At 70.2% G+C, this 57,463-nt stretch carries 47 protein-coding genes, 3 rRNA genes and 1 pseudogene (2 of these 51 running past the window's edge); 17 read left to right on the forward strand and 34 right to left on the reverse strand.

Features of this window, described 5'->3' with window-relative positions; all coding sequences use genetic code 11:
• Nucleotides 1-410: the 5' end (the start) of a helix-turn-helix domain-containing protein gene (locus ACX25U_RS15315; RefSeq protein ID WP_454392462.1), read on the reverse strand. Its footprint begins 604 nt before the window's first position; 410 of the gene's 1,014 nt are visible here — the first part of the coding sequence; it begins with the start codon at nt 408-410; the stop codon falls past the left edge of the window.
• A gap of 326 nt (nt 411-736) precedes the next feature.
• Nucleotides 737-1,164: pseudogene (locus ACX25U_RS15320) on the reverse strand (ATP-binding protein).
• A gap of 211 nt (nt 1,165-1,375) precedes the next feature.
• On the opposite strand from ACX25U_RS15320, the gene ACX25U_RS15325 reads away from it, so the two are divergent.
• Both ACX25U_RS15325 and ACX25U_RS15330 read left to right on the forward strand, forming a co-directional pair.
• Complete coding sequence (locus ACX25U_RS15325) at nt 1,376-2,167, forward strand: helix-turn-helix domain-containing protein (protein WP_454394295.1); 792 nt, start codon at nt 1,376-1,378, stop codon at nt 2,165-2,167.
• Nucleotides 2,164-2,367: a DUF397 domain-containing protein gene (locus tag ACX25U_RS15330; protein WP_454392464.1), complete on the forward strand. Its 204-nt coding sequence runs from the start codon at nt 2,164-2,166 to the stop codon at nt 2,365-2,367. The genes ACX25U_RS15325 and ACX25U_RS15330 overlap by 4 nt, the downstream gene beginning before the upstream one ends.
• Nucleotides 2,368-2,526: 159 nt before the next feature.
• Here ACX25U_RS15330 and ACX25U_RS15335 read toward each other — a convergent pair whose 3' ends face one another.
• From ACX25U_RS15335 to ACX25U_RS15355, 5 genes are all read right to left on the reverse strand, one after another.
• Complete coding sequence (locus ACX25U_RS15335; RefSeq protein WP_454392465.1) at nt 2,527-4,236, reverse strand: uroporphyrinogen-III synthase; 1,710 nt, start codon at nt 4,234-4,236, stop codon at nt 2,527-2,529.
• Entirely contained in the window at nt 4,233-5,228 is a 996-nt protein-coding gene (gene hemC, locus ACX25U_RS15340) for a hydroxymethylbilane synthase (protein ID WP_454392467.1), read from the reverse strand. Before hemC ends, ACX25U_RS15335 begins: the two co-directional genes overlap by 4 nt.
• Nucleotides 5,225-6,985, reverse strand: coding sequence for a glutamyl-tRNA reductase (locus ACX25U_RS15345; RefSeq protein WP_454392469.1), 1,761 nt, complete (start codon nt 6,983-6,985; stop codon nt 5,225-5,227). Before ACX25U_RS15345 ends, hemC begins: the two co-directional genes overlap by 4 nt.
• Complete coding sequence (locus tag ACX25U_RS15350; RefSeq protein WP_454392471.1) at nt 6,982-7,746, reverse strand: redox-sensing transcriptional repressor Rex; 765 nt, start codon at nt 7,744-7,746, stop codon at nt 6,982-6,984. The genes ACX25U_RS15345 and ACX25U_RS15350 overlap by 4 nt, the downstream gene beginning before the upstream one ends.
• A gap of 312 nt (nt 7,747-8,058) precedes the next feature.
• Nucleotides 8,059-8,334, reverse strand: a complete 276-nt coding sequence (locus tag ACX25U_RS15355; RefSeq protein WP_454392473.1) for a glutaredoxin family protein — start codon at nt 8,332-8,334, stop codon at nt 8,059-8,061.
• Between the two features lie 194 nt (nt 8,335-8,528).
• On the opposite strand from ACX25U_RS15355, the gene ACX25U_RS15360 reads away from it, so the two are divergent.
• Entirely contained in the window at nt 8,529-9,455 is a 927-nt protein-coding gene (locus ACX25U_RS15360) for an HAD family hydrolase (RefSeq protein WP_454392475.1), read from the forward strand.
• 368 nt (nt 9,456-9,823) lie between these two features.
• On the opposite strand, the gene ACX25U_RS15365 is transcribed toward ACX25U_RS15360, so the two are convergent.
• Nucleotides 9,824-11,386 carry a protein kinase domain-containing protein gene (locus ACX25U_RS15365; RefSeq protein ID WP_454392477.1) on the reverse strand — a complete coding sequence of 521 codons (1,563 nt, stop codon included), beginning with the start codon at nt 11,384-11,386 and terminating at the stop codon, nt 9,824-9,826.
• A gap of 283 nt (nt 11,387-11,669) precedes the next feature.
• On the opposite strand from ACX25U_RS15365, the gene ACX25U_RS15370 reads away from it, so the two are divergent.
• Together ACX25U_RS15370 and ACX25U_RS15375 are read left to right on the forward strand one after the other, a co-directional pair.
• On the forward strand, nt 11,670-12,491 hold the full coding sequence (locus ACX25U_RS15370; protein ID WP_454392479.1) for an ECF subfamily RNA polymerase sigma factor, BldN family: 822 nt from the start codon (nt 11,670-11,672) through the stop codon (nt 12,489-12,491).
• Nucleotides 12,492-12,725: 234 nt separating this feature from the next.
• Complete coding sequence (locus tag ACX25U_RS15375) at nt 12,726-13,961, forward strand: DUF5667 domain-containing protein (RefSeq protein WP_454392481.1); 1,236 nt, start codon at nt 12,726-12,728, stop codon at nt 13,959-13,961.
• A 269-nt stretch (nt 13,962-14,230) separates the two neighbouring features.
• On the opposite strand, the gene ACX25U_RS15380 is transcribed toward ACX25U_RS15375, so the two are convergent.
• The 11 genes from ACX25U_RS15380 to ACX25U_RS15430 form a co-directional block, all read right to left on the reverse strand.
• Nucleotides 14,231-15,292: a lysophospholipid acyltransferase family protein gene (locus tag ACX25U_RS15380; RefSeq protein WP_454392483.1), complete on the reverse strand. Its 1,062-nt coding sequence runs from the start codon at nt 15,290-15,292 to the stop codon at nt 14,231-14,233.
• Between the two features lie 14 nt (nt 15,293-15,306).
• Entirely contained in the window at nt 15,307-16,380 is a 1,074-nt protein-coding gene (locus tag ACX25U_RS15385; RefSeq protein WP_454392485.1) for an NAD-dependent epimerase/dehydratase family protein, read from the reverse strand.
• A gap of 253 nt (nt 16,381-16,633) precedes the next feature.
• Entirely contained in the window at nt 16,634-16,732 is a 99-nt protein-coding gene (locus ACX25U_RS15390) for a 30S ribosomal protein bS22 (protein WP_003948845.1), read from the reverse strand.
• Nucleotides 16,733-16,844: 112 nt separating this feature from the next.
• Nucleotides 16,845-17,057 (reverse strand): helix-turn-helix domain-containing protein, encoded by a 213-nt coding sequence (locus ACX25U_RS15395; protein ID WP_004984898.1) that lies wholly within the window; start codon nt 17,055-17,057, stop codon nt 16,845-16,847.
• Between the two features lie 129 nt (nt 17,058-17,186).
• Nucleotides 17,187-18,002: a phosphatase gene (locus ACX25U_RS15400; protein WP_454392487.1), complete on the reverse strand. Its 816-nt coding sequence runs from the start codon at nt 18,000-18,002 to the stop codon at nt 17,187-17,189.
• Between the two features lie 132 nt (nt 18,003-18,134).
• Nucleotides 18,135-19,307, reverse strand: coding sequence for an acetoin utilization protein AcuC (locus ACX25U_RS15405; RefSeq protein WP_454392489.1), 1,173 nt, complete (start codon nt 19,305-19,307; stop codon nt 18,135-18,137).
• Entirely contained in the window at nt 19,258-20,508 is a 1,251-nt protein-coding gene (locus ACX25U_RS15410; protein WP_454392491.1) for an MFS transporter, read from the reverse strand. Before ACX25U_RS15410 ends, ACX25U_RS15405 begins: the two co-directional genes overlap by 50 nt.
• Nucleotides 20,509-20,599: 91 nt before the next feature.
• Nucleotides 20,600-21,244 carry an HAD family hydrolase gene (locus tag ACX25U_RS15415; RefSeq protein WP_454392493.1) on the reverse strand — a complete coding sequence of 215 codons (645 nt, stop codon included), beginning with the start codon at nt 21,242-21,244 and terminating at the stop codon, nt 20,600-20,602.
• Nucleotides 21,245-21,305: 61 nt separating this feature from the next.
• Nucleotides 21,306-21,422: ribosomal RNA gene (rrf, locus tag ACX25U_RS15420) — 5S ribosomal RNA — on the reverse strand.
• Between the two features lie 84 nt (nt 21,423-21,506).
• Nucleotides 21,507-24,628, reverse strand: a 23S ribosomal RNA gene (locus tag ACX25U_RS15425).
• A gap of 303 nt (nt 24,629-24,931) precedes the next feature.
• Nucleotides 24,932-26,457, reverse strand: a 16S ribosomal RNA gene (locus ACX25U_RS15430).
• The 16S, 23S and 5S rRNA genes sit together here, the layout of an rRNA operon.
• Before the next feature lie 816 nt (nt 26,458-27,273).
• Between ACX25U_RS15430 and trpS the strand changes: the two genes are divergently transcribed.
• Complete coding sequence (gene trpS, locus ACX25U_RS15435) at nt 27,274-28,269, forward strand: tryptophan--tRNA ligase (protein WP_454392495.1); 996 nt, start codon at nt 27,274-27,276, stop codon at nt 28,267-28,269.
• Nucleotides 28,270-28,329: 60 nt separating this feature from the next.
• On the opposite strand, the gene proC is transcribed toward trpS, so the two are convergent.
• From proC to ACX25U_RS15465, 6 genes are all read right to left on the reverse strand, one after another.
• On the reverse strand, nt 28,330-29,139 hold the full coding sequence (gene proC, locus ACX25U_RS15440; RefSeq protein WP_454392497.1) for a pyrroline-5-carboxylate reductase: 810 nt from the start codon (nt 29,137-29,139) through the stop codon (nt 28,330-28,332).
• Nucleotides 29,140-29,216: 77 nt separating this feature from the next.
• On the reverse strand, nt 29,217-29,990 hold the full coding sequence (locus ACX25U_RS15445) for an ABC transporter permease (RefSeq protein WP_454392499.1): 774 nt from the start codon (nt 29,988-29,990) through the stop codon (nt 29,217-29,219).
• The gene (locus ACX25U_RS15450) at nt 29,987-30,784 is read right to left on the reverse strand and encodes an ABC transporter ATP-binding protein (RefSeq protein ID WP_454392501.1); all 798 of its coding nucleotides are present in this window, start codon (nt 30,782-30,784) and stop codon (nt 29,987-29,989) included. Before ACX25U_RS15450 ends, ACX25U_RS15445 begins: the two co-directional genes overlap by 4 nt.
• A 67-nt stretch (nt 30,785-30,851) precedes the next feature.
• A complete protein-coding gene (locus ACX25U_RS15455) occupies nt 30,852-31,649 on the reverse strand; it encodes a class I SAM-dependent methyltransferase (RefSeq protein WP_454392503.1) in 798 nt (265 codons plus the stop codon).
• An 86-nt stretch (nt 31,650-31,735) separates the two neighbouring features.
• Nucleotides 31,736-32,251 carry an EamA/RhaT family transporter gene (locus tag ACX25U_RS15460; RefSeq protein WP_454392505.1) on the reverse strand — a complete coding sequence of 172 codons (516 nt, stop codon included), beginning with the start codon at nt 32,249-32,251 and terminating at the stop codon, nt 31,736-31,738.
• A gap of 43 nt (nt 32,252-32,294) precedes the next feature.
• Nucleotides 32,295-32,624, reverse strand: a complete 330-nt coding sequence (locus ACX25U_RS15465; protein ID WP_454392507.1) for an SH3 domain-containing protein — start codon at nt 32,622-32,624, stop codon at nt 32,295-32,297.
• A 186-nt stretch (nt 32,625-32,810) separates the two neighbouring features.
• Between ACX25U_RS15465 and ACX25U_RS15470 the strand changes: the two genes are divergently transcribed.
• Nucleotides 32,811-34,964, forward strand: a complete 2,154-nt coding sequence (locus ACX25U_RS15470; RefSeq protein ID WP_454392508.1) for a protein kinase domain-containing protein — start codon at nt 32,811-32,813, stop codon at nt 34,962-34,964.
• Nucleotides 34,965-35,072: 108 nt separating this feature from the next.
• Here ACX25U_RS15470 and ilvD read toward each other — a convergent pair whose 3' ends face one another.
• From ilvD to ACX25U_RS15490, 4 genes are all read right to left on the reverse strand, one after another.
• Entirely contained in the window at nt 35,073-36,926 is a 1,854-nt protein-coding gene (gene ilvD / locus ACX25U_RS15475; RefSeq protein WP_454392510.1) for a dihydroxy-acid dehydratase, read from the reverse strand.
• 169 nt (nt 36,927-37,095) lie between these two features.
• Nucleotides 37,096-37,701, reverse strand: coding sequence for a TetR/AcrR family transcriptional regulator (locus ACX25U_RS15480; protein ID WP_454392512.1), 606 nt, complete (start codon nt 37,699-37,701; stop codon nt 37,096-37,098).
• On the reverse strand, nt 37,698-38,519 hold the full coding sequence (locus ACX25U_RS15485) for a sugar phosphate isomerase/epimerase family protein (protein WP_454392514.1): 822 nt from the start codon (nt 38,517-38,519) through the stop codon (nt 37,698-37,700). Before ACX25U_RS15485 ends, ACX25U_RS15480 begins: the two co-directional genes overlap by 4 nt.
• A gap of 154 nt (nt 38,520-38,673) precedes the next feature.
• Nucleotides 38,674-39,606 (reverse strand): Ppx/GppA phosphatase family protein, encoded by a 933-nt coding sequence (locus ACX25U_RS15490; protein ID WP_454392516.1) that lies wholly within the window; start codon nt 39,604-39,606, stop codon nt 38,674-38,676.
• 95 nt (nt 39,607-39,701) lie between these two features.
• Between ACX25U_RS15490 and ACX25U_RS15495 the strand changes: the two genes are divergently transcribed.
• Nucleotides 39,702-40,538, forward strand: coding sequence for a hypothetical protein (locus ACX25U_RS15495; RefSeq protein WP_454392518.1), 837 nt, complete (start codon nt 39,702-39,704; stop codon nt 40,536-40,538).
• Nucleotides 40,539-40,553: 15 nt separating this feature from the next.
• On the opposite strand, the gene ACX25U_RS15500 is transcribed toward ACX25U_RS15495, so the two are convergent.
• Complete coding sequence (locus tag ACX25U_RS15500) at nt 40,554-42,278, reverse strand: BACON domain-containing protein (protein ID WP_454392520.1); 1,725 nt, start codon at nt 42,276-42,278, stop codon at nt 40,554-40,556.
• Nucleotides 42,279-42,453: 175 nt separating this feature from the next.
• Between ACX25U_RS15500 and radA the strand changes: the two genes are divergently transcribed.
• Together radA and disA are read left to right on the forward strand one after the other, a co-directional pair.
• A complete protein-coding gene (radA, locus tag ACX25U_RS15505) occupies nt 42,454-43,863 on the forward strand; it encodes a DNA repair protein RadA (RefSeq protein WP_454392522.1) in 1,410 nt (469 codons plus the stop codon).
• An 81-nt stretch (nt 43,864-43,944) separates the two neighbouring features.
• Nucleotides 43,945-45,069, forward strand: a complete 1,125-nt coding sequence (gene disA, locus ACX25U_RS15510; RefSeq protein ID WP_454392524.1) for a DNA integrity scanning diadenylate cyclase DisA — start codon at nt 43,945-43,947, stop codon at nt 45,067-45,069.
• Between the two features lie 32 nt (nt 45,070-45,101).
• Here disA and ACX25U_RS15515 read toward each other — a convergent pair whose 3' ends face one another.
• Complete coding sequence (locus ACX25U_RS15515; protein ID WP_454392526.1) at nt 45,102-45,917, reverse strand: hypothetical protein; 816 nt, start codon at nt 45,915-45,917, stop codon at nt 45,102-45,104.
• Between the two features lie 203 nt (nt 45,918-46,120).
• On the opposite strand from ACX25U_RS15515, the gene ACX25U_RS15520 reads away from it, so the two are divergent.
• The 5 genes from ACX25U_RS15520 to cseC all read left to right on the forward strand — a co-directional run bounded on the left by ACX25U_RS15520 (nt 46,121) and on the right by cseC (nt 50,899).
• Nucleotides 46,121-47,107: an A/G-specific adenine glycosylase gene (locus ACX25U_RS15520; protein ID WP_454392528.1), complete on the forward strand. Its 987-nt coding sequence runs from the start codon at nt 46,121-46,123 to the stop codon at nt 47,105-47,107.
• A gap of 327 nt (nt 47,108-47,434) precedes the next feature.
• The gene (locus tag ACX25U_RS15525) at nt 47,435-47,974 is read left to right on the forward strand and encodes a SigE family RNA polymerase sigma factor (RefSeq protein ID WP_454392529.1); all 540 of its coding nucleotides are present in this window, start codon (nt 47,435-47,437) and stop codon (nt 47,972-47,974) included.
• Nucleotides 47,962-48,627 (forward strand): hypothetical protein, encoded by a 666-nt coding sequence (locus ACX25U_RS15530; RefSeq protein ID WP_454392531.1) that lies wholly within the window; start codon nt 47,962-47,964, stop codon nt 48,625-48,627. Before ACX25U_RS15525 ends, ACX25U_RS15530 begins: the two co-directional genes overlap by 13 nt.
• A gap of 209 nt (nt 48,628-48,836) precedes the next feature.
• Complete coding sequence (cseB, locus tag ACX25U_RS15535; protein WP_454392533.1) at nt 48,837-49,538, forward strand: two-component system response regulator CseB; 702 nt, start codon at nt 48,837-48,839, stop codon at nt 49,536-49,538.
• A gap of 11 nt (nt 49,539-49,549) precedes the next feature.
• Nucleotides 49,550-50,899, forward strand: a complete 1,350-nt coding sequence (cseC, locus tag ACX25U_RS15540) for a two-component system sensor histidine kinase CseC (RefSeq protein WP_454392535.1) — start codon at nt 49,550-49,552, stop codon at nt 50,897-50,899.
• A 32-nt stretch (nt 50,900-50,931) separates the two neighbouring features.
• On the opposite strand, the gene ACX25U_RS15545 is transcribed toward cseC, so the two are convergent.
• Nucleotides 50,932-52,524 (reverse strand): MDR family MFS transporter, encoded by a 1,593-nt coding sequence (locus ACX25U_RS15545; protein ID WP_454392537.1) that lies wholly within the window; start codon nt 52,522-52,524, stop codon nt 50,932-50,934.
• 150 nt (nt 52,525-52,674) lie between these two features.
• Between ACX25U_RS15545 and ACX25U_RS15550 the strand changes: the two genes are divergently transcribed.
• The gene (locus ACX25U_RS15550) at nt 52,675-53,271 is read left to right on the forward strand and encodes a TetR/AcrR family transcriptional regulator (RefSeq protein WP_454392539.1); all 597 of its coding nucleotides are present in this window, start codon (nt 52,675-52,677) and stop codon (nt 53,269-53,271) included.
• A 71-nt stretch (nt 53,272-53,342) separates the two neighbouring features.
• Here the strand turns inward: ACX25U_RS15550 and ACX25U_RS15555 are convergent, their stop codons facing one another.
• Entirely contained in the window at nt 53,343-53,915 is a 573-nt protein-coding gene (locus ACX25U_RS15555; RefSeq protein ID WP_454392541.1) for a M23 family metallopeptidase, read from the reverse strand.
• Nucleotides 53,916-54,364: 449 nt separating this feature from the next.
• On the opposite strand from ACX25U_RS15555, the gene ACX25U_RS15560 reads away from it, so the two are divergent.
• The gene (locus tag ACX25U_RS15560) at nt 54,365-55,051 is read left to right on the forward strand and encodes an HAD family acid phosphatase (RefSeq protein ID WP_454392543.1); all 687 of its coding nucleotides are present in this window, start codon (nt 54,365-54,367) and stop codon (nt 55,049-55,051) included.
• 89 nt (nt 55,052-55,140) lie between these two features.
• Here the strand turns inward: ACX25U_RS15560 and ACX25U_RS15565 are convergent, their stop codons facing one another.
• On the reverse strand, nt 55,141-57,463 hold the 3' portion of the coding sequence (locus tag ACX25U_RS15565) for an ATP-dependent Clp protease ATP-binding subunit (RefSeq protein WP_454392545.1). It continues 203 nt past the right edge of the window; the window shows 2,323 of its 2,526 coding nt (coding positions 204-2,526); its start codon lies off the right edge, out of view; it ends in the stop codon at nt 55,141-55,143.

Consider the following 57,463-nt stretch of genomic DNA (forward strand, 5'->3'; position numbering starts at 1 on the left):
CGGCCGGCCACGCGAAGAGGAACAGGGGGCACGGCTGCCCGCGCCGGGGCAGGCGTGTGGTGGGCGTACGTCCGCGTGACCAGGCGGCCCGACTCCGCGTGCTCGCGGACCCGCTCCAGATAGCCGTACGCCTCCAGCTCCCGCAGCGCGGACGCGATCCGCTCCCGCCCCTCGGGGAAGCGCTCCGCGAGGCTGCGGATGTCGACCGGGGTGCCCTCGGGCACCGACAGGATGTGCGTGGCCAACCCGATCGCGGTCAGCGACAACTCGCGGTGCTGGGCGAGGTGGTTGCCGACGACGACGTACTGACCCGACTGGTACGTGCGTACGTGGATGACACCGGAGTGGGTGGTGGTCCGTCGAACACCCTGACTCGGGCGCACGGCGGCGTTAGGCTTCTCGTCAGCCATGGGGAAGGTCTCGCTTCCTCGTTGGTCAGGCCCTCGCACTGGGATGCCAGTCCCGGCGGGGGCCGATGCATGTGTGGGGTTGTGGCGGCGACGTGTGGTCGCCTCGGTGCGAGACTGCCCGCCCGAACCACCCGAACGCCACCCGTACCGACCGGTTTCACCCGCCCGAGTGATCGCGGCGAGGTTTGGTTGGTCGGGTAGGTTTTTCCCCGGGTTCTTTGGTCTTTTACCGCCCGCAGCCCCGGCCCGCGTCCCACCGGAGCACGTGGTTCCAGGCCCCGGCGGATCACACGTGATCACCAACTGACCGCAGGTGGCGGGGTCTCTCACCGGTCGAGATCCACCTCCGCCCACGCCGTCTTGCACGGCACGGGACCGATCCGTACACCCCAGCGGTCGGCCAGTTCCTCCACCAGCAGCAGGCCGTAGCCGGACTCCGCGGGTTCCGTCCGGGCGGTTGCTCTTGCGCGCGCGGGCAGTTGGTCGCCCTGGTGTCGGTGACCTCGATGCGCAGCGTCCCCGGTTCGTCGACGACGAGGGTGAGGCGGAAGCTCCGGCCGGGGACACGGCCGTGCACGGCGGCGTTCGCCGCGAACTCGGCCACGATCAGCCGGGCCGGGTCCAACGGCAGCCTCCACGTGCGCAGTTGCTCCGCCGCCAGCAGCCGGGCCAGCCGGGCTCCGCGACGGGTGGCGGAGAGTGGCACGGAGAACTGGTGCAGCGGGGTGCGCGAGGCGGCGATTTCCTGATTCACATCGCTCAGCGTGTTCACCCGCGCGCAGCCTGTGAAGAGCTGTTGTCCGGGCGGACGGTGACCGTCCGGATCCGGCCCGGTTTCCGTCCGGTCCGTCCGCAGTGACGGCCTGAGTACGGCCGGAGTTGAGCACAGAGGTGCGGCGCGGAGGGTGGTGACGGACGTGGACGACTGGAACGCGGAGCCGGAGGACGACGAGGCCGAGGGCGTCATGTGGACGGTCATCCGGCGGTTGAGGCTGTGGCGGGAGGCCGCCGGCATGACCCAGGCGGAGTTCGGGACGGCGATCGGGTACGGGCAGGAGCTGGTCTCGTCCGTGGAACGGGGGCGGCGGATTCCCCGGCCCGAGTACTTGGACGCGGCGGACGCGGCCCTGGGGGCGAACGGCAAGATCTCGGCGATGAAGGAGGACGTGGCGGAGGCTCGGTACCCGAAGAAGGTACGGGACCTGAAGAAGCTGGAGGCGGAGGCGGTCGAGCTGTGCGCCTACAACAACTCGGTAATCCATGGGTTGTTGCAGACGGAGGAGTACGCGCGGGGGGTCTTCAACGCCCGTCGACCGGGGTTCACCGAGGAAGAGGTGGAACAGCAGGTCGCGGCACGCTTGGCACGCCAGGAAATCCTTGACCCCATGACGGGGCGGCGCATGTTCAGCTTCGTTCAGTGCGAGTCGACGCTTCGTAGGCCCATTGGGGGCAGGATGGTGATGCGACAGCAACTCGAACGGCTGTTGGAGGTGGGGCAGTGGCGCAACGTGGACCTCCAGGTCCTGCCCCTCGATCGCGAGGAGAACTCGGGAACCGACGGCTCGTTCAGGCTCCTCAAGCTCAAGGACGGAGCCACAGTCGCGTTCAGCGAAGCACCGCTCAGCAGTCGGGTGATGACCGACCCCAAAGAAACGACGGTCCTCGACATCCGCTACGGGGCCATCCGCGCCCAGGCCCTCAGCCCACGGGAGTCGTTGGCCTTCATCGAGAAAGTACTGGGAGACACAAGGACATGACGCTCAAGGCATCTGGAGCTGACGCCAGGGTGGAGTGGATAAAGAGCAGCTACAGCACGGCTGACGGGCCCGACTGCGTCGAAGTGGCCACCGTCACCGACCACATCCTCGTCCGCGACTCCAAGAACCCGAGCGGCCCCCGCCTAGCCCTCGCCCCCACCGCCTGGGCGACCTTCCTGCCGTACGCCTCCGCGAGCTGACAGGCGCGAGCCGGTGCGCTCTCCGCCCAGTCCCACCCCCGTCCGGAAGTGTGAACGCCTGCCGGGCAAGTGTTCACGCTGCGAACGCCCCGCTGTCCCGTGCGTACGGGACAGCGGGGCGTTCGTTCAGGCCGGGGCCGGGCAGGCCTCGCCGGAGCGTCACGTCGACGTACGACGCCTCCGCGATCCCGGACGGCGCTCGCTCGGTCGCGTGACCGGGTCGCCCGCCTCCAGGGCCGCCAGCCGGCGCTTCGCGCCGAAGTCGGCCAGGACCTCGGCCAGCTTGTGGACCGAGGGCTCGGGGGCCATCACGTCCACGCGCAGGCCGTGTTCCTCGGCCGTCTTGGCCGTCGCCGGGCCGATGCAGGCGATCACCGTCACGTTGTGCGGCTTGCCCGCGATGCCGACCAGGTTGCGGACCGTCGAGGACGACGTGAACATCACCGCGTCGAAACCGCCGCCCTTGATGGCCTCGCGGGTCTCCGCGGGAGGCGGCGAGGCGCGGACCGTGCGGTAGGCCGTGACGTCGTCGACCTCCCAGCCGAGTTCGATCAGGCCCGCCACCAGCGTCTCCGTGGCGATGTCCGCGCGCGGGAGGAAGACCCTGTCGATCGGGTCGAAGACCGGGTCGTACGGGGGCCAGTCCTCCACGAGCCCGCGGGCCGACTGCTCGCCGCTCGGGACCAGGTCCGGCCGCACGCCGAAGTCGATCAGGGCCTTGGCCGTCTGACCGCCGACCGCCGCGACCTTGATGCCGGCGAAGGCGCGGGCGTCGAGGCCGTACTCCTCGAACTTCTCCCGCACCGCCTTGACCGCGTTGACCGAGGTGAACGCGATCCACTCGTAGCGGCCCGTGACCAGGCCCTTGACCGCGCGCTCCATCTGCTGGGGCGTGCGCGGGGGCTCGACGGCGATCGTCGGGACCTCGTGCGGTACGGCGCCGTAGGACCGCAGCTGGTCGGAGAGCGAGGCCGCCTGTTCCTTGGTGCGCGGCACCAGGACCTTCCAGCCGAACAGCGGCTTGGACTCGAACCACGACAGCTGGTCGCGCTGGGCCGCGGCGCTGCGCTCACCGACCACGGCTATCACCGACCGGTGGCCGTCCGGGGACGGCAGGACCTTGGCCTGCTTCAGGGTCTGCGCGATCGTGCCGAGGGTCGCCGTCCAGGTGCGCTGCCGGGTGGTCGTACCGGCGACCGTGACCGTCATCGGGGTGTCCGGCTTGCGGCCGGCCGCGACCAGCTCGCCGGCCGCCGCGGCGACCGAGTCGAGCGTGGTGGACACGACGACCGTGGCGTCGGAGGCGCCCACCTCCGTCCAGCAGCGGTCCGAGGCGGTGCGGGCGTCCACGAAGCGGACGTCCGTGCCCTCGGCGTCCCGCAGCGGCACCCCGGCGTACGCGGGCACGCCGACGGCGGTCGCGATACCGGGAACGACCTCGAAGGGAACGCCGGCGGCGGCGCAGGCGAGCATTTCCCCCGCGGTGTACGTATCAAGTCCCGGGTCCCCGGACACCGCACGGACGACCCGCCTGCCGCCCCGCGCAGCCTCCATGACAAGATGTGCGGCATCCCGCGCCACGGGGACCCCAGCGGTTGCTGACGTGCCGTCAACGACCGTGAGCTGGGGCGTGCCCGTGCCCGGAACCGGGGCCGAGGAAGCATCCGGGTCCGTGTGCACGACGGTGACGCCCTGCCGGGCGTGCGTGCGCACGACCTCGAGCACCTCGTGCTCGCCGACGAGGACGTCCGCGTGCGCCAGCGCCTCCACGGCGCGCAGTGTCAGAAGTCCCGGATCTCCGGGTCCGGCACCCAGGAAGGTGACCTGCCCGTGTTCAGGACTGGCGGCGGAAAGGGTGGTGGGGCTCAATGTGCTCGCTCCCCCATCAGACCGGCCGCGCCCTGGGCGAGCATCTCGGTGGCGAGTTCGCGACCGAGTGCCATTGCCTCATCGTGCGTCTGGGGCACGGGACCGGTGGTGGACATCTGCACCAGCGCGGAGCCGTCGGGCCTGCCGACGACGCCCCGCAGGCGCATTTCCTTGACAATCTGCCCGTCGGCCTGGGGGTCCCCCCGCTCGAGCGGAGCCGAGAGTGGGGGAAGGTCGGCCAGCGCGCCCACAGGGGCGCTGCAACCGGCCTCCAGGGCGGCGAGCAGTGACCGCTCGGCGGTCACGGCGGCCCGCGTGTGCGGGTCGTCGAGCTCGGCGAGCGCGGCGATGAGCTCCGGGTTGTCCGCGGTGCACTCGACCGCCAGGGCCCCCTGGCCAGGGGCGGGCAGAACCGTGTCGACCGACAGGAAGTCGGTCACCTCGTCACTACGGCCGACCCGGTTCAGTCCGGCGGCGGCCAGGACGACCGCATCGAGCTCGCCGCTCTTGACGAAGCCGATGCGGGTGTCGACGTTGCCCCGGATCGGGACCGTCTCGATGCCCAGGCCGTGGGCACGGGCGTACCCGTTCAGCTGGGCCATGCGGCGCGGCGAACCGGTGCCTATGCGCGCCCCGTCGGGCAGGTCGGTGAACTTCAGCGCGTCCCGGGCGACGAGCACGTCACGCGGGTCCTCACGCTCCGGGACGGCGGCCAGGACCAGGTCCTCGGGCTGCGTGGTGGGCAGGTCCTTGAGCGAATGAACCGCGAAGTCGACCTCGCCCCGCTGCAGCGCCTCGCGCAGCGCCGCCACGAACACGCCCGTGCCGCCGATCTGCGCCAGGTGCTCACGGGAGATGTCGCCGTAGGTGGTGACCGGGACGAGCTCGACGGGCCGTCCGGTCACCTGGCTCACGGCGTCCGCAATCATCCCGGACTGGGCCATGGCGAGCTTGCTGCGCCTGGTCCCGAGCCTCAGTGCCTTCTCACTCATACTGGCCCTCGGTTCTTGCTGTGGATCTCGGAGTCGTCGTCGGCCCGCGAGACGGAGGCCACCGTCTCCGGATCGAGGTCGAACAGGGTGCGCAGCGCGTCGGCGTACCCGGCGCCGCCGGGCTCGGCCGCCAGCTGCTTGACCCTGACGGTCGGTGCGTGCAGCAGCTTGTCGACGACCCGCCGCACGGTCTGGGTGATCTCCGCCCGGTGCTTGTCGTCGAGGCCGGGCAGCCGCCCTTCCAGGCGGGCGATCTCGCTGCTGACGACGTCGGCGGCCATGGTGCGCAGGGCGACCACGGTGGGCGTGATGTGCGCCGCCCGCTGGGCCGCCCCGAAGGCCGCGACCTCGTCGGAAACGATACGGCGGACCTGGTCGACGTCGGCTGCCATCGGGGCGTCGGCGGAGGCCTCGGCCAGGGACTCGATGTCCACCAGGCGGGCCCCGGCGAGCCGGTGCACGGCCGCGTCGACGTCGCGCGGCATGGCGAGGTCGAGGACGAACAGGGACGGCTCGGGCCGCGGGGCGGCGACCGGCTCGGGCTTGCGGCGCTCGGGGACGCGGCCGGCGGTGGCCGCGGTCGCGGCGAGCGCGGTGATCAGCTCGGCGTCGGCCTCGGTGTCGCGGCGGTCGACGGTGCCTCCCCCGAGCTCTCGGCCTCGCTCGAGCAGGGAGGTGCCCTCACCGACCCAGGTGCCGTGCTGCTCGAGGGTGGCCGCGTCCATGCCGGCGACGGCGGACTCGCCCATCAGGGAGAAGCCGGGCTCGGCGGCCGCGGCCAGGGCCGGCGGGCAGCCCTCCTCGGCATTCACACCGGCCGGCGGCAGCGGGGTCTCGCGGACGCCCGCCTTCACGGCCGTACGACCGCTGTCGTGCCGCTCCGCGCCGGCTTCGGCGACAGCGGCGGACGCGCCCGTACGGCCCGCGACCGCGGCGGCGATCGTCCCGGCCGTCAGGACGAGTCCCGTCGCGCCGGTGCAGGAGACGGCGACATCTGCACGTGTCAGCTCGGCCGGTACGGCGTCCATCGGTACCGCGCGGGCCCGTACGTCCGTGTCGTCGCCCTCGGTGAGGATCTGGGCGAGGTGCTCAGCGCGGTCCTGCGTACGGTTGGCGATCACGATCTCGGCGACGCCGGCCCGCGCGAGCGTGGCGGCGGCCAGCGACGACATCGAGCCGGCGCCGATGACCAGGGCCTTCTTGCCGCGCGCCCAGGCCTGTACGTCCGCGCCCGCGGACAGCTGCTCCAGGCCGAAGGTGACCAGGGACTGCCCGGCGCGGTCGATGCCGGTCTCGGAGTGGGCGCGCTTGCCCACCCGCAGGGACTGCTGGAACAGGTCGTTCAGCAGCCGTCCGGCGGTGTGCAGCTCCTGGGCCCGGGCCAGGGAGTCCTTGATCTGGCCGAGGATCTGCCCCTCGCCGACGACCATCGAGTCCAGGCCACAGGCCACCGAGAACAGGTGGTGGACGGCCCGGTCCTCGTAGTGCACGTAGAGGTGGGGGGTGAGCTCCTCCAGACCGACCCCGCTGTGCTGGGCGAGCAGCGTGGACAGCTCGGCGACACCGGCGTGGAACTTGTCCACGTCGGCGTACAGCTCGATGCGGTTGCAGGTGGCCAGCACGGCGGCCTCGGTGGCCGGCTCGGCGGCGACCGTGTCCTGCAGCAGCTTGATCCGGTCGTCCGCGTTCAGCGAGGCGCGTTCCAGGACGCTGACCGGGGCGCTGCGGTGACTCAGTCCGACGACGAGAAGACTCATGCCGGCATCACGGCGGGCATGTCCCCGTCGGGTCCCTGGTCGGCGGACTCGTCGCGGCCCGCGGCGGTCTGCGGAAGGGGACCCTTGCCGACGGCCTCCTCACCGGCCTTGCGCTGTTCGTGGAAGGCGAGGATCTGCAGCTCGATGGAGAGGTCGACCTTGCGCACGTCGACGCCGTCCGGGACGGTCAGCACGGTCGGCGCGAAGTTCAGGATGGAGGTGACGCCGGCGGCCACGAGCCGGTCGCAGACCTGCTGGGCGGCGCCCGCCGGGGTCGAGATCACGCCGATCGAGACGCCGTTGTCCCGGACGATCTTCTCCAGCTCGTCGGTGTGCTGGACCGGGATGCCGGCGACGGGCTTTCCGGTCAGGGCCGGGTCGGCGTCGATGAGCGCGGCGACGCGGAAGCCGCGGGAGGCGAAGCCGCCGTAGTTGGCGAGGGCGGCGCCGAGGTTGCCGATACCGACGATCACAACCGGCCAGTCCTGGGTCAGGCCCAGTTCGCGGGAGATCTGGTACACGAGATACTCGACGTCGTAACCCACCCCGCGGGTCCCGTAGGAGCCGAGGTAGGAGAAGTCCTTGCGCAGCTTGGCGGAGTTGACCCCCGCCGCGGCCGCGAGCTCCTCGGAGGAGACCGTGGGGACCGAGCGCTCGGACAGCGCGGTCAGAGCTCGGAGGTACAGCGGAAGCCGCGCGACGGTGGCCTCGGGAATCCCTCGGCTACGGGTCGCCGGTCGGTGAGTTCGGCCAGTTGCCACGGTGCTCCTGCGGGTAGAGCGAGGCTGCAGGCGGTCATACGTCTCCGGACCGCCCCGTCGACAGCAGGCTATGTCTTTGTGAACGCGTGCACAAAGATAGTGTCCGATTTGTCCGGCCAACGTGACCGGGGTCACGCGCCCCCGGCGCAGACTTATGGAACCGGCGCACAAGCACCGCTGTCCCTTTCTTGTCGGGGGCAAAACCGCACACTCTCCTCTACGATCCCCACCCCCGAGACCAAGACGCCGTCGATCCTAAGCGACTTCCGGCCGTTTTGGACTCCTCGGTCAGCGTCGATCAGTCGATGAGCGTCAACTCGTGAGCGCCTTGCGCAGCCGCTCCTCGTTCACGCGCCAGAAGGTGTGCTGCTCCCCGTCGACGAGCACGACGGGAATCTGCTCCCAGTACCGGTCGTGCAGCTCACGGTCCTCGGTGATGTCCTTCTGCTCCCAGGGGACGCCGAGGTCGGCGCACACCCTCTCCACGACGGCCTGCGCGTCGTCGCACAAGTGACAGCCCGGCTTGCGGACCAGGGTGACGAGCCGGTCCTGGGGCTCGGGGGACTTACGGCGGAAGATGGGACTCATGTCGGCCATTCTCGCCCCGTCGCGCGCCTGCGGAACCCCACCGGGACCGGCCGTCGCGCGCGGGGCCGGCCTGCCCCGTCCGCGCGGCGACGCGCCGCCCGTATGAGTTCTTTAACGACACCGTCGCCGAGAGTTCACAGCCTTCCAACGTCACGACTCCGGAACCACCGAACAGACTGGCTATGCTCAGCGCCATGGCCGCTCTAGGATGGCTCACTCCCCGTAGGCGCTCCGCCACGGCGCGAAGCGTGTTGGCAGGCGAGGCCTCGGCGGAGGCAGCGCGCAAGTCCTCCCAGGAGGCAGAGGTCCCGCCGCCCCCCGACGAGGGGGCGGAGTTCCCGGTGCACGGGGACGACCGGGCCGCCGCGTTCTTCGACCTGGACAACACCGTCATGCAGGGTGCCGCGCTGTTCCACTTCGGCCGGGGCCTGTACAAGCGGAAGTTCTTCGACACGCGCGACCTCGCCAAGTTCGCCTGGCAGCAGGCGTGGTTCCGGCTGGCCGGGGTGGAGGACCCCGAGCACATGCAGGACGCGCGCGACTCGGCGCTGTCGATCGTGAAGGGCCACCGGGTCTCGGAGCTGAAGTCGATCGGCGAGGAGATCTACGACGAGTACATGGCCGAGCGGATCTGGCCCGGCACGCGCGCGCTCGCCCAGGCCCACCTGGACGCCGGCCAGAAGGTGTGGCTGGTCACGGCCGCGCCGGTGGAGATCGCGCAGGTCATCGCCCGCCGCCTGGGCCTGACCGGTGCGCTGGGCACGGTGGCGGAGTCCGTCGGCGGCGTCTACACCGGCCGCCTGGTCGGCGAGCCGCTGCACGGGCCCGCGAAGGCGGAGGCGGTACGCGCTCTGGCCACCGCGGAGGGCCTGGACCTCTCCCGCTGCGCCGCCTACAGCGACTCCCACAACGACATCCCCATGCTGTCCCTGGTCGGCCACCCCTACGCCATCAACCCCGACGCCAAGCTCCGCCGCCACGCCCGCGAAATGGACTGGCGCCTACGCGACTACCGCACCGGCCGCAAGGCCGCCAAGGTCGGCATCCCCGCGGCAGCGGGCGTCGGCGCGGTCGCCGGCGGCACAGCAGCAGCCATCGCCCTCCACCGCCGCCGCCGCTGAACCCACGGCCCCGCGGATCCACCCCCTCGCCTCGGCAACGGCCACGCCCGCGGATCCCCCGTCGGCCACGGCCCGCACGCCCCGCCGCCGGTCAGAAACCACGGGCCCGGGCCCGGTGCCGGCCACGGCCCCACTGCACCGCACCCTCACGGGCCGGCACCTTTCGCCGCCGCACGGCCCGCCGCCTGCCGTTGCCCACCCGGCCTACCATCGGCGCCGGCCCACGGGGCCCGGCGCAGGCCACGGCCCGACCGGCACCCCGCCGTCGCGGCCGGACCGGCCGACCCGGCGGTCGCCGCCGCACGGTTTCACTCGGGTGACGTTCCCGGCTTGGTCGGGCGTGAGGCGGGTCCCGCGCCGGGCGCGCCCTAGGAGCGGGAGCAGCGGCCGGCCGGGTGGTCGGCCGGAGGGCGGCACTGGAGGGGGAAGTCGGACGGGCTCGTACTCAGGTAGCGGCCGATGCACGCGTTGGCCGTGGTTCTGCCGCGGGCGGCGCAGAAGGCCAGCGCGGAGCGCCCGTCCGCGAAGGGACCCGGGGCGTAGAACACCCAGTAGCCCGGGCGCAACGACGCGAAGTCGTCGCTGCGGAGAACCTCCGCTTCGGGCACCGACCGCCGAACCGTGGCGAGCCGTTCGTCCCGCACGGCGACGCCCGCGCCGACGGGCTCGGAGTAGAGCTGGGCGATCCAGCGGCCGTCGGGCAGGGGAGCCCGTTCGACCGGGGTCGCCGATGGCGTCGCCTCAGCCGTCGGCTCCGCCGTTCCGCGCGCTGCCGGATCGGCCGTCGCGTCCTTGGTCGGCTCCGCCGATGCCACGGGAGTCCGCGCGGACGGGGAGCTCACGGCGGTGGTCGCGGGCCCCGCGGACGCCGTGCTCGGCGACATGCCCACCTTCTCGCTCGCCATGTCCTTCCCCGGACCACGAAGGGAGAGCACCAGTGCCGTCGTCACGGCCGTGGCGGCCGCCAGCACCGCCGCGGTCACGGCGACGACGACCGCCTTCCGGCCCCGCCGCCGCTCCGGCGCGGGCGCAGGCCTCGGGCTGTCCAGCCGGGTGGGCACATGCCCGGGGGGAACGGACGGCGGCACCGAAGCGGTGAGCGTCGGCTGCGCCCAGCGGCCGGGCGCCGAGCCGGACTCCACCTGCGCCAGCATCGCGTCCAGCCGCTCCGCGTCCGCGCGCGCCGCCGGGTCCCGCACCAGCAGCGCCTGGAGCACGGAAGAGAGCGGGCCGGACCGCACGGGCGGCGGCACGGGCTCGTCGAGCACCGCGGCGAGGGTGGCCAGTGCCGTGGCACGCCGCAGCGGGCTGACGCCCTCGACGCTCACGTACAGCAGCAGTCCGAGCGACCACAGGTCGGACGCGGGGTCGTCGTCGTGGCCACGGATGCGCTCGGGAGCGATGTACTCGGGTGAACCGACGAGTTCACCGGTCGCCGTCAGCGAGGTGGAGCCCCGCAGCCCCGCGATGCCGAAATCGGTGAGCACGGCGCTTCCGTCCGCGCGCAGCAGCACATTGGCGGGTTTCACGTCCCGGTGGTGGACGCCGACCGCGTGGGCGGCCCGCAACGCGGACAGCACCTGACGGCCCAGACGGGCAGCCTCCACGGGCGTCATCGGGCCGGCCGCGAGCCGCTCCTGGAGGGAGGGGCCGGACACCAGCTCCATCACCAGCCACGGATGCGGATCCGTATCGACGATGTGATGGATGGTCACGACGTTGGGATGGTTGAGCCGGGCCAGCGCCCGTGCCTCGCGCAGAACGCGCTCGCGCGAGACGTCCGACGCCTCCGCGTCCGACCGCACGGCCTTGAGCGCGACGTCCCGGTGCAGCACGGTGTCGCTCGCCCGCCAGACCGTGCCCATTCCGCCGCTTCCGAGCTGTTCGATCAGCCGGAACCGCCCGTCCACCAGGTCTCCCCCTGTGCCCATGCCAACAGGTTAGCCAGGCACTCGCTTGGCGGTGGACTGCCAGGATGCGCCCCAGACTCACACCGAAGCCGGAACGGATCGATCAGGAAACGGTCACTCTCCGGTGCGCCACCGGACGTCAATCGGTTACGGAAGCGACGTAATCGATGATTTGAGCAACTCGGTGTAGTGAGCCCTGCACGAAGCGTTATTCTCCTCAGACGCAAACCGGTACCCCTCCGTCGCCACGACGGGTGAAAGGTCCCGCACTGCATGTGATGGAAGCTCTGCCTCTGGGAGTCCCGTGTACCCACACGTCGGGGTTGACGCCTCGGGCCTGGCTACGCTCCGCGCAACGGTCCTGGACCTGCTGCGCGGCCTCGTCCCCACCGCGTACGCCGGCCCCGCATTCGCCACGGCCGCACCCGTGGGCCCGTGCTACGCGCTGGCCGGCAGCATGGAACAGGGGCCGGCCCACAGCACCGTCGTCGACGGGCGGCGGGCGGGGGAGGCACGGACGGCCGGCAGACGAGGGCGCGCCGCGGGGACCACCGTCCGACGCCCGGCCGCGGACAGCGACAGCGCCCGGATGATGGAGCTGGTGGAGCGCGCCCAGGCCGGCGAGGCCGACGCCTTCGGCCGCCTCTACGACCAGTACAGCGACACCGTGTACCGGTACATCTACTACCGCGTCGGCGGCAAGGCGACCGCCGAGGACCTCACCAGCGAGACCTTTCTGCGCGCCCTGCGCCGTATCGGCACCTTCACCTGGCAGGGACGCGACTTCGGCGCCTGGCTGGTCACCATCGCCCGCAATCTGGTCGCCGACCACTTCAAGTCCAGCCGCTTCCGCCTCGAGGTCACCACCGGTGAGATGCTCGACGCCAACGAGGTCGAGCGCTCCCCGGAGGACTCCGTCCTGGAGTCCCTGTCCAACGCCGCCCTCCTGGACGCCGTACGACGGCTCAACCCCCAGCAGCAGGAGTGCGTCACGCTCCGCTTCCTGCAGGGCCTGTCCGTCGCCGAGACCGCCCGTGTGATGGGCAAGAACGAGGGCGCCATCAAGACCCTCCAGTACCGGGCCGTACGCACTCTGGCCCGGCTCCTCCCGGACGACGCCCGCTGACCCGCCCACGCTCGGCGACCCTCAACTCACCTTCTGCAGAGGCACGTTGACTTCTCCATCGGATCCTGTGCCGTCCGTAACCCAAGTGCCGAGCCGCTCGTTGTGCGGGATAGAGGCTCCCTGTGGTCACGCCTCGGCCAATCCTGATCACTCGTTCGTGTGGACGCGGCCGTGGACGTGCAACCCTCAGGACACCTGGGGAGTCGACCGTCATGACGAGAGGAGGTGCCGCCAGTGATCGCGAACGTATCGGCGCACCGGCGGGCGAGCGCCTTCGCCCAGGCCCTGGAGGAGCTGTCCGACCAGGGCACTGCGGCCGAGCAGTCCGAAGGACCGGCACCGGCCCCGGCTGCCGCGGAGCAGACCGAGCAGGGCCGTCTGTTGGCCCTCGCCACCGGTCTGGGCGCGCTGCCCCGGCCAGAGCTGGACCCCGAGGTCAAGGCCGTCCAGCGGGCCCGCCTGGTGGCCGCGATGGAGGCCATGCTGCAGGAGAGCACCGCGGGCGAGGCAACGGACCCATCGGTGCCCAAACAGCAAGCGCGCCACGCGCGGGACGCCCATCGGGCGAGTGGCCTGGGGAAACTCCGGCCGCGCACGCGGCTGGGCAAGTCACTGGCCGCCGGCGGGCTCAGCCTCGGCGTGGCCGCGGGAGCCTTCGGAGGAGTGGCCGCTGCCAGCTCCGACGCCCTCCCCGGTGACTCCCTGTACGGCCTCAAGCGCGGCATCGAGGACTTCAAGCTCAACTACCTGACCGACGGCGCCGACGAGCAGGGCCAGGCCTACCTCGATCTGGCCTCCACCCGGCTGAGCGAGGCCCGCAGGCTGATGGACCGCGGCCGCGGCGGCCACCTCGACCACGAGTCGCTCGGCGAGATCCGCCGCGCCCTGTCCGGGATGCGGCACGACGCGTCCGAGGGCCACCGCCTGCTGCACGAGGCGTACGAGCGCGACCCCGACTCCCTGGGCCCCATCCAGGCCCTCTCCACCTTCTCCCGGGCCCACCGCGCGGCCTGGGGCGCGCTGCGCGACCAGCTGCCCGTGCAGCTCGGGGACGTCAGTCAGCAGGTGTCGTCGGTGTTCGACGCCATAGACGAAGAGGTCGCCCCGCTGCGGTCGCTGCTGCCCCAGCCCGCCACGCCGGGCGGCGGCGACGGCAAGCGGCACGAGACCGGCCCGACGCCGTCCCCCGGCGCCTCCCGCACCGGTCCGTCCGCCCAGCCCAGCACCGGCGGCGACGCATCCTCCGGCAGCCACCACCCCGGCAGCGCCGGCCCCAGCAAGTCGGCCGGCGGCGAGGGCGAGGGCCTGTTCGGCGGCAACACCGGTGGCCTGCTCGACCCGCCCAAGCCCAGCGGCAGCACCTCACCGTCCGCGAGTAAGTCGGCCCACAGCGGCCCCGAGGTGACCATCCCACCCCTGCTCCCGGGCCTGCTGCCCGGCCTCGGCATCGAGGCGGAGGACGCCAAGTAGCGGCCGTACGGCGACGGGGGTGCCCCTCTCACCAGGGGCACCCCCGTCGCCGTAGCACCACTCAGGCTCGAAAAGAGCAGATCAGGCGCAGAAGATCCATCCCCTCGGAAGAACACCGACCGACGCTGCACCAACAGCTTGACCCCTCCTGTCTGCCGCCCTCGCGCTGCTCCGCAGGCTTCGGACAGCTGCACCGGACTCCGCCCGGCGACTTCACGCAGCCCAAACCCCCTGCCCCAGCACGCCATGACGCAGAGGGCCCATCCCCCTCAGAAGAACACCGACCGACGCTGCACCAACAGCTTGTACAGCGTGTGCTGGATCTGTTCGCGGACCTGGTCGGTCAGGTTGAACATCAGCATCGGGTCCTCGGCCGCCTCCGGCGGGTAGCCGTCCGTCGGGATCGGCTCGCCGAACTGGATGGTCCACTTCGTCGGCAGCGGGATCACGCCCAGGGGGCCCAGCCACGGGAAGGTCGGCGTCAGCGGGAAGTACGGGAAGCCCAGCAGACGCGCGAGGGTCTTGGCGTTGCCGATCATCGGGTAGATCTCCTCGGCCCCGACGACCGAGCACGGGACGATCGGCACGCCCTGGCGCAGGGCGGTGGAGACGAAGCCGCCGCGGCCGAACCGCTGCAGTTTGTAGCGCTCGCTGAAAGGTTTCCCGATGCCCTTGAAGCCCTCCGGCATCACCCCGACCAGCTCCCCCTGCCCGAGCAGCCGTTCGGCGTCCTCCGTGCAGGCGAGCGTGTGGCCGAGCTTGCGGGCGAGCTCGTTGACCACCGGCAGGACGAAGACCAGGTCGGCCGCGAGCAGCCGCAGATGCCGATCCGCGGGATGGTGGTCGTGCACGGCGACCTGCATCATCAGCCCGTCCAGCGGCAGCGTGCCGGAGTGGTTGGCGACGATCAGCGCGCCGCCCTTGTCGGGGATGTTCTCGATGCCCTTCACATCGACCCGGAAGTATTTCTCGTACACCGGCCGCAGCAGGGACATCAGGACCTGGTCGGTGAGCTCGGCGTCGTAGCCGAAGTCGTCGACGTCGTAGTCCCCGGTGAGCCGACGGCGCAGGAACGCCAGGCCGCTCGCGATGCGCTGCTCCAGCCCGCCGTCCCACGCCGGCCCACCCGGCGGCTGCGGCGGCTGTTCCTCGCTGGTCACAGGGGCATCATCCTGCTCGGCCCCCCTGGTGGGCAGGGCCTTGACCTCGCGGACCGCCGCGGGCTCGCCGCCGGTACGCCGGCTGCCCGTGCCCCGGCGTCGCGACGGCCGCTGTACGGAGCCCCCGCGGGACCGGTCGTCGTCGAACGGAATGACCTTGGCGTCCGCCATGGTTGCTGCGCTCCTCAGTCGGCGCTCTGGGTCGGGGGGTGGGTCGGGAGGTGGCCGCTGCCCCGGTGGGACAGCCCGGCGATCCTGTCGACGGCCCCCGCAAGGGCCTCCGGCGGCAGCAGCCCGGGGCCACGGCTGCGGGCGAACTCCGCGAAGGTCTCCGAGGTCGTGTACTTGGGGTCGAATCCGAGTGTGTCGCGCATCTGGTCCGTGGCCACGACCCGGCCATGGGTCAGCAGCCGGATCTGCTCGGGTGAGAAGTCCGTCATTCCCAGCGTACGCACCAGCGAGCCCGCCCACGTGACGGCGGGCAGCAGCAGCGGCACCGTGGGCCGTCCGAGCCGCCGTGCGCACTGCGAGAGCAGCAGCACGCCGTCGCCGGCGATGTTGAACGTGCCGCTGTTGAGCGTGGAGCGGCGCGGCTCGTGCGAGGCGATCCGCAGCACCTCGACCACGTCGTCCTCGTGCACGAACTGCAGCCGCGGGTCGTAGCCGAACACCGTCGGCAGGACCGGCAGCGAGAAGTACGAGGCCAGCGGCGTGTCCGCGGAGGGGCCGAGGATGTTGGCGAATCGCAGCACGCACACGGCGACGTCCGGCCGCCGCCTGGCGAAACCCCGTACGTACCCCTCGACCTCCACCGTGTCCTTCGCGAAGCCGCCGCTGGGCAGCGACTTGGGCGGGGTGGTCTCGGTGAACACGGCCGGGTCCCGGGGCGCGGAGCCGTAGACGTTGGTACTGGACTTCACCACCAGCCGCTTGACCGACGGGGACTTCTGGCAGGCGCCGAGCAACTGCATGGTGCCGATGACGTTGGTCTCCTTGACCGTGGCCCGGCTGCGGCTGCCCAGCGCGATACCGGTCACGTCCATGTGCACGACCGTTTCGGCAGACGTCTCGGCGAGCACGCGCGCGATCGTGGGCTGCCGGATGTCCGCCTGGATGAAGTCGGCGCCGCCCAGATGGTGCTCGGGCGGGACCGCGTCCACGGCGACCACCCGGTCGACCTGCGGGTCACGCTGGATGCGCCGTACGAACCGGCCCGCGAGCCGACGGGCCACTCCGGTCACGAGCACGACCTGTCCCAAGATCAGTGCCTTCCTTCCCGCCTGGCTTCCCGCCGCGTACCGTGTGCGGTTTCCCCGTGTACGGCCAACCTATCGGGTTGATGTTGCGCTGTGATGACCGCCCGATGCGCGAAGTAACGAGGGGCACGTAAGTACGAACATACCGGGCCGCCCGGTGTCCGGCCGCCCAGGACGCGCATGGCCCCCCACCAGGTGCGGTGGGGGGCCACAGACACGCTTTCGCGATGTCGCGTACCTCGTAGCGACCAGCGTCCTACTTCTTGTTACGACGCTGGACGCGGGTGCGCTTGAGCAGCTTGCGGTGCTTCTTCTTGGCCATCCGCTTACGCCGCTTCTTGATAACAGAGCCCACGACTACCCTCGCTCACTTCTCATCACTCGGTGTTTGGGCGCCATGGGCCCACACGACCTACGAGGGGCTAGCCTACCCGCCCGAGCGCTGAGGTCGTAAATCGAGGTCGCCGTCAGGCGGTTTCCACCCCCACGTAGCTCTCACGAAGGTACTCGTGGACCGCTTGCTCCGGGACGCGGAAGGACCGCCCCACACGGATCGCGGGCAGATGACCGCTGTGCACCAGCCGGTACACGGTCATCTTCGACACTCGCATGACCGAGGCGACTTCCGCCACGGTAAGGAACTGAACCTCGTTCAGAGGCCTCTCGCCAGCTGCAGCCATGACACACCTGAACCTTCCGCACTCGACGGCCACCGGCTTCCCCTTCCGGTGACTCTTCGTCGCTGCGTGCTCACTCCCCAGACTAGGGGCGGGTGATGCGAGTGGGGAAGAGGTGTACCCATCGGCGGCCTACTGTGACAGACACGCTCGATTGAGTACGTAGCGGGCCAGCGGGCGGTAGTAAGCGGGCCGCACGGCGTCATCAAGTGGAACGACGACGGACACGCGCCCCTCGGCCTGCCCGACGAAGAGCGCGGGGTCGTTCGTGTCGGCCGGCCCCATGGCCTCGAACCCCAGCTGACCTGCTCCGCAGGCCCAACCGTGATCCCCGATCACCAGCTTCGGCAGCGGGCCGCCGGCGTCGGCGGCCGCGGCGAGCGCCAGTCGAACCGGGAGCGGCGAGTGCGTGTGTGCGCCGGGCTCACAACCGGTGCGTTCACTGCCGGGCGGCCGGACCAGGGCGACTCCTCGTACGTACTGGAGGTTGTACGTGCGTAGCCCGAACCGGGTCGTTATGTCGACACAGCGACCCTGCGCCGGGGTGAGGACGGCACACCCCGCCGCCGACAGGGCGTCCGCCAGCGCGGCGTAGAAACCGAGCAGCCGGTGCGGGTGCCCGGTGCCGAGGAGCACGGCCTCACCGCGCCGGGCGGCCGCACCGAGCCGGTCCGCGAAGACACCCAGCGCGGTGAGCGTCAGCTCCGGGTCGATCACATCATGGCCGAAGGTGTGCGCGGGATCGGCCGAAACCCCGCACTTCTCCGCCATCAACTCGACCAAGTCCCGCTCCCGCCAGTCCCCTTCGGGATCGATCCCGATCAACACCCGGGGGTCGCGGGCTGCGAACAACCGATAACTGCGCAGACTGTCCTCCCGCGAGGTCCCCACGACCCCGGCAAGACCGACCCGCACCAGATGGGCACGCAAGGCAGCGGTACTCGACACGGGAGCGATGGTGACGGACACCCGCCCAGGACACCCGGAAAACCCACGAACACCGCACAGTTGGCGTAACGCACCTGGCCTGCGGGCAGTCGCAGCCGCTCAGCCTGCGCCCACCCCCGCGCCAACCCACGGCTACGCCAACAACCCCCGCAGCGGAAACACCGCTCGCCGAGTGGCCAGGATCGCCTGATCCAACCGATCCGCAGGGTCGTACCCCGCCTCCCACTCGGCCCAGGAAACCGGCCACCGCCCATCGGTCATCCGCATCGGCCCCAACTGCCGTGTCCGCGCGAACACTTCCTGCCGCCAGCTCTCGGGAATCACCGTCTCCGGCTCCACCGGTCGCCCCACCGCGATCCCCACCAGATGCGTCCACGACCGGGGCACGACCTCCACCACCGCGTACCCGCCCCCGCCCAACGCGACCCATCGCCCCTCGGCGTACTCGTGCGCCAGCGAGTGACAAGCCACCTGCACCGCCCGCTGCGCGTCCAGCGACACCGCGAGATGCGCCAGCGGATCCTCGAAGTGGGTGTCGGCCCCGTGCTGCGTCACCAGCACCTGCGGCCGGAAGTCGGCGAGCAGCTCCGGCACCACGGCATGGAACGCCCGCAGCCACCCCGCGTCCCCGGTCCCGGCCGGCAGCGCCAGGTTCACGGCCGACCCCTCCGCGGACGGAGCCCCCGTCTCCTCCGGCCAGCCCGTCTGCGGGAACAGCGTCCGCGGATGCTCGTGCAGCGAGATCGTCAGTACACGCGGGTCCTCCCAGAACGCCGCCTGCACACCGTCTCCGTGGTGTACGTCCACGTCGACGTACGCGACCCGCTCCGCGCCCAGCTCCAGCAGCCGCGCGATCGCCAGCGCGGCGTCGTTGTAGACGCAGAAGCCGGACGCGCAGCCCGGCATCGCGTGGTGCAGCCCGCCGGCGAAGTTCACCGCGTGCAGCGCGTCCCCACGCCACACCGCCTCCGCCGCACCCACCGACTGCCCCGCGATCAGCGCGGACACCTCGTGCATCCCGGCGAAGGCCGGATCGTCGAGCGTCCCCAGCCCGTACGTCCCGTTCGCCGCCCCCGGATTCGCCGACGCGGCCTTCACCGCACCGATGTAGTCCTCCCGGTGGACGAGCCGCAGCGTCGACTCCCCGGCCGGCTTGGCCGCCACCAGGTGCGCCTCCCGGTCGAGCCCGAGGGCGCCGACCAGTTTCCGGGTCAGGGCGAGGCGGACCGGGTCCATCGGGTGGCCCGGACCGAAGTCATACCCCGTTACTGCCTCGTCCCACATCAGCTGTGCGCGGCCGCTCATGACCGCCACGGTATCGGTCGGGCCGAGGCGCGAACGACCTGGCGTACACCAACGTCACCAGCACCAACACCATGGGCACCAGCATGGCCCCCCGATAGCTCCAGGCGTCGCCCAGCGCGCCCACGAGCGGAGAGCCGATCAGAAAACCCACGTAATTGAAGATGTTGAGCCGCGCGACGGCCGCGTCCGAGGCCCCCGGGCCGTGATTTTCAAAAGCGTGACGTCCTGCCGCCGCGAAGGTCTGCGGCACCAGCACGCACAGCCCCAGCCCCAGAAGGGTGAACCCCAGCATCCCCACCCGGGCCCCGGGCGCCCCGGCGACCACCGCGAACCCCAGCGCCGCCACCAGCGCGCCCAGCCGTACGACGGTCACGGCGCCGAACCTGCGCACTCCGCGGTCCCCGATGGTCCGCCCCAGCAGCGTGGTGACCATGTACACGTTGTACGGCACGGTCGCCAGCTGCTCGGAGCCGCCCAGTGTGTCCTGCAGGTACTTCGCGCTCCAGTTGGAGACGGTCGAGTCCCCGATGTACGCGAATGTCATCACCAGGCACAGCGGCAGCAGCAGCTTGAAGGCGACGGCCCCGCTCCCGTTCCCGCCGGCCTTCTCGGCTTCTTCGGCCTCTTCGGATACGACCGCTGCCTGCTCGTCGACGTACCACCGGCTCCCCACCAGGGCCGCCGGCAGCAGCACCGCCACCACCGGCAGATACGACACCCACAGCGCCAGATGCCAGTGCGCCCCGGCCCAGGCCAGCGAGGCACCCACGATCCCGCCGAGGCTGTAGGCGGCGTGGAAGCCGAGCATGATGCTGCGGCCGTACGTCCGCTGCAGGCTCACCCCGAGCATGTTCATCGAGGCGTCCAGCGCGCCCACGGCCAGCCCGAAGGCGGCGAGCGCGACGCCCAGCTCGGCCATCCGGCCGCCTGTCCCGACACCGAGCAGGGACAGCAGGACGACGGGCTGGGACCAGCGCAGCAACCGGCTGGGCCGCACTCGCTTCACCAGCTGTTCGGTGGTCACGCTGCCGGCGCCGGCGAGGATCGGCACGGCGGCCAGGAACACCGGCAGCAGCGCGTCGGAGACCCCGTACCGGTTTTGGACGGCCGGGATGCGCGTCACGAGGAGAGCGAAGGTGACGCCCTGCGCGAAGAAGCTGAACGCCAGCGAGGCCCTACCGCGCCGCAGCACATCTGTCATGGCGGCGAGCGTAGGGCTCTGTGCTACCCGTGGGTAGATCCGGCCAAAGATGAATTCGTCTCAGCTCCACCGGCGGACGTCATGTCCGGCGTCATGCCAGCAGGCCGGTCAACTCCTCCATGCGGCAGAAGAGTTGAGTGGCCTGCGTGAGCTTCGCGGCCGGTGTCGTCGCCGTGAACCCGTAGACGTCCATCCCGGCCGCGGCGGCCGCCTGCACACCCAGCGGGGAGTCCTCGACGACGACGCACCGCTCCGGGGCGACTCCCATCCGCTCGGCCGCGTACAGGAACAGGTCCGGCGCCGGCTTGCCCCGCCCCACGTCCTGCGAGCTGAAGATGCGTTCCTCGTCGAACCACCGGTCGAGGCCGGTCGTCCGGTGCCCCACCCGGATCCGCTCATGGCTCCCCGAGGACGCGACACAGTACGGCGACCCGTCCACGACCAGCTTCCCCAGTACGTCGCCGACGCCGGCCACCGGTTTCAACTCCCGCTCGAACGCCGCGAAGACGCGGGCGTGGAAGACGTCGTCGAAGTCGTCCGGCAGCCGTTGCCCCGTCCGCTCCCGGACCAGGTCGTGGATCCGGTGCATTGCCGACCCCATGTAGTCACGGATGGAGTCCTCGTACGAGGTGGGGTGGCCCAGCTCGGTGAGATAGGCGGCCAGGAGCCGGTTGGAAATGGGCTCGCTGTCGACGAGGACGCCGTCGTTGTCGAAGATGACGAGGTCGTAGCGCATGCGCACGAGCTTAAACGCAGAAAACCCCGCACCGTGAGGTGCGGGGTTTTCTTCAATATTTGTTCGGCGGTGTCCTACTCTCCCACAGGGTCCCCCCTGCAGTACCATCGGCGCTGTGAGGCTTAGCTTCCGGGTTCGGAATGTGACCGGGCGTTTCCCTCACGCTATGACCACCGAAACACTATGAAACCGTCAGCCGGCCATGTGTGGCCACATGGGACCGTTCGTGGTTTCAGAACCGACACAGTGGACGCGAGCAACTGGGGACAAGCCCTCGGCCTATTAGTACCGGTCACCTCCACGCCTTGCGGCGCTTCCAGATCCGGCCTATCAACCCAGTCGTCTACTGGGAGCCTTACCCCATCAAGTGGGTGGGAGTCCTCATCTCGAAGCAGGCTTCCCGCTTAGATGCTTTCAGCGGTTATCCCTCCCGAACGTAGCCAACCAGCCATGCCCTTGGCAGAACAACTGGCACACCAGAGGTTCGTCCGTCCCGGTCCTCTCGTACTAGGGACAGCCCTTCTCAAGACTCCTGCGCGCACAGCGGATAGGGACCGAACTGTCTCACGACGTTCTAAACCCAGCTCGCGTACCGCTTTAATGGGCGAACAGCCCAACCCTTGGGACCGACTCCAGCCCCAGGATGCGACGAGCCGACATCGAGGTGCCAAACCATCCCGTCGATATGGACTCTTGGGGAAGATCAGCCTGTTATCCCCGGGGTACCTTTTATCCGTTGAGCGACGGCGCTTCCACAAGCCACCGCCGGATCACTAGTCCCGACTTTCGTCCCTGCTCGACCCGTCGGTCTCACAGTCAAGCTCCCTTGTGCACTTACACTCACCACCTGATTGCCAACCAGGCTGAGGGAACCTTTGGGCGCCTCCGTTACCCTTTAGGAGGCAACCGCCCCAGTTAAACTACCCATCAGACACTGTCCCTGATCCGGATCACGGACCCAGGTTAGACATCCAGCACGACCAGACTGGTATTTCAACGACGACTCCCACCGCACTGGCGTGCGGCTTTCACAGTCTCCCAGCTATCCTACACAAGCCGAACCGAACACCAATATCAAACTGTAGTAAAGGTCCCGGGGTCTTTCCGTCCTGCTGCGCGAAACGAGCATCTTTACTCGTAGTGCAATTTCACCGGGCCTATGGTTGAGACAGTCGAGAAGTCGTTACGCCATTCGTGCAGGTCGGAACTTACCCGACAAGGAATTTCGCTACCTTAGGATGGTTATAGTTACCACCGCCGTTTACTGGCGCTTAAGTTCTCAGCCTCGCCCACCCGAAGGTGAGCTAACCGGTCCCCTTAACGTTCCAGCACCGGGCAGGCGTCAGTCCGTATACCTCGCCTTACGGCTTCGCACGGACCTGTGTTTTTAGTAAACAGTCGCTTCTCGCTGGTCTCTGCGGCCACCCCCAGCTCGGAGTGCAAGACTCGTCACCGGGCGCGGCCCCCCTTCTCCCGAAGTTACGGGGGCATTTTGCCGAGTTCCTTAACCATAGTTCACCCGAACGCCTCGGTATTCTCTACCTGACCACCTGAGTCGGTTTAGGGTACGGGCCGCCATGAAACTCGCTAGAGGCTTTTCTCGACAGCATAGGATCATCCACTTCGCCGCAATCGGCTCGGCATCGGGTCTCGGACTGCATGCCAGGCGGATTTGCCTGCCTGGCGTCCTACACCCTTACCCCGGGACAACCACCGCCCGGGCTGGACTACCTTCCTGCGTCACCCCATCACTCACCTACTGACCGCTTGGTCCGGCGGCTCCACCACTCCCCTCAACTCCGAAGAGATCAGGGCGGCTTCACGGCCTTAGCATCACGATGCTCGATGTTTGACGCTTCACAGCGGGTACCGGAATATCAACCGGTTGTCCATCGACTACGCCTGTCGGCCTCGCCTTAGGTCCCGACTTACCCTGGGCAGATCAGCTTGACCCAGGAACCCTTGGTCAATCGGCGCACACGTTTCCCACGTGTGTATCGCTACTCATGCCTGCATTCTCACTCGTCAACCGTCCACGACTACCTTCCGGTGCCGCTTCACCCGGCAGACGACGCTCCCCTACCCATCACAGCCGGCGTTGGCCGTTATGCTGCAATGACACGACTTCGGCGGTACGCTTGAGCCCCGCTACATTGTCGGCGCGGAATCACTAGACCAGTGAGCTATTACGCACTCTTTCAAGGGTGGCTGCTTCTAAGCCAACCTCCTGGTTGTCTGAGCGACTCCACATCCTTTCCCACTTAGCGTACGCTTGGGGGCCTTAGTCGATGCTCTGGGCTGTTTCCCTCTCGACCATGGAGCTTATCCCCCACGGTCTCACTGCCGCGCTCTCACTTGCCGGCATTCGGAGTTTGGCTAAGGTCAGTAACCCGGTAGGGCCCATCGCCTATCCAGTGCTCTACCTCCGGCAAGAAACACACGACGCTGCACCTAAATGCATTTCGGGGAGAACCAGCTATCACGGAGTTTGATTGGCCTTTCACCCCTAACCACAGGTCATCCCCCAGGTTTTCAACCCTGGTGGGTTCGGTCCTCCACGAAGTCTTACCTCCGCTTCAACCTGCCCATGGCTAGATCACTCCGCTTCGGGTCTTGAGCGTGCTACTCAACCGCCCTGTTCGGACTCGCTTTCGCTACGGCTACCCCACCCGGGTTAACCTCGCAACACACCGCAAACTCGCAGGCTCATTCTTCAAAAGGCACGCAGTCACGAGAACGAGGCAAGCCTCGTTCCGACGCTCCCACGGCTTGTAGGCACACGGTTTCAGGTACTATTTCACTCCCCTCCCGGGGTACTTTTCACCATTCCCTCACGGTACTATCCGCTATCGGTCACCAGGGAATATTTAGGCTTGGCGGGTGGTCCCGCCGGATTCACACGGGATTTCTCGGGCCCCGTGCTACTTGGGTGTCTCTTCGACGAGCCGCTGACGTTTCGGCTACGGGGGTCTTACCCTCTGCGCCGGACCTTTCGCATGTCCTTCGCCTACGCCAACGGTTTCTGACTCGTCCTGTTGCCGGCAGACAACAGCAAAGAGATCCCACAACCCCGCATGCGCAACCCCTGCCGGGTCTCACACGCATACGGTTTGGCCTCATCCGGTTTCGCTCGCCACTACTCCCGGAATCACGGTTGTTTTCTCTTCCTGCGGGTACTGAGATGTTTCACTTCCCCGCGTTCCCTCCGCACTGCCTATGTGTTCAGCAGCGGGTGACAGCCCATGACGACTGCCGGGTTTCCCCATTCGGAAACCCCCGGATCACAGCCTGGTTGACGGCTCCCCGGGGACTATCGCGGCCTCCCGCGTCCTTCATCGGTTCCTGGTGCCAAGGCATCCACCGTGCGCCCTTAAAAACTTGGCCACAGATGCTCGCGTCCACTGTGCAGTTCTCAAACAACGACCAGCCACCCATCACCCCCGGACAACATCCGGAGTTCACTGGGGCCGGCGGCCGAGGAAAGGTCATTCCCTCAGACACCCAACAGCGTGCCCGGCACGACCGGCCGACCAGGCCAGCGTTCCACGCCCCGAAGGGCAGTACTAGCGCCTGGTCCGTCCTGGACCGTACCGAATAATCAACGTTCCACCCATGAGCAACCAGCACCGGGCACTCGCCGGTGTACTGGCCCCCGGCCGGGCAAGCCCGGCAAGAAGTGCTCCTTAGAAAGGAGGTGATCCAGCCGCACCTTCCGGTACGGCTACCTTGTTACGACTTCGTCCCAATCGCCAGTCCCACCTTCGACGGCTCCCTCCCGCAAGGGGTTGGGCCACCGGCTTCGGGTGTTACCGACTTTCGTGACGTGACGGGCGGTGTGTACAAGGCCCGGGAACGTATTCACCGCAGCACTGCTGATCTGCGATTACTAGCAACTCCGACTTCATGGGGTCGAGTTGCAGACCCCAATCCGAACTGAGACAGGCTTTTTGAGATTCGCTCCGCCTCGCGGCATCGCAGCTCATTGTACCTGCCATTGTAGCACGTGTGCAGCCCAAGACATAAGGGGCATGATGACTTGACGTCGTCCCCACCTTCCTCCGAGTTGACCCCGGCGGTCTCCTGTGAGTCCCCAGCACCCCGAGGGGCCTGCTGGCAACACAGGACAAGGGTTGCGCTCGTTGCGGGACTTAACCCAACATCTCACGACACGAGCTGACGACAGCCATGCACCACCTGTACACCGACCACAAGGGGGACCCTGTCTCCAGGGTTTTCCGGCGTATGTCAAGCCTTGGTAAGGTTCTTCGCGTTGCGTCGAATTAAGCCACATGCTCCGCTGCTTGTGCGGGCCCCCGTCAATTCCTTTGAGTTTTAGCCTTGCGGCCGTACTCCCCAGGCGGGGAACTTAATGCGTTAGCTGCGGCACCGACGACGTGGAATGTCGCCAACACCTAGTTCCCACCGTTTACGGCGTGGACTACCAGGGTATCTAATCCTGTTCGCTCCCCACGCTTTCGCTCCTCAGCGTCAGTAATGGCCCAGAGATCCGCCTTCGCCACCGGTGTTCCTCCTGATATCTGCGCATTTCACCGCTACACCAGGAATTCCGATCTCCCCTACCACACTCTAGCCAGCCCGTATCGAATGCAGACCCGGGGTTAAGCCCCGGGCTTTCACACCCGACGTGACAAGCCGCCTACGAGCTCTTTACGCCCAATAATTCCGGACAACGCTCGCGCCCTACGTATTACCGCGGCTGCTGGCACGTAGTTAGCCGGCGCTTCTTCTGCAGGTACCGTCACTTGCGCTTCTTCCCTGCTGAAAGAGGTTTACAACCCGAAGGCCGTCATCCCTCACGCGGCGTCGCTGCATCAGGCTTGCGCCCATTGTGCAATATTCCCCACTGCTGCCTCCCGTAGGAGTCTGGGCCGTGTCTCAGTCCCAGTGTGGCCGGTCGCCCTCTCAGGCCGGCTACCCGTCGTCGCCTTGGTGAGCCGTTACCTCACCAACCAGCTGATAGGCCGCGGGCTCATCCTTCACCGCCGGAGCTTTCGACCCCCGCAGATGCCTGCGGGAGTGATATCCGGTATTAGACCCCGTTTCCAGGGCTTGTCCCGAAGTGAAGGGCAGATTGCCCACGTGTTACTCACCCGTTCGCCACTAATCCACCCCGAGGGGCTTCATCGTTCGACTTGCATGTGTTAAGCACGCCGCCAGCGTTCGTCCTGAGCCAGGATCAAACTCTCCGTGAATGTTTACCGGTAATCCGGTCGACACCACGAGAGCGGTGCGAGAGGAGGAATGATCCCCTCGCACACAGCGTCCTCGCTGTGTTTCTTCAAAGGAACCACGACCATCGGAGTGTTCCGACGGACGGGGTATCAACATATCTGGCGTTGATTTTTGGCACGCTGTTGAGTTCTCAAGGAACGGCCGCTTCCTTCGTACTCACCCTCGCGGGCTTTCCTCCGGGCGCTTCCCTTCGGTGTTTCCGACTCTATCAGACCTTTCCGATCCGATTTCCTCGGTGCCTTCCAGGTTCACGCTCTCGCGCTTTCCTTTCCGGCGGCCCCGACTCTATCAGATCTCTTTCGGCCTGATCCCCAGTCAGCGGGGTTTGTCATCACGGCCGTTGGGCCGTTCCGACGAGTGAGACTTTAGCGGATTCCCTGCTCCCGAGCGAATCGGGGGTTGCGTCCTTTCGAACGCGGATTCCTCATTCCGCGAATACGCACGCCAATGAACACGACTGTCGTCGAGTAAAGGGTGGTACTGCGGAAAGGCTACCCGGGGACCGACCGGAGTCGGCTCTCACGTCGGGCAACTCGGAGAACACTACGTATCCGGGCGGGCTGTGTCAACTCACGGGCGGGCGCCACCCCAGGGGCGTACTCTCGTGGACGTGACTACGCGTACGTGTACCCAGCAGTGGTGGGCCGCCTGACGGCGGCCGTACTCACGTATGCATTGCAACGGCCGCCGCTTCGGCGGCCGTTCTCGTATCTCCCCCAGAGCTCCGAGGGGCGGCCGGCCGGGGACGGCGGCCTCGACCAGGAGATGGAGTGGAGATGACACGGGTCTTCAGCGGGATCAAACCGACCGGCCACCTGACGCTGGGGAACTACCTGGGCGCCATGCGGCAGTGGGCCGAGGTGGACCAGCACCGGTCGGAGGCATTGTTCTGCATCGTCGATCTGCACGCGCTGACCGTGGACCACGACCCCGCGCGCGTGCGCAGGCTCAGCCGGCAGGCGGCGACACTGCTGCTGGCGTCGGGGCTCGATCCGGAGCGGTGCACCGTGTTCGTGCAGAGCCATGTGGACGAGCACGCCCGGCTGTCGTACCTGCTGGAGTGCGTGGCCACCGACGGTGAGATGCGGCGGATGATCCAGTACAAGGAGAAGGCGGCGCGCGAGCAGCAGCGGGGCGGGAGCGTGCGGCTGTCGCTGCTGACGTATCCGGTGCTGATGGCCGCGGACATCCTGGCGTACGGCACGGACGAGGTGCCGGTCGGGGACGACCAGACGCAGCACGTGGAGCTGGCCCGTGATCTGGCCGTGCGGTTCAACCAGCGGTACGGGCACACGTTCGTGGTGCCGAAGGCGACCCACCCGCAGGTGGCGGCGCGGGTGATGAACCTGCAGGACCCGACGTCGAAGATGGGGAAGTCCGACGACTCCGGACCGGGCATCGTCTACCTGCTCGACGAGCCGGAGGTCGTGCGGAAGAAGATCATGCGAGCGGTGACCGACAGTGGGCGGGACGTCGTCTACGACCGGCAGGAGCATCCCGGGGTCGCGAACCTGCTGGAGATTCTGGCCGCCTGTGAGGGTGGGAACCCGGAGGACCTGAGCGGTGTATATGAGTCGTACGGCGCCTTGAAGAAGGACACCGCGGAGGCCGTGGTCGAGGTCCTGAGGCCGGTACAGGCAAGGCACAGGGAGATGTGCGCGGATCCGGCGTATGTGGAGGGGGTGTTGCGGACGGGCGCGGAGAAGGCCGGGGAGATGGCGCGGCCGAGGGTGGACGCGGCGTACCGGGCGATCGGCTTGCTGCCCGCCTGAGGGACGGCCAGGCGGGCAGCCGCCGGGCGGCGGACGACGACCGACCGCCCGGTGCCGGAGTCAGTTGTTGCCGGAGGCCAGCTCGCGGCTGCGGTCGCGGGCGGCTTCCAGTGCGGCGATGAGTGCGGCACGTACCCCGTGGTTCTCCAGTTCGCGGATGGCGTTGATCGTCGTGCCGGCCGGCGAGGTGACGTTCTCTCGGAGTTTCACGGGGTGCTCCCCGCTGTCGCGGAGCATCACGGCGGCGCCGATCGCGGACTGGACGATCAGCTCGTGGGCCTTGTCGCGGGGCAGGCCGAGGAGGATGCCGGCGTCGGTCATGGCCTCGACCAGATAGAAGAAGTAGGCCGGGCCCGAGCCGGACAGGGCGGTGCAGGCGTCCTGCTGGGACTCGGGGACACGGAGCGTCTTGCCGACGGAGCCGAAGATCTCCTCGGCGTGGGCGAGGTGTTCGGCGGTGGCGTGGGTGCCGGCTGAGATGACGGACATGGCCTCGTCGACGAGGGCGGGGGTGTTCGTCATGACGCGGACGACCGGGGTGCCGGGGGCCAGGCGCTCCTCGTAGAAGGAGGTGGGGATGCCCGCCGCGCCGCTGATGATCAGACGGTCGGCGGGGATGTGCGGGGCGAGTTCGTCGAGGAGGGTGCCCATGTCCTGGGGTTTGACGGTGAGGATCAGGGTGTCGGCGGTCTTCGCTGCTTCCGGGTTGGTGACCGGGGTGACTCCGTGGCGGGCGCGGAGTTCTTCGGCCCGTTCGGGACGGCGGGCGGTGACCAGCAGGTCGGCGGGGGTCCAGCCGCCTCGGATCATTCCGCTGAGCAGGGCTTCGCCGATCTTGCCGGTGCCGAGGACTGCGACTTTCTGGCTCATGTGATTCATCCTCGCACCGGCGGTGCCGGGTGCGGGCGGGTTGTCCGGCTGGCGGGACGCCTTCCGCTCCGTACGGTCTATGCGGTGCGTCGTCTGAGGGTGGCCGCTCCGAGGCCGAGGACCAGCAGGGCGCAGCCGGCCACGATCAGTACGTCGCGGACGAATGTGGTCGTCACGTCGGTGTGGCGCAGGACCTCGTTCATGGCGTCGACCGCGTAGGACATCGGGAGGACGTCGGAGATCGCTTCCAGGGCGGGGTGCATGTCGGGGCGGGGTGTGAACAGGCCGCAGAGGAGGAGTTGGGGGAAGATCACCGCCGGCATGAACTGGACCGCCTGGAACTCGGAGGCGGCGAAGGCGGAGACGAAGAGGCCGAGCGCGGTGCCGAGGAGGGCGTCGAGCAGGGCGACCAGCAGGAGCAGCCAGGGTGAGCCGGTGACGTCGAGGCCGAGGAGCCACAGGGCCAGGCCCGTGGCCAGGGCGGACTGGATGATCGCGAGGGCGCCGAAGGCAAGGGCGTAGCCGGCGATGAGGTCGCCCTTGCCGAGGGGCATGGCGAGGAGGCGTTCGAGGGTGCCGGAGGTGCGTTCGCGCAGGGTGGCGATCGAGGTCACCAGGAACATGGTGATCAGCGGGAAGACGCCGAGGAGCGAGGCGCCGATGTTGTCGAAGGTGCGCGGGCTGCCGTCGAAGACGTAGCGCAGCAGGACCAGCATCAGGCAGGGGACCAGCAGCATCAGGGCGATGGTGCGGGGGTCGTGGCGGAGCTGGCGCAGCACCCGGGCGGCGGTGGCGGTGGTGCGGGCGGCGCTCAGGGCGCGGGGTGCGGCGGGGGCGGTGGTCGTGGTCATCGTGTCGTCTCCTTGGCACGGTCCGCGGCGACCGCCTCGTCGACCAGGTGCAGGAAGGCCGCTTCGACGGTTTCGGCGCCGGTGCGGGAGCGGAGTGCTTCCGGGGTGTCGTCGGCGAGGATCTCGCCCTCGCGCATGAGGAGGAGGCGGTGGCAGCGCTCGGCCTCGTCCATGACGTGGGAGGAGACGAGGAGGGTGGCGCCGCGGGTGTCGGCGATGTGGTGGAAGAGGTCCCACAGGTCGCGGCGCAGGACGGGGTCGAGGCCGACGGTGGGTTCGTCGAGGACCAGCAGTTCGGGGGTGCCGAGGAGGGCGACGGCGAGGGAGACGCGGCTGCGCTGGCCGCCGGAGAGGTTGCCGGCGAGGGCGTCGGCGTGGGCGGTGAGGTCGACGTCGGCGATGGCGCGGCCGACGTGGTCCCGGCGGCGTTCGGCGGCGGCGCGGCCCGGGTCGAGGACGGCGGCGAAGTATTCGAGGTTCTGGCGGATCGTCAGGTCGTCGTAGACGGAGGGGGCTTGGGTGACGTAGCCGATGCGGTTGCGGAGGGTGGCGTGGCCGGCGGGGAGACCGAGGATCTCCAGGGTGCCGCTCACCTTGGCCTGGGTCCCGACGATCGCACGCATGAGGGTGGACTTGCCGCAGCCGGAGGGGCCGAGCAGACCGGTGATCCGGCCACGCGAAATGGTGAAGTCGAGGCCCCGCAGGACGGCGCGGGGGCCTCGGACGACGGTCAGGTCTTCGGCTCGGACGGCATCCGTTTCCGGATCGGGTGGGCCGGAGGCAATATTCATCATGTGATGATTAAGGCGTGCGAGGGAGGGTGCCGTCAAGTGGGAGGAGAGGATGACGCGTGGTGTCGGATCAGGGTGCGGTGGCGACGAGGAGGGAGACGTCGTAGGTCTCCTCCACCATGCCGTCCGGGAAGACCTTCAGCAGGTGGTCGCGCTCCTCGGCGAGGAAGGCTGCCTTGCGTTCCTCGGGGCAGATCAGGAACAGCGAGTGGCTGCCGATGTTGGCGAGGTGGGTGTCGACCGGCACCCGGCGGCTCCAGCGGACCTCGCGGCGGGTGAAGCGGAGACGTCCGGTGGGGTCGGCCTGGCCTGTGCGGGCGCCGGCCGCGCGCTTCTCGGCGAAGACGTCGATGCCGAGGAAGCGGCCGATGCGATCGCCTGCCTCGGCGATCCACTGGATACCGACGGCGTCGGTGTTCCACCACAGCGCCAGGGCGCCGCCGGGGCGCAGCACGCGCAGGGCCTCCGGGACCGAGCGGGCAGGGTCGGTCCAGTGCCAGGACTGGGCGTAGGTGAGGAGGTCGGCCGAGGAGTCGGCAAGTGGGAGGGCGTTGCCGTTGCCCCGTACGAGCGGGATGCCGGGGAGGGTGAGTCGGAACCGGGCCGCCATGCCGTCGCCTGGCTCGACGGCCAGCACGTCGGCGCCGCGCTCGTGCAGCAGGGCGGTCGAGATGCCGGTCCCGGCTCCTATGTCGGCGACGCGGGCACCTGCGAGGGGCCGGCCGGTGAGTTCCTCGAGCGCGTCGAAGAGGGCGGGCGGATAGGAAGGACGGTTCGCCGCGTACTGGGCCGCGGCGGCGTTGAAGGAGTGGGCTCGGTCGGCGTGGCGGGCGTCGTGGCTCCGGGCGGGCGGCGTGGATGCGGTCATACGGTCATCGTGGGGCCGTAAGCCCGCCGGGGACAGGGGGTTTCGGTGGCGCGGCGCGGACCAAGAGCCGTGCGCTCCCTGTCCGGTCAGGAGCGGCGGCGCTTCTTCGATGGGTTGCCCGAGCGGCGGGTGGCGCGGCGTTCGTGCTGTTCGCGGGCGCGCTGGTACTCCTCACGGTGCAGTTTCTCGCCGGGGGCCTCGATGAGCGAGCGGAAGAAGTAGGCGAGGAGGGAGCCGACGAAGCCGACGGCGAGCAGGCCGCGCAGGGAGGCCTGGCGGTCGGGGTCGGGGCGCTTGCCGAAGCCCTCCCAGGTGTGGCCGAAGGCGAGCGCGCTGCACACCGCGAACATCACGACGACCAGGAGCGTCACGAAGGAGCCCGAGTCGGCGATCTGGAGCCCCTGGTAGGCGAAGCGGAGCACGAAGCAGGCGGCTGCGGCCACGGCGAGTGAGCCGACGGCGACGCCGATGCGGCGGGCGGTGTAGCCGCCGTCGTGGTTCACCCAGGTGGTGCCGAAGAAGCGGAGGGGCTCGGGGCGGGGGCCTGCGGAGGCCGCCGCGGAGCCCGCGGGGTCGTCCGGGGTGCCGTTGTCGTCGCTCACGGCTCGATTATGGCTGCCGGGTTTCCACGGGCTCCGTCCGGGATCAGCCGCAGCGGCCGGCCACGTAACCGTCGCTGCCGGTCTTCACGTAGGTGTCGGAGACGTACTGGCCGGTGCCGATGTTGTTCCAGATGTTCGAGGTGCCGTAGTAGCCCGACACCGTCGTACCCGGCGTTTGGCAGTAGATCGGCACGGAGGCGCCCTCGGGCAGAACCCGGACGATGCTGTAGCCGGTGCCGGGGCCGCTGCGGACGTTGAGCTGGACGCCCGGCGCCACCGGGTAGTACTTCACGGCCGCCACGGTCGCGACGGCCTCCGCCGCCACGTCGTCACCGGTCTCCCCGACACGCTTTTCGGCACGGTCGACAGACATGAGAAACCTCCCCCGTTCCCACCCCATGACTGCCATGGGGTCCCGTTCATTCCCCGCAAACGTGCCACGAAACACATGTGCGCAATTCGCACGTGATCACCAGCAAGCCGCCTCGGCCCCGTTCGAGTCATCGACTAGGCTCCGAGCGTCCGTCGCGCGCGCGAACGAACAGCACGGGGGTGGTCCATGACGCCACAGCGCAACACCGGAGCGGGCGCGGAAGCGGAATTTCCGGAGTACGCCGGTCACTACCACCTGGAGTCGTGTCTGGGCTCCGGTGGCATGGGCGTGGTGCATCTGGCCCGCAGCACCTCGGGACTGAAGCTCGCGGTGAAGGTCGTGCATGCCCGGTTCGCCAGGGACCCCGAGTTCAGGGGGCGGTTCCGGCAGGAGGTGGCGGCGGCCCGCAGGGTGAGCGGTGCGTTCACCGCGCCCGTCGTCGACGCCGACCCGGAGGCCGAACGGCCCTGGATGGCCACCCTGTTCATTCCCGGGCCCACGCTCTCGGACGAGGTGAAGCGGAACGGGCCCATGGCTCCGGCCCAGTTGCGGCGGCTGACGGCCGGGCTCGCCGAGGCGCTGCGCGACATTCACCGCGTCGGCGTCGTCCACCGGGATCTCAAGCCGAGCAACGTACTGCTCGCCGAGGACGGGCCGAAGGTCATCGACTTCGGCATCTCCCGCCCGAAGGACAGCGAACTGCGCACCGAGACCGGCAAGCTGATCGGTACGCCGCCCTTCATGGCACCCGAGCAGTTCCGCCGACCGCGGGAGGTCGGTCCGGCCGCCGACATCTTCGCGCTCGGGTCCGTGCTGGTGCACGCGGCGACCGGGCGCGGGCCGTTCGACTCCGACAGCCCGTACGTCGTCGCCTACCAGGTCGTGCACGACGAGCCCGACCTGACCGGCGTACCGCAAAACCTGGCGCCGCTCGTGCTGCGCTGCCTGGCCAAGGAGCCCGAGGACCGGCCCACGCCGGACGAGCTGATGCGGGAGCTGCGGTCGGTGGCGGCGTCGTACGACACGCAGGCGTTCATACCGGAGCAGCGGACGCATGAGCCCTCCGGGGCCCTCGGCGAAGACGGTGATCACGCGTCGCCGTCCGGGTCCCGCGCCGGGGAGGCCGAGGGCACGCCGGAGAGGCGGGCCGGGCGGCGCCCGCGCTCCAAGCGGCTCGCTCTGGCCGCCGGGGTGCTGGGACTGGCCGTCGGCGGCGGGCTCGCCTCGGTCCAGCTGCTCGACGGCGGCCCCACGGTGAACAGCTCGGCACCGGAGACCACTCTGCCCGGAGCCACGTCGGCGGCGTTCTCCGGATGGGTGGCGACGTCCGTGTCCGGGGGTGAGGGTGCGCCCCAGTGCTCGTACGGGGCCGGAAAGCTGTTCTGTGCGCGGCCGGGGCTGGTCTACGCCCTCGATCCGGCGGACGGGAGCCTGCTGTGGCGGCGCTCCGTTCCCAAGGTGCTCACCGGCGTGCCGCCGGTCGTCGCGGGTGGCTTGGTGCAGCCGATGACGGATCACGGGCAGCGGCTGGAGGCCCTGGATCCGGACTCGGGCAGGCCGCGCTGGCAGCGGAACGTTCCGGCATACAGCGGGGTGCGGTCCGTCGGCGGCATGCTGCTGCTCACCGGCACCGACGGGCTGGTGCGCGGGGTGGACGCCGGATCGGGCGGGACCAGGTGGAGCCGGCGGGTGCCGGATCTGCCGCTTCCCCACTTCTCCTCGTTCGCCGGTGATCCGCTGGCGTACGCGGTGAGCTCGTCGGACGACGGGTCGTCCACGCGGGTCGTCGCGGTGGACCCGGCGACGGGCGATGTGCGCTGGGAGGCGCGGCTGAGCGGGCTGCTGACACCTGTGGGCAGCCGGGACGGCTCCCTCGTCCTGCTCTCCGAGGAGGCGGCCTTCGGACGGGTGAGCGCCGTGGTCCGCTACACCCCGGCGTCCAGGGCGTTGGTCCGGGTCACGCTGCCCGTGCCGCGCGACACGGTCCAGGCGAGTGTGCACGGCGATGTGGTCCACCTGCTGGGCGGCGGTGGCTCGCTGGACGCGGTCGACCTGGCGGCCCGGAAGGTGCGGTGGCGGCTGGAGACGGCCGTCAGCCGCGGCTCGGCACCGGCGGCCGACGCCGACCACGTCTACTTCCTCGCCGGGGACGGCCGGCTGCTGGCGGTCGGCACCCGCACCGGGCGGATCGTCGGCCAGACCCGGCCGCGGCTCGGCGAGCACGCGGACCGGATCGCGGCGGCGCTGCCCGCACCCGTGGTCGTCAACGGTCATGTCTACGCCGGCGCCCCCGACGGGACCGTCTTCGCCGTGGACGGCCGCGATCCGTCGTCCTGGTGACGGACCTGGTCACGGCCCTGGTCACGGCCCTGGTCACAGTTCTGGTGACACGCCGAGGGGCCGCCTCCGAGGAGACGGCCCCCACAGGTCCGGACGGGTCCGCGCGGATCAGCCCAGCTTCGAGACGTCCCGGACGGCGCCCTTGTCCGCGCTGGTGGCCATCGCGGCGTAGGCCCGCAGGGCCGCCGAGATCTTGCGGTCGCGGTTCTTCGGGGTGTACACGCCGTTCAGCGCCTGCTCGCGGCGGGTCAGCTCCGCGTCGTCGACGAGCAGCTCGATGGTGCGGTTCGGGATGTCGATGCGGATGCGGTCGCCGTCCTCGACGAGCGCGATCGTGCCGCCTGAGGCCGCCTCCGGGGAGGCGTGGCCGATGGACAGGCCCGAGGTGCCGCCGGAGAAGCGGCCGTCGGTGATCAGGGCGCAGGCCTTGCCCAGGCCACGGCCCTTCAGGTACGAGGTCGGGTAGAGCATCTCCTGCATGCCGGGGCCGCCCTTGGGGCCCTCGTAGCGGATGACGACGACGTCGCCCTCCTTGACCTGCTGGGTGAGGATCTTCTGGACGGCCTCCTCCTGCGACTCGCAGACGACCGCCGGGCCCTCGAAGGTCCAGATGGACTCGTCGACGCCCGCGGTCTTCACCACGCAGCCGTCGACGGCCAGGTTGCCCTTGAGGACCGCCAGGCCGCCGTCCTTGGAGTAGGCGTGCTCGGCGGAGCGGATGCAGCCGTCCTCGGCGTCGGTGTCCAGGGCCTCCCAGCGCTCGGACTGGGAGAAGGCCTCCGCCGAACGCCGGCAGCCGGGGGCCGCGTGCCACAGTTCGACCGCCTCGGGGGACGGGGAGCCGCCGCGCACGTCCCAGGTCTTGAGCCAGTCCGCGAGGGAGGGGCTGTGGACCGCGTGCACGTCCTCGTTCAGCAGGCCCGCGCGGTGCAGCTCGCCGAGCAGGGCGGGGATGCCGCCGGCGCGGTGCACGTCCTCCATGTAGTACGTGCGGTCCTTGGCGACGTTCGGGGCGACCTTCGCCAGGCACGGCACCCGGCGGGAGACCTGGTCGATCTCCTCCAGGCCGAAGGGGACGCCGGCCTCCTGGGCGGCGGCCAGCAGGTGCAGGATCGTGTTGGTCGAGCCGCCCATCGCGATGTCCAGGGCCATCGCGTTCTCGAAGGCCGCGGAGGTGGCGATGTTGCGCGGCAGGACGGTGTCGTCGTCCTGCTCGTAGTAGCGGCGGGTGAGGTCCATCACCGTGCGGGCCGCGTTCTCGTACAGCGCCTTGCGGGCCGTGTGGGTGGCCAGGACCGAGCCGTTGCCGGGCAGGGACAGGCCGATCGCCTCGGTCAGGCAGTTCATCGAGTTGGCGGTGAACATGCCGGAACAGGAGCCGCAGGTCGGACAGGCGTTCTCCTCGATGCGGAGGATGTCCTCGTCGGAGACCTTGTCGTTGGCGGCGTCGGCGATCGCGTCGATCAGGTCGAGGGTGCGGACCGTGCCGTCGACCAGGGTGGCCCGGCCGGACTCCATCGGGCCGCCGGAGACGAAGACCGTCGGGATGTTCAGCCGCAGGGCGGCCATCAGCATGCCCGGGGTGATCTTGTCGCAGTTGGAGATGCAGATCAGGGCGTCGGCGCAGTGCGCCTCGACCATGTACTCGACGCTGTCCGCGATCAGGTCGCGGGAGGGCAGCGAGTACAGCATGCCGCCGTGGCCCATCGCGATGCCGTCGTCGACGGCGATGGTGTTGAACTCGCGCGGAATGCCGCCCGCCTCGCGGACCGCCTCGCTGACGATCCGGCCGACCGGCTGCAGGTGGGTGTGACCGGGCACGAACTCGGTGAAGCTGTTGGCGACCGCGATGATCGGCTTCCGGCCGATGTCCGCACCGGGTACACCGGAGGCGCGCATCAGGGCACGGGCGCCCGCCATGTTGCGGCCGTGGGTGACCGTGCGGGACCTCAGCTCGGGCATCGTCGCTCGCTCCTTCGGGACGTTCCGCCGGGACGCCGGGCGGTCCTGGCAGGGTACTGACTCAATCGAGCCTACGCCGGTCATCCAGGGATCGGGACGCGACGTCCGGCATACGGGACGCGTGTCTCGGGGACGGCGGGGCGGGACACGCTCCGCTGCGGGGGGCGGGTCAGGAGCCCGTGAGGTGCCCCTGCACCACGGGCGCCAGCCGCGCGACGATCTGCTCCGCGTCCGCCGACGCCAGCGGCTCCAGCTTGATCACGTACCGCAGGATCGCGCACCCCACCAGCTGGGAGGCGGCGAGTTCGGCACGCAGCTCCGCGTCGGGCAGGTCGAGCCGGCCGGCGATGCGGCGCAGCAGCTGGGAGGCGATCAGCCGGCGGAAGACGGCGGCCGCGGTGTCGTTGGTCAGCGCGGAGCGGACGATCGCCAGCAGCGGCGTACGGGTGGCAGGGTTCTCCCAGACGCCGAAGAAGAACCGGGCCAGACGTTCGCCCACGTCGTCCGGGGGGGCGTCGGCGAGCGCGTCCGGGGCGTTCAGGGCGGGGGCGAAGATGACCGCGACCGCCGCCTCGAACACCTGCTCCTTGGTGCCGAAGTAGTGGTGCACCAGGGCCGAGTCGACCCCGGCGGCCTTGGCGATGCCGCGTACGGAGGTCTTCTCGTAGCCGTGCTCGGAGAACTCCTCGCGGGCGGCGGTCAGGATGTGGTCGCGGGTGTCGGCGGCCTCCTCGCGGCGGGGGCGGCCGCGGCGCCGGGCGGTGGCGCCGGTCATCGCCGGGGCACCTGCATCGCCGAGGCCAGATGCAGCCGGGTGAAGGCCAGGGCCTCGGCGAGATCGGCCTCGCGCTCGGCGCTGGACATGGCGCGGCGGGTGTTGACCTCGATGACGACATGACCGTCGAAGCCGGACAGGGCGAGACGTTCCAGCACCTCGGCGCAGGGCTGGAAACCGCGGCCGGGCACCAGGTGCTCGTCCTTCGCCGAGCCCTTGCCGTCGGCGAGGTGCACGTGTCCGAGCCGGTCGCCCATGCGGTCGACCATCTGCAGGGCGTCGGTGCGGGCCGTCGCCGCATGGCTGAGGTCGATCGTGAAGTGGCGGTAGTCGTCCTTGGTGACGTCCCAGTCGGGGGCGTAGGCGAGCATCTCGCGGTCGCGGTAGCGCCAGGGGTACATGTTCTCGACGGCGAACCGCACATCGGTCTCGTTCGCCATGCGCCAGACGCCGGTGACGAAGTCACGGGCGTACTGGCGCTGCCAGCGGAACGGCGGGTGGACCACGACCGTGCTCGCGCCGAGCTTCTCGGCGGCCGCCTTCGCGCGCTGGAGCTTGACCCAGGGGTCGGTGGACCAGACCCGCTGTGTGATCAGCAGGCAGGGGGCGTGCACGGCGAGGATCGGGATCCGGTGGTAGTCGCTGAGCCTGCGCAGCGACTCGATGTCCTGGCTGACGGGATCGTTCCACACCATGACCTCGACGCCGTCGTATCCGAGGCGCGCGGCGATCTCGAAGGCCGTCGCCGTCGACTCCGGATAGACGGAGGCCGTCGACAGGGCGACCTTCGCATCCGGGATGCGAACGGGTTCCACCACGAGGGACAGGTTACGGGGTGCGGTTGGGTGACGCGGGGTGCCTGTTCGCCGTTGTGGTGTTCGTCATGGGCCGGCCGCGGTCGTTTGTGGTCTGCCGCACAATCCACCGCGCCCCTTGGTTTCTGCGCGTGGTTTCTACGCGGAACCCACGTGATCAAGCGGAACCCATGTGATCAAGGCGCCGCAGGATCACGCCCTCCCTCAGCGCCCACGGGCATATCTCCAGGCTTTCCACTCCGAACAGGTCCATCGTGCCCTCGGCGACCAGGGCGCCGGCCAGGAGCTGGCTCGCTCGCCCGTCGGAGACGCCGGGGAGTTCGCAGCGCTCGTCGTTCGTCATGCCGGAGAGCCTGGGCACCCATGCCTCCAGGGACTCGCGCTTCAGCTCGCGCTGGACGTACAGGCCCTCGGTGGAGCGGGCGGCGCCGGCCAGGCGGGCGAGCTGCTTGAACGTCTTCGAGGTGGCGACGACGTGGTCGGGGGCGCCGAACCGGCTGAACTCGCCCACGGTCCGCGCGATCTCGGTGCGCACATGGCGGCGCAGCGCCCTGACGTCCTTGGGGGCGGGTGGGTCGCCGGGCAGCCAGGCGGCGGTGAGCCGACCCGCGCCGAGCGGCAGCGACACGGCCGCGTCGGGCTCCTCGTCGATGCCGTAGGCGATCTCCAGCGAGCCGCCGCCGATGTCCAGGACCAGCAGCTTCCCCGCCGACCAGCCGAACCAGCGGCGGGCGGCGAGGAAGGTGAGGCGGGCCTCCTCCGCGCCGCTGAGCACCTGGAGCGCGACGCCGGTCTCGCTCCGCACGCGCGCGAGGACGTCGTCGGCGTTGCCTGCCTCGCGCACGGCGGAGGTCGCGAACGGCAGCAGGTCCTCGACGCCCTTGTCCTCGGCGGCCTGGAGTGCCTCGTGGATCACCGCGACGAGTCTGTCGACGCCGTCGGAGCCGATCGCGCCGTCGTCGTCGAGGAGTTGGGCGAGACGCAGCTCGGTCTTGTGCGAGTGCGCGGGCAGCGGGCGTGCGCCGGGGTGTGCGTCGACCACCAGCAGGTGGACCGTGTTCGAACCCACGTCGAGGACACCGAGTCTCATGCACGGAACGCTACTGCCACCTGGGACGCCGTCCGGCCCGGATGCCCTGGCCGGGGCGGTCCCGGCCGCGCTGTCCGGCGACTTACCCTGGACGGGTGCCAAAGACGAAAAAGGCGAAGACCGATAAATCGGCGAACCCGGCGAACCGGGTGAAAGCGGTGAAGCCGAAGAAGCGGGGTTCGGAAGCCGACGAGAAGGGGCTCGACTTCGCGCGCGCGTGGGTGGAGTTCCCGGATCCGGCGGACGACGAGCAGGTCTTCCGCTGTGATCTGACATGGCTGACCTCTCGTTGGAGCTGCATCTTCGGCAGCGGCTGCCAGGGCATCCAGGCGGGCCGCGCGGACGACGGGTGCTGCACGCTGGGCGCCCACTTCTCCGACGAGGACGACGAGAAGCGGGTTGCCGAGCACGTGGCGAAGCTCACACCGGACATCTGGCAGAACCATGCCGAGGGCATGGCGGGCGGCTGGGTCTCGGAGGACGAGGAGGGCTCCCGGCAGACCCGCCGGTTCCAGGGTTCGTGCATCTTCCAGAACCGGCCCGGCTTCCCCGCCGGCATGGGCTGCTCGCTGCACATCCTGGCGCTGAAGGAGGGTCGCGAGCCGCTGGAGACCAAGCCGGACGTGTGCTGGCAGCTGCCGATCCGGCGGACCTTCGAGTGGATCGACCGGCCCGACGACACGCGTGTGCTGCAGGTGTCGATCGGCGAGTACGACCGCAGGGGCTGGGGCCCGGGCGGGCACGACCTGCACTGGTGGTGCACCTCGGCGACGTCGGCGCACGGCGCGGGCGAGCCGGTGTACGTCTCCTACCGGGCCGAGCTGACCGAGCTGATGGGCAAGGCCGGCTACGACCGCCTGGTCGAGCTGTGCGAGGAGCGCCTGGCCTCCGGGCTGCCGCTGCTGGCACCGCATCCGGCCGATCCGGCCTGATCCGATCGAAAGACCCTAGCCGGGGCTGTCCGGCGGACTCGGGCTGCTCGGGTCGTCGCTGTCCTCGGGTGCCGGGGGGTGCCCGCCCGGGTCGGGCGGGGTGGACTCGGTCGGGGTCGGCGCCGGGTCGGACGACGGTGGGTCGGCCGGGGGGCTCGCAGGGCTCCTGGGGGCGGACTGGGTCGGTGTGGGGTGCGGGTCGGGAGCCGGGGACGGGCCGGCCGGAGAAGTGGGGCCGGGGTTCGAGGGGCTGGGCGCGGTGCCGTGGCCGTCGATGGAGACGACGACGCCGGCGGGCGCGATCGCCACGCGCGCGCTCCAGTGGCCGGACGGCTCGCGCAGGTGGTCGACGTACACCTTGATCGTCAACGACTCGCCGGGCTTCAGGGTTCCCGATGCGCGGCTCAGATAGAGCCAGGACGCCCCGGTGGAGGCCGACCAGCGGACCGGCCCGGGCCCGGAGGCGGCGAGCTTGATCAGTGTGGTGTCGCCGTCACCGGCGGCGGTCACCGTCAGGTGGCCGTCCTTGTGGCCGGCGCCGGTGACGCTGACGACCTCCACGGAGACATCGGGTCCGCCGCCCCTGCCGAAGCGGGCGTCGGGCCCGGGGGCCGCGTTGCCGGCGTTCTCGTACCCGCTGCCCGCCGCCTCGCCGCCCGGGGCACCCGGGTCGTGCGCCTCGCGCGCGGTGGTGGAGGGGCCGCCGGGGCCCTCGCCGGTGGGGGCGCCCCGGTAGGCGGCCCACAGGGCCAGCACGGGGGCGGCCACCACGGTGGCCACCACGGTCGTCGTGACGGCACCCGCGCGCAGCCGGTCCCTGCGGGCCGCGCGGTCCTTGGGGTCCATGGGGAAGCCGCGCCGGTCGAAGCGGGGGGCGGTGCTCCGCGCGCGCGGGTGGTGCGCCGACGCCATGTGCAGGACCGCGCGGGGCGCCGTGAGGACGGGCAGCTCGGCGGGTGCGACGGTGGCGCCGGGCCACCGGCCGGGCAGGGCGCGCCCGGCGGTGCGGCGGCAGCGCGGACAGTCGTCGACGTGCCGGACGAGCTCGCGCCGCAGTGCCGCGCCGAGCACCACCTGGTCGTCGCCGGTCAGACGGGACACGCTCGGGCAGGTGCCGGTCTCGACGACGGCGAGCGCCGCGCGCGTGCGCTCCACCTCGCAGGCGGCCGCGGCGAGGAGTTCCCGGGTGGCGGCGAGGTTCATGCCGAGGACGGCGGCGACCTCGTGGGCGGCGAGGTGGTGGCGTACGGCGAGTTCCAGGGCCTCGCGCTGCTCCGGGGTGGTGCCGGCGGCCTCCGGCCAGGCGAGCAGGGAGAGTTCGCGTCGCCGCTCCCGCTGGACCTCGTCGGAGACGGGCGGGGCCGCCGGCCGCACGCGCCCGTGCCGGTGGTCGTCGCGGCCCGCGGCGTGCGTGCTCCGACGTTTCTGCCTGGCCTCGGCCAGCTTGCGCAGGCACGCCCAGCGGGCCAGCGCGTACAGCCAGGCCCGGCGCTCGCCCGCGGTCCCGGGTCCGCGCTGCCCGCGCCGCTCGGCGAACGCCAGCGCGTTCCCGAGGGCGGCGGTCGCCGCGTCGTGGTCGCAGAGCACGGACAGGCAGTAGGTGAACAAGCCGTCGAGGTACGGCTCGTAGGGCGCGGGCGGGCACTGCGCCAGGGTGCGCGCGGCGGCGCGGTCGCGCGCTTCGCGGTGCGTCCGGTGCGCACCGGTCGTGCGGGTCGTGGTGTCCGGACTGCTGCTCATCACCCGTACGACCGTATGCGGCGCGGGATCGTCCGCTCTTGTCCCTTGAGCACTTTTAATTCGTACGGGTGAAACGATCCCTCATAAGGGGAGGGGGAGCCTTCCGTTCCGTGACTCGTCCGAGGGCGCCCTCCCGGGGACGGTGCTGTCAGTGCCGGCGGTTACGGTTTTCTCCATGGCTGCCCGTACCAAGACCACCAAGGACCGCCCGTCCTACCGCTGCACGGAATGCGGCTGGCAGACGGCCAAGTGGCTCGGCCGCTGCCCCGAGTGCCAGGCCTGGGGCACGGTCGAGGAGTACGGCGCGCCCGCGGTCCGTACGACGGCGCCGGGCCGGGTCACCACCTCCGCCCTGCCCATCGGCCAGGTCGACGGCCGCCAGGCCACCGCCCGGACCACCGGCGTGCCCGAGCTCGACCGCGTCCTCGGCGGCGGGCTCGTCCCCGGTGCCGTCGTCCTCCTCGCCGGCGAGCCCGGCGTCGGCAAGTCCACGCTGCTGCTGGACGTGGCGGCCAAGTCCGCGAGCGACGAGCACCGCACGCTGTACGTCACGGGCGAGGAGTCGGCGAGCCAGGTCCGTCTGCGCGCCGACCGCATCGGCGCCATCGACGACCACCTGTATCTGGCCGCCGAGACCGACCTGGCCGCCGTCCTCGGCCACTTGGACGCGGTGAAGCCCTCGCTGCTCGTCCTCGACTCGGTGCAGACGGTCGCCTCCCCCGACATCGACGGTGCGCCCGGCGGCATGGCGCAGGTCCGGGAGGTGGCGGGGGCGCTGATCCGCGCCTCCAAGGAGCGCGGGATGTCCACGCTCCTGGTGGGCCATGTCACCAAGGACGGCGCGATCGCGGGCCCGCGCCTGCTGGAGCACCTGGTGGACGTCGTCCTGCACTTCGAGGGCGACCGGCACGCGCGCCTGCGCCTGGTCCGCGGCGTCAAGAACCGCTACGGCGCGACGGACGAGGTCGGCTGCTTCGAGCTGCACGACGAGGGCATCACGGGCCTGGCCGACCCCAGCGGTCTGTTCCTGACCCGCCGCGACGAGCCGGTGCCCGGCACCTGCCTGACCGTCACCCTGGAGGGCCGCCGCCCCCTGGTCGCCGAGGTCCAGGCACTCACCGTCGACTCCCAGATCCCCTCCCCGCGCCGTACGACGTCGGGCCTGGAGACCTCCCGGGTCTCGATGATGCTGGCCGTCCTGGAGCAGCGGGGCCGGATCAGCGCGCTGGGCAAGCGGGACATCTACTCGGCGACGGTCGGTGGTGTGAAGCTGTCCGAGCCTGCCGCGGACCTCGCGGTCGCCCTGGCGCTGGCGTCGGCCGCGAGTGACACCCCGCTGCCGAAGAACCTCGTCGCGATCGGCGAGGTGGGTCTGGCGGGCGAGGTCAGACGGGTCACGGGCGTGCAGCGCCGGCTCTCGGAGGCCCACCGCCTGGGCTTCACGCACGCGCTCGTGCCGGGCGACCCGGGAAGGATTCCGCCGGGGATGAAGGTTCTGGAAGTCGCCGACATCGGGGATGCGCTGCGGGTCCTGCCGCGCTCCCGTCGCCGAGAGGCCCCACGGGAGCAGGAGGACCGCCGGTAGACTTTGCCCTGGTCTCGCCCGTCCGTACGAACCGAGGTGCGATACGGGAGCGCCTGAAGTACCTGCGACCGGAGGAGTGCAGTGGCAGCCAACGACCGGGCAGCAGCTCCCGGAAAGTCCGGCGGGAGTTCCGGCGCCGATGGCCTGATGCGCGCCTCCCTGAGCGCCGTGGCGCCCGGCACGGCGCTGCGGGACGGCCTCGAGCGGGTGCTCCGCGGCAACACCGGCGGGCTCATCGTGCTCGGCTCCGACAAGACCGTCGAATCGATGTGCACGGGCGGCTTCGTCCTGGACGTCGAGTTCACGGCGACGCGGCTGCGGGAGCTGTGCAAGCTGGACGGCGGCATCGTGATCTCCTCGGACCTGTCGAAGATCCTGCGGGCGGGCGTGCAGCTGGTGCCGGACCCCACGATCCCCACCGAGGAGACGGGCACCCGGCACCGTACGGCGGACCGGGTGAGCAAGCAGGTCGGCTTCCCCGTGGTCTCCGTCTCGCAGTCCATGCGGCTCATCGCCCTCTACGTCGACGGCCAGCGCCGCGTCCTGGAGGACTCCGCGGCGATCCTGTCCCGCGCCAACCAGGCCCTGGCGACCCTGGAGCGCTACAAGCTCCGTCTGGACGAGGTGGCCGGCACGCTGTCCGCGCTGGAGATCGAGGACCTGGTGACGGTCCGGGACGTCTCTGCGGTCGCGCAGCGCCTGGAGATGGTGCGCCGAATCGCCACCGAAATCGCCGAGTACGTGGTGGAGTTGGGCACCGACGGCCGCCTTCTCGCCCTCCAGCTGGACGAGTTGATCGCGGGCGTGGAGCCCGAGCGCGAACTGGTGGTGCGGGACTACGTCCCCGAGCCCACCGCCAAGCGCTCCCGCACGGTCGAGGAGGCGCTGTCCGAGCTCGACAAGCTCCACCAGGCCGAGCTGCTCGAACTCCCCACGGTCGCCCGCGCCCTGGGTTACACCGGCTCCCCGGAGGCCCTCGACTCGGCGGTCTCCCCGCGCGGCTTCCGCCTGCTGGCCAAGGTGCCCCGGCTGCCCGGCGCCATCATCGACCGCCTGGTCGAGCACTTCGGCGGACTGCAGAAGCTGCTCGCCGCGAGCGTCGACGACCTGCAGACGGTGGACGGCGTGGGCGAGGCGCGGGCGCGCAGCGTCCGCGAGGGCCTGTCCCGGCTGGCGGAGTCGTCGATCCTGGAGCGGTACGTCTGAGCCCGGCGCCGTGTCCGACGGGCGCCGCCGCCTCAGTCCGCCGACAGCACGAACGACGTCCGCAGCTTGCCGTAGCCCGGCACCTTCGCCTCCACCAGGTAGGTGCCCGCCCGGGCCGACCCGGCCGGAGGCGTCGCGCACTGCGCGGCGCTCGGCTTGCGGTCCCACTCGACGGTGTACGTGATGCCGCTGCCCGTCGGCACCCGGTACAGCCGGCTCCCGGCCGTCTTCGGGCAGTCGGCCGAGGACCAGTAGGCGGCACTGCTGTCGAACTGGCTGACCGTCACCACCGCGGCCTTCGGTCCGAGGTCGAGCTTGCAGTCGCCGCCGGAGGAGTTCCTGGCGATCAGTTCGAACGTGGGCGTCTGGCCGGGGGCGTAGGAGTTGTGCACGCTGCGCAGCGTCAACTTCACCGCGCCAGGGGTGCAGTTGGGCAGCATGCTGCCGGCCGGCAGCGCGGGACCCGTACCGCCGCCGCCCTTGGCGCCGCCGTCCTCGCCGCCGGCCGACCCACCGGACCCGGTGCCGCCCCCGCTCGCGCCGTCGGAGCCGCCGGTGTCGCCGGACCCGGAGTCCGATCCGCTGGAGTCCCCGCCGCCGGACTCGTCACGGCCGCCCGGGCGTTCGCTGATCGCGGGACCGGAGCCGGAGGGCCCCGGCGTGATGGTCGAGGGTGCGGGGTGCTTGCCGTTCGACCCGCCGCCGTTGTCCTTGCGGCCTCCACCGCCCAGGGTGAAGATCCAGACGATCAGCAGCGCCAACAGGGCGACCGCGGACAGCAGTAGGACCCTCCGTCGCCAGTAGATGGAGGCGGGAAGCGGACCGATCGGATTGCGCAGAGATCCCACGGCCCAAACTGTACGAGAGATCGCCGCTTTCCCCTGCGCCACCCGCCGCCGTGACCACAACTTTTCCGGATCATCATTCCGGCAACGCCCTTGTCGGTGAACTCCCTTGTGAGTGGCGTAGTCATTTTGACACGTTCGGTGACGACACCGGCCCGCGCGGGTCACACGGCCGCCCACCCCCACGTGGCAGGATCGGAAGCGCCATGACTGCGCCCACACTGCCCCCGCACAGCAGCTCCGACACCCCGGCCCCCGCCGCCGACGCCCGGCCGGGCACCGGCACGCCCGCCGGTCCCGAGTCCTCCGGCACGCCCCTCGGCCGGACCCTGCACACCCAGGTCATCACCTGGTTCGACGCCAACGCCCGCGACCTGCCCTGGCGGCGCCCCGACGCCGGCGCCTGGGGCGTGATGGTCAGCGAGTTCATGCTGCAGCAGACGCCGGTCAGCCGTGTGCTGCCGGTCTACGAGCAGTGGCTCGAGCGCTGGCCCCGCCCCGCCGACCTCGCCAAGGAGGCGCCCGGCGAGGCCGTCCGCGCCTGGGGCCGGCTCGGCTACCCGCGCCGCGCCCTGCGCCTGCACGGCGCCGCGGTCGCCATAACGGAACGGCACGGCGGCGACGTACCCACCGAGCACGCGCAGCTGCTCGCCCTGCCGGGCATCGGCGAGTACACGGCCGCGGCGGTGGCGTCCTTCGCCTACGGCCAGCGGCACGCCGTCCTGGACACCAACGTCCGCCGGGTGCTGGCCCGCGCGGTCACCGGCGTGCAGTACCCGCCGAACGCCACCACCGCCGCCGAACGCCGCCTGGCCCGTGCCCTGCTGCCCGAGGACGAACGGACCGCGGCCCGTTGGGCCGCCGCCTCCATGGAGCTCGGTGCGCTGGTGTGCACGGCGAAGAACGAGTCGTGCGCGCGCTGTCCGATCGCCGCGCACTGCGCCTGGCGGCAGGCGGGCAAGCCCGCGCACGAGGGGCCGCCGCGCCGGGGACAGACGTACGCCGGCACCGACCGGCAGGTCCGCGGCAAGCTGCTCGCCGTGCTGCGCGAGGCGCACGCGCCGGTGCCGCAGACGGTGCTCGACCGGGTCTGGCACGAGCCGGTCCAGCGGGCCCGGGCGCTGGACGGGCTCGTCGCGGACGGCCTGGTGGAGCCGCTGCCGGGCGGGCTGTACCGGCTGCCGCTGACCTGACACTCGGTCACCTCACAGGCGGGTGACCGCTCCTGGGGGCGCCGCGGGCGTGCGTGTCACACTTCCGCGCGCCATCCAACCTCCCAAATCACCGTAGAAATGGGCAAATAGGAGCCCGGTCTTACCCCGTTCCCGCTTCCGTTACACAACCGACGCACAGCCGAGTGCTGACCGCAGGCTGCTTCGGACAGCGCCGTGACAACACCTCCGTACCTTCAATCGCGTGCCCGACAGGCACCGGACGGCTGCCGACCACAGCCCGTCCGCTCACAGGCATGAGGACCGGCAGCAGGCGGGCCGGAAAACGGGGATCGGAGGCGGTTGAACATGGCGCAGGGAGAGGTGCTCGAGTTCGAGGAGTACGTGCGCACCCGTCAGGACGCGCTGCTGCGCAGTGCGCGCCGGCTGGTGCCGGACCCGGTCGACGCCCAGGACCTGCTCCAGACGGCGCTCGTGCGGACGTACGGCCGCTGGGAGGGCATCGCCGACAAGCGGCTCGCGGACGCCTACCTGCGCCGTGTGATGATCAACACGCGTACCGAGTGGTGGCGGGCCCGGAAGCTGGAGGAGGTCCCCACCGAGCAGCTCCCCGACGCCTCGGTCGAGGACTCCACCCAGCAGCACGCCGACCGCGCGCTCCTGATGGACGTCATGAAAGTTCTCGCTCCCAAGCAGCGCAGTGTCGTCGTGCTGCGACACTGGGAGCAGATGTCCACGGAGGAGACGGCCGCCGCCCTCGGCATGTCCGCGGGTACGGTCAAGAGCACGCTGCACCGGGCGCTCGCCCGGCTCCGCGAGGAGCTGGAGGCCCGCGATCTGGACGCACGCGCGCTGGAGCGTGAGGAGCGGGAGCGTTGCGCGGCCTGACCGGCAGGGACATCGGCCCTGGGCCCGTCCTGGCCCAGGACACCGTCCAGGCGGTGAGTACGGCGGTGGTCGTGCTCGCCTCCCTTGCCCTCCTGGCGTCCGCCTGCGGCACCGGGGGAACCGGGGCGCGTGACGAGGGTCCGGCCCATGCCGGCTCGGTGGCGAGTCCCGCCGCCACGCCCTCCCTCAGCCCCACCGTCCGGGCCGAGCGGGTGGACGCGGTCCGGCTCCTCAAGCAGGACCCGCAGGTCTCGGCCGCGGTCAAGCGGACCCTGAAACCGTGCGTGGCCGACGAGTACCCCGTCGACGTGTCGTACGGCGATCTGACCGGGAACTCCGTCGACGACATCGTCGTCAACGTACTGACCTGCGGGGACCCGGTGGGCGTGGGCGCCTACGTGTACCGCGAGCAGGGCAGCGGGTACGAGAACGTCTTCAAGGCCGAGGAGCCCCCGGTCTACGCCGAGATCGACCGCGGCGACCTCGTGGTGACCAAGCAGGTGTACGCGAAGGGCGACCCGGTCTCGAGCCCGTCCGGCGAGGACGTGATCACCTACCGCTGGTCCTCCGCGGGCCGGTTCACCAAGGAGTTCAGCACGCGCAACGAGTACAGCAAGGCCGTCGGGGACGACACGGCGGCCCCCGAGGACTGACGTACGGGGTCCGCCCGGCCGGGGCGCGTGCGGGAGGGCAGCGGCGGACGCGAGACAATTCCGGCGGCGTGAACCGGTCGGGCCCGCCGATCCGATCGGACAGTGAACCGGTCATGAGTGAACGCATCCGGCGGCGGACGCGTCCACTCGGTGAGCGCACCCCCACCGCAACGCACGACGAGAAGCACACGAGGACTGAGAGCACCGGGATGGCAGAGCAGACCCACGTCCTGTTCGTCGAGGACGACGACGTCATCCGTGAGGCCACACAGCTCGCTCTGGAGCGGGACGGCTTCGCGGTCACGGCCATGCCCGACGGGCTGTCGGGCCTGGAGGCGTTCCGGGCCCGGCGGCCCGACATCGCGCTGCTGGACGTCATGGTCCCCGGCCTCGACGGCGTCAGCCTGTGCCGCCGTATCCGCGACGAGTCGACGGTGCCGGTGATCATGTTGTCCGCGCGCGCCGACTCGATCGACGTGGTTCTGGGCCTGGAGGCGGGCGCCGACGACTATGTGACCAAGCCGTTCGACGGGGCCGTCCTGGTCGCCCGGATCCGCGCGGTGCTGCGCCGCTTCGGGCACGCCGGCGGCGCCCGGCCCGGGGAGGGCTCCTCCGCGGTGGACGGCGGGGTGCTGACCTTCGGCGACCTGGAGGTCGACACCGAGGGGATGGAGGTGCGCCGGACCGGCCGGCCGGTGGCGCTCACGCCTACTGAAATGCGACTGCTCCTCGAGTTCTCCTCCGCGCCGGGCACGGTCCTGTCCCGCGACAAGCTCCTCGAACGGGTGTGGGACTACGGCTGGGGCGGCGACACGCGCGTGGTCGACGTCCATGTGCAGCGGCTGCGTACGAAGATCGGCCAGGACCGCATCGAGACGGTCCGCGGCTTCGGCTACAAGCTGAAGGCCTGAGCGGAGCGGCCATGCGGGGGATCACACGGCGCCTGCTCCCGGGGCGCCTGGAGCACGCGGAGATCCGTACGGGGCTGAGGTGGAAGCTCAGCGCGGCCATCGCGCTGGTCGGCGCGCTGGTGGCGATCGCGCTGAGCCTGGTCGTGCACAACGCCGCGCGGGTGTCGATGCTCGACAACGCGCGCGACCTGGCCGTCGAGCGGGTCCAGATCGCCCAGCGGAACTACGAGCTGTCGGGGCGGCCGAACTTCCCCGGTATCAAGATCGACGATCCGGAACTGCCACCCGCCCTGCGGGAGAAGGCCGACCAGGGCCGGCGGGCGACGTATGTGGGCGACCACACGGGCAAACTGGCCGACATCTGGGCGGCCGTGCCGGTCAAGGACGGCCATGTGCTGTCCCTGCACACACACTTCACCGACCGCAGCACGAACATCCTCAACGACCTCGACCAGGCGCTGGTCATCGGCTCCATCGCGGTCGTCCTCGGCGGCAGCGCGCTGGGCGTGCTGATAGGGGGCCAGCTCTCGCGCCGGCTGCGCAAGGCGGCGACCGCGGCCAACCAGGTCGCCAAGGGCGAGACGGACGTACGGGTCCGGGACGCCATCGGCGGTGTCGTACGGGACGAGACCGACGACCTCGCGCGCGCGGTGGACGCGATGGCGGACGCGCTGCAGCAGCGGCTGGAGGCGGAGCGCCGGGTCACGGCGGACATCGCGCACGAGCTGCGCACTCCGGTGACCGGGCTGCTGACGGCGGCCGAGCTGCTGCCGCCCGGCCGGCCGACGGAGCTGGTCCTGGACCGGGCGAAGGCCATGCGCACGCTGGTCGAGGACGTCCTGGAGGTGGCCCGGCTCGACGGCGCCTCCGAGCGGGCCGAGCTGCAGGACATCCTGCTGGGCGAATTCGTCGCCCGGCGGGTGGCGGCCAAGGACCCGGACGCCGAGGTGCGCGTGGTGCACGAGTCGGAGGTCACGACCGACCCGCGGCGCCTGGAGCGGGTGCTGTTCAACCTGCTCGCCAACGCCGCCCGGCACGGCAAGCCGCCGATCGAGGTGACCGTGGAGGGCCGGGTCATCCGGGTGCGCGACCACGGCCCGGGCTTCCCCGAGGACCTGCTCGCCGAGGGCCCGAGCCGCTTCCGCACCGGCAGCAGGGATCGCGCCGGGCACGGCCACGGCCTCGGTCTGACCATCGCCGCCGGCCAGGCCCGCGTCCTCGGCGCCCGGCTGACCTTCCGCAACATCCGCCCGGCGGGCGCCCCGGAGCACATTCCGGCCGAGGGCGCGGTCGCCGTGCTGTGGCTGCCGGAGCACGCGCCGACGAACACGGGCAGCCATCCCCTGCTTCAGGGGCAGTAGGTGCTTGCGGGGCCGCGGCGCCGGCCGGGCGGTCAGACGGCCTCCGCCACGCCCGCCCGTGCCCGCGCCTCGGCCCCGCCGTCCCGGTCCCGCTCGGCCGGTCCCGCTCCCTTCAGCGGGACCTCCTTGACGAACACCGCGGCGACGAGCGCGATGACCGACACCACGGCGCCCAGCAGGAACGCCGAGTGCGTACCGGCGGACACCGCGTGCTGGTAGGCGTCGCGGACCGGGTCCGGCAGCGTGGCCAGGCTCGCCGCGTCCAGCTGGGCGGACTTCTCGGTGATCTTCGAGCCCAGGGCGCCGCCCCGCTCGGTCATCTCCTGCTGGACGCGGTTGTTGAACAGCGCGCCCATGATCGCGACGCCGAAGGAGGAACCGAGCGTACGGAACAGGGTGGTGGACGAGGAGGCCACGCCCATGTCCTTCATCTCCACGCTGTTCTGCGCGACCAGCATGGTGATCTGCATCAGACAGCCCATGCCGGCACCGAGGACGGCCATGTACAGGCCGGAGGTGAGACGGGTGGTGCCGGTGTCCATCAGGGACAGCAGGTACAGCCCGGCGATCATCAGAGCGCCGCCGAGGATCGGGAAGATCTTGTACCGGCCGCTGCTGGTGGTGACCCGGCCGGCGATCAGCGACACGACCATCATCGCGCCGAGCATCGGCAGGAGCAGCAGCCCGGAGTTGGTCGCGGAGGCGCCCTGCACCGACTGCTGGTAGAGCGGCAGGAAGAGCACCGCGCCGAACATCACGAAGCCGGTGATGAAGCCGATCAGCGACATCAGGCTGAAGTTGCGGCTGCGGAAGATGTGCAGCGGCACGATCGGCTCGGCCGCCTCGGCCTGCCAGAACACGAACCCGACGAGCGTGGCGACGCCGATCGCGGTGAGCACCATGATCCGCACGGAGGTCCAGGCGTACTCCGTGCCGCCCCAGGTGGTGACGAGCACGACGGCGCAGATGCCGACGGTCAGCAGCACGGCACCCAGGTAGTCGATCCGCGCCTGCGCCCGCTTCTTCGGCAGGTGCAGTACGGCGCTGATCGCGACGAGTGCCACCGCGCCGAGCGGCAGGTTGATGTAGAAGGCCCAGCGCCAGCCCCAGTTGTCCGTGATCGTGCCGCCGACCAGGGGGCCGCCGATCATCGCCAGCGCCATGACACCGGCCATCATGCCCTGGTACTTGCCGCGCTCGCGGGGCGGGATCAGGTCGCCGATGATGGCCATCACGCCGACCATCAGACCGCCGGCGCCCAGGCCCTGGACGGCGCGGAAGCCGATCAGTTCTCCCATGTTCTGCGCCATGCCGCTCAGCGCCGAACCGATCAGGAAGACCACGATCGAGGTCAGGAAGACGCCCTTGCGCCCGTACATGTCGCCGAGCTTGCCCCACAGCGGGGTGGCCGCGGCGGTCGCGAGGGTGTAGGCGGTGACCACCCACGAAAGGTGCTGGAGTCCCCCGAGCTCACCGACGATCGTCGGCATCGCGGTACCCACGATCATGTTGTCCAGCATCGCGAGCATCATCGCGATCATGAGCGCGAGCAGGACGACCCGCACACTCCTGGGTTGTTTGCCGGTCTCACCGGTGTCCGGCCCGGCTGTCGCGCTGTCCGTCATCCGTCCTACTCCCCCAGCTGATTGCTACTTACTTGCCGCCCGGCAAGTTGACTACACTCCGGAAAAGTAGAGCCGCTACTAGCCGGTCGTCAAGTAAGTTTCGGCGGCCGGTCGGCAGGTAGGTTCTCAGTGAGCGCGAGGAGTACGAGGATGGGCGTCACCATGGACGGCACCAAGCAGCAGCGCCGCGGAAACACCCGTCGGCGCATCCTGGACGTGGCGCTGGAGCTCTTCGCCGAACAGGGCTACGAGAAGACCTCCCTGCGCGAGATAGCCGAGCGCCTGGACGTCACCAAGGCGGCCCTGTACTACCACTTCAGGACGAAGGAAGAGATCCTCGTCAGCCTCTTCGAGAACCTCACACGGCCGATGGAGGAGCTGATCGAGTGGGGTCGGCGGCAGCCGCACACGCTGGAGACCAAGCAGGAGATCGTCCGTCGTTACGACCAGGCGCTCGCCGGGGCCGCGCCGTTGTTCCGCTTCATGCAGGAGAACCAGGCGACGGTGCGGGAACTGCGCATCGGGGACGCCTTCAAGGACCGGATGCGCGGTCTCAGGGACATCATCATCGACCCGGACGCGAGCCTGACCGACCAGGTCCGCTGCGTCAGCGCCATCTTCACGCTGCACGCCGGGATGTTCGTCATGCAGGACCTCGAAGGCGACCCCGAGGAACGGCGCAAGGCCGTCCTCGAGGTCGCCATCGATCTGGTGACCCAGGCGCACCGGAGTGCGCACGGGTCCTGACACAGGTCCGCCGCCCGCTGATGTCAGCGGGCGGCGGCGCGGTGCGGCGGTTCAGCCGGTCAGGCGGAACCTCAGGCCCGCAGGAAGGCCATCGGGTTGAGCGCGGAGCCGTAGTTCGGGGTCGTACGGATCTCGAAGTGCAGGTGCGGGCCGGTGGAGTTGCCGGTGTTGCCGGACAGGGCTATCTGCTGGCCGGCAGCGACGACCTGACCGACCTTCACGCCGACCTGGGACAGGTGGGCGTACTGGGAGTACTTCCCGTTGCCGTGCTTGACGACGATGGCGTTGCCGTAGGCGGGGCCGTCACCGGCGCCGTTGGGGCCGGCCTTGACGACGGTGCCACCGCTCGCGGCGACGACCGGGGTGCCGACCGGCACGGCGAAGTCCTGACCGCTGTGCTTGTGCGCCCAGCGGGCACCGTTCTGGTTGAAGCCGGCGGTGAGCTTGTAGTTCTTCACCGGGGTGACCCAGCCGGCGGCCGACTTGGCGGCGATGGCGGTGGGGGCCGCCGCGGCCTCGGCGGCGGACGCTACTCCCGCACCCGCGCCCAGGGCGACCGAGACACCCAGACCGGCGGCCAGGACGGCGGCACGAGTACGGAGCTTGGTCGCACGGGCGGAACGGGACGTGGCGCGCTGGAACATCGAAACCTCGGGGGGTGGGGGACGTGGCAACCACCCGGACACTTGCCTCGCCGGGCGGCCATCCCTTGGTAACCCCGCCGGTCATCGGCGCTCAAACACCACCACTACGACGGAAAGTAGTAATAAGGGGCAGTGGCGTACGTCTCTTGACGACTGGCCTATTTGGGACAAATGCCCTGTAGAGACCCCATGACGGACCATTTCGCCGCCCGAATCATCCGATTTTTCCGCCCCTGTCCTGCACTAAGTGCCCTAGTACCGGACAAACCGCCTGTGCAGCATGTCACCAGAGAGCGGGGTTGGACCTCCTTTTCGTGTGACCGACCTCATGTGGCCCCCGTCTCAGTAGAGTTACCCATCAGTAATTTTCCAGTTCCCCTCTCGTCACCCCAGCACACGAGCATCATGTCCACAACAACCCCAGTGTCACGGATGCGAGAGGACCCCCCATGACCACAGGCACCTGGACGCACCGCGCCCGCCTGACCGCCCTCGCCACGGTCGCCGCCACGGCGCTCGCCGTCCCCGTCGGCGCCCAGGCCGCGACGGACACCCCGGCCTCCGCCACGAGCGCCACGGCCACGGCCACGGCCGGTGTCACGGCCACGGTCGGTGTCACAGCCACCGCGGCCGCGTCCGGGAAGGTCGACTACGGCACCTGGCAGCAGGACTGCCAGGCCGTGATGGACGAGGCCCTGCCCTATCTGCGGCAGCGGATCGCGGACGGCGGGCCGGGCGAGAAGCAGGCCATCGTGTTCGACATCGACAACACGACCCTGGAGACCGACTTCGGCTTCAGCTACCCCCAGCCGGCCAACAAGCCCGTGCTGAAGGCCGCCCAGTACGCCCAGGAGCACGGTGTCTCGCTGTTCTTCGTCACCGCCCGCCCGGGCATCCTCAAGGAGCCGACGCGGTTCAACCTCACGCACGAGGGCTACCGCGTCGACGGCCTCCACGTCCGCGGCCTGTTCGACCTGTTCAAGAACGTCGCCGACTACAAGACCGCCCAGCGCGCCGCCATCGAGTCCAGGGGTTACACGATCATCGCGAACATCGGCAACAGCGCGACCGACCTGTCCGGCGGGCACGCCGAGAAGACCTTCAAGCTGCCGGACTACGACGGACAGCTGTCCTGACCTGCCTGGCGGAACACACCGGAAAGGGGGCTGCCCCGGGACTCCAGGTCCCGGGGCAGCCCCCTTCGGTTCAGGCCGAGCGCGGCGGCTTACGCGTCCTTGCTCAGGTTCGGCCCGGCTCCGCCGGCCGCCTGCTCGATCGGCGGGACGTCCGGCAGCGCCGACTTCTCCTCACCCCGGAAGGTGAAGGTCTTGTTCTCGCCCTCGCCCTCGGTGTCCACGACCACGATGTGACCGGGGCGCAGCTCGCCGAAGAGGATCTTCTCCGAGAGCGAGTCCTCGATCTCGCGCTGGATCGTCCGGCGCAGCGGCCGGGCGCCCAGGACGGGGTCGTAGCCCTTCTTGGCCAGCAGCTCCTTGGAGGACTGGGAGAGCTCGATGCCCATGTCCCGGTCCTTCAGGCGCTCGTCCACCTTGCCGATCATCAGGTCGACGATCCGCAGGATGTCGTCCTGGGTCAGCTGCGGGAAGACGACCACGTCGTCGACGCGGTTGAGGAACTCGGGGCGGAAGTGCTGCTTGAGCTCGTCCGACACCTTGTTCTTCATGCGCTCGTAGTTGGTCTTCGTGTCGCCCGAGGCGGCGAAGCCCAGGTTGAAGCCCTTGGAGATGTCCCGGGTGCCGAGGTTGGTCGTCATGATGATGACCGTGTTCTTGAAGTCCACGACCCGACCCTGGGAGTCGGTCAGGCGACCGTCCTCCAGGATCTGCAGCAGCGAGTTGAAGATGTCCGGGTGGGCCTTCTCGACCTCGTCGAACAGGACGACCGAGAACGGCTTGCGGCGCACCTTCTCCGTCAGCTGACCGCCCTCCTCGTAGCCCACGTAGCCGGGGGGCGAACCGAAGAGACGGGAGACCGTGTGCTTCTCGCTGAACTCCGACATGTCGAGGGAGATCAGCGCGTCCTCGTCACCGAAGAGGAACTCCGCCAGCGCCTTGGACAGCTCGGTCTTACCGACACCGGACGGGCCGGCGAAGATGAACGAACCGCCGGGACGCTTGGGGTCCTTCAGACCCGCACGCGTACGCCGGATCGCCCGGGACAGCGCCCTGACGGCGTCGTTCTGGCCGATGACCCGCTTGTGCAGCTCCTCCTCCATGCGGAGCAGGCGGCTGGACTCCTCCTCGGTCAGCTTGAAGACCGGGATGCCGGTGGCCGTGGCGAGGACCTCGGCGATCAGCTCGCCGTCGACCTCGGCGACGACGTCCATGTCGCCGGCCTTCCACTCCTTCTCCCGCTTGGCCTTGGCGGCCAGGAGCTGCTTCTCCTTGTCACGCAGGGAGGCGGCCTTCTCGAAGTCCTGCGAGTCGATCGCGGACTCCTTGTCCCGGCGGACGGCGGCGATCTTCTCGTCGAACTCACGCAGGTCCGGCGGCGCGGTCATCCGGCGGATACGCATCCGGGAGCCGGCCTCGTCGATCAGGTCGATCGCCTTGTCCGGCAGGAAGCGGTCCGAGATGTACCGGTCGGCCAGGGTGGCGGCCTGGACCAGCGCCTCGTCCGTGATGGAGACGCGGTGGTGCGCCTCGTACCGGTCCCGCAGACCCTTGAGGATCTCGATCGTGTGCGGCAGGGACGGCTCGGCGACCTGGATGGGCTGGAAGCGGCGCTCCAGGGCCGCGTCCTTCTCCAGGTGCTTGCGGTACTCGTCCAGGGTGGTCGCACCGATGGTCTGCAGCTCGCCGCGGGCCAGCATCGGCTTGAGGATGCTCGCCGCGTCGATGGCGCCCTCGGCGGCACCCGCGCCGACCAGCGTGTGCAGCTCGTCGATGAACAGGATGATGTCGCCGCGGGTGCGGATCTCCTTGAGCACCTTCTTCAGGCGCTCCTCGAAGTCACCGCGGTAGCGGGAGCCGGCGACCAGGGCACCGAGGTCCAGGGTGTAGAGGTGCTTGTCCTTGAGGGTCTCGGGCACCTCGCCCTTGACGATGGCCTGGGCGAGGCCCTCGACGACGGCGGTCTTGCCGACGCCGGGCTCACCGATCAGCACCGGGTTGTTCTTGGTACGGCGGGAGAGCACCTGCATGACCCGCTCGATCTCCTTCTCGCGCCCGATGACCGGGTCGAGCTTGGACTCACGAGCGGCCTGGGTGAGGTTCCGGCCGAACTGGTCGAGGACCAGGGACGTCGAGGGCGTGCCCTCGGCAGGACCGCCGGCGGTGGCGGTCTCCTTGCCCTGGTAACCGGAGAGCAGCTGGATGACCTGCTGCCGCACCCGGTTGAGATCAGCGCCCAGCTTGACCAGGACCTGGGCGGCGACGCCCTCGCCCTCACGGATCAGGCCGAGCAGGATGTGCTCCGTGCCGATGTAGTTGTGGCCCAGCTGAAGGGCCTCGCGGAGCGACAGCTCCAGGACCTTCTTGGCACGGGGGGTGAAGGGAATGTGACCCGACGGCGCCTGCTGGCCCTGG

Source organism: Streptomyces sp. JNUCC 63 (genome assembly GCF_054366325.1).

What these genes read in the sequence shown, in the direction of transcription:
- trpS (WP_454392495.1), top strand. Translation starts at nt 27,274, where the DNA reads ATGACACGGGTCTTCAGCGGGATCAAACCGACCGGCCACCTGACGCTG.
- ACX25U_RS15345 (WP_454392469.1), bottom strand. Translation starts at nt 6,985, where the DNA reads ATGAGTCTTCTCGTCGTCGGACTGAGTCACCGCAGCGCCCCGGTCAGC.
- proC (WP_454392497.1), bottom strand. Translation starts at nt 29,139, where the DNA reads ATGAGCCAGAAAGTCGCAGTCCTCGGCACCGGCAAGATCGGCGAAGCC.
- ACX25U_RS15450 (WP_454392501.1), bottom strand. Translation starts at nt 30,784, where the DNA reads ATGATGAATATTGCCTCCGGCCCACCCGATCCGGAAACGGATGCCGTC.
- ACX25U_RS15410 (WP_454392491.1), bottom strand. Translation starts at nt 20,508, where the DNA reads ATGACAGATGTGCTGCGGCGCGGTAGGGCCTCGCTGGCGTTCAGCTTC.
- ACX25U_RS15415 (WP_454392493.1), bottom strand. Translation starts at nt 21,244, where the DNA reads ATGCGCTACGACCTCGTCATCTTCGACAACGACGGCGTCCTCGTCGAC.
- radA (WP_454392522.1), top strand. Translation starts at nt 42,454, where the DNA reads ATGGCTGCCCGTACCAAGACCACCAAGGACCGCCCGTCCTACCGCTGC.
- ACX25U_RS15380 (WP_454392483.1), bottom strand. Translation starts at nt 15,292, where the DNA reads ATGGCGGACGCCAAGGTCATTCCGTTCGACGACGACCGGTCCCGCGGG.
- ACX25U_RS15445 (WP_454392499.1), bottom strand. Translation starts at nt 29,990, where the DNA reads ATGACCACGACCACCGCCCCCGCCGCACCCCGCGCCCTGAGCGCCGCC.
- ACX25U_RS15490 (WP_454392516.1), bottom strand. Translation starts at nt 39,606, where the DNA reads ATGAGACTCGGTGTCCTCGACGTGGGTTCGAACACGGTCCACCTGCTG.
- cseC (WP_454392535.1), top strand. Translation starts at nt 49,550, where the DNA reads ATGCGGGGGATCACACGGCGCCTGCTCCCGGGGCGCCTGGAGCACGCG.
- ACX25U_RS15545 (WP_454392537.1), bottom strand. Translation starts at nt 52,524, where the DNA reads ATGACGGACAGCGCGACAGCCGGGCCGGACACCGGTGAGACCGGCAAA.
- hemC (WP_454392467.1), bottom strand. Translation starts at nt 5,228, where the DNA reads ATGAGTGAGAAGGCACTGAGGCTCGGGACCAGGCGCAGCAAGCTCGCC.
- ACX25U_RS15525 (WP_454392529.1), top strand. Translation starts at nt 47,435, where the DNA reads ATGGCGCAGGGAGAGGTGCTCGAGTTCGAGGAGTACGTGCGCACCCGT.
- cseB (WP_454392533.1), top strand. Translation starts at nt 48,837, where the DNA reads ATGGCAGAGCAGACCCACGTCCTGTTCGTCGAGGACGACGACGTCATC.
- ACX25U_RS15355 (WP_454392473.1), bottom strand. Translation starts at nt 8,334, where the DNA reads ATGAGTCCCATCTTCCGCCGTAAGTCCCCCGAGCCCCAGGACCGGCTC.
- ACX25U_RS15555 (WP_454392541.1), bottom strand. Translation starts at nt 53,915, where the DNA reads ATGTTCCAGCGCGCCACGTCCCGTTCCGCCCGTGCGACCAAGCTCCGT.
- ACX25U_RS15455 (WP_454392503.1), bottom strand. Translation starts at nt 31,649, where the DNA reads ATGACCGCATCCACGCCGCCCGCCCGGAGCCACGACGCCCGCCACGCC.
- ACX25U_RS15365 (WP_454392477.1), bottom strand. Translation starts at nt 11,386, where the DNA reads ATGGGCACAGGGGGAGACCTGGTGGACGGGCGGTTCCGGCTGATCGAA.
- ACX25U_RS15330 (WP_454392464.1), top strand. Translation starts at nt 2,164, where the DNA reads ATGACGCTCAAGGCATCTGGAGCTGACGCCAGGGTGGAGTGGATAAAG.
- ACX25U_RS15560 (WP_454392543.1), top strand. Translation starts at nt 54,365, where the DNA reads ATGACCACAGGCACCTGGACGCACCGCGCCCGCCTGACCGCCCTCGCC.
- ACX25U_RS15395 (WP_004984898.1), bottom strand. Translation starts at nt 17,057, where the DNA reads ATGGCTGCAGCTGGCGAGAGGCCTCTGAACGAGGTTCAGTTCCTTACC.
- ACX25U_RS15480 (WP_454392512.1), bottom strand. Translation starts at nt 37,701, where the DNA reads ATGACCGGCGCCACCGCCCGGCGCCGCGGCCGCCCCCGCCGCGAGGAG.
- ACX25U_RS15550 (WP_454392539.1), top strand. Translation starts at nt 52,675, where the DNA reads ATGGGCGTCACCATGGACGGCACCAAGCAGCAGCGCCGCGGAAACACC.
- ilvD (WP_454392510.1), bottom strand. Translation starts at nt 36,926, where the DNA reads ATGCCCGAGCTGAGGTCCCGCACGGTCACCCACGGCCGCAACATGGCG.
- ACX25U_RS15405 (WP_454392489.1), bottom strand. Translation starts at nt 19,307, where the DNA reads ATGAGCGGCCGCGCACAGCTGATGTGGGACGAGGCAGTAACGGGGTAT.
- ACX25U_RS15360 (WP_454392475.1), top strand. Translation starts at nt 8,529, where the DNA reads ATGGCCGCTCTAGGATGGCTCACTCCCCGTAGGCGCTCCGCCACGGCG.
- ACX25U_RS15500 (WP_454392520.1), bottom strand. Translation starts at nt 42,278, where the DNA reads ATGAGCAGCAGTCCGGACACCACGACCCGCACGACCGGTGCGCACCGG.
- ACX25U_RS15520 (WP_454392528.1), top strand. Translation starts at nt 46,121, where the DNA reads ATGACTGCGCCCACACTGCCCCCGCACAGCAGCTCCGACACCCCGGCC.
- ACX25U_RS15465 (WP_454392507.1), bottom strand. Translation starts at nt 32,624, where the DNA reads ATGTCTGTCGACCGTGCCGAAAAGCGTGTCGGGGAGACCGGTGACGAC.
- ACX25U_RS15470 (WP_454392508.1), top strand. Translation starts at nt 32,811, where the DNA reads ATGACGCCACAGCGCAACACCGGAGCGGGCGCGGAAGCGGAATTTCCG.
- ACX25U_RS15325 (WP_454394295.1), top strand. Translation starts at nt 1,376, where the DNA reads ATGTGGACGGTCATCCGGCGGTTGAGGCTGTGGCGGGAGGCCGCCGGC.